Origin of the sequence: Marinobacter sp. LM1, from assembly GCF_042763285.1 — a bacterium.
Taxonomy (GTDB): domain Bacteria; phylum Pseudomonadota; class Gammaproteobacteria; order Pseudomonadales; family Oleiphilaceae; genus Marinobacter; species Marinobacter nauticus.
The window spans coordinates 1,784,913-1,842,583 of the sequence record NZ_CP114373.1 but is presented as its reverse complement, the minus strand read 5'-3'; the positions used below and the strand labels follow the sequence as shown (position 1 = coordinate 1,842,583).

Annotated in this window: 51 protein-coding genes and 4 tRNA genes (2 of these 55 cut by a window edge); 16 read left to right on the top strand and 39 right to left on the bottom strand. The window is 56.9% G+C overall.

All coding sequences use genetic code 11. From position 1 onward, the window contains the following. The 10 genes from OZ656_RS08615 to OZ656_RS08570 form a co-directional block, all read right to left on the bottom strand. A protein-coding gene (locus OZ656_RS08615) for a SurA N-terminal domain-containing protein (RefSeq protein ID WP_379945168.1) crosses the window boundary here: on the bottom strand, positions 1 to 576 show its 5' end (the start). Its footprint begins 1,278 nt before the window's first position; only the first 576 of its 1,854 coding nucleotides appear in the window; the start codon lies at positions 574 to 576; its stop codon lies beyond the left edge, outside the window. 158 nt (positions 577 to 734) lie between these two features. Continuing rightward, positions 735 to 1,007: an HU family DNA-binding protein gene (locus OZ656_RS08610; protein WP_008174603.1), complete on the bottom strand. Its 273-nt coding sequence runs from the start codon at positions 1,005 to 1,007 to the stop codon at positions 735 to 737. Between the two features lie 238 nt (positions 1,008 to 1,245). Further along, positions 1,246 to 3,663, bottom strand: a complete 2,418-nt coding sequence (lon, locus tag OZ656_RS08605) for an endopeptidase La (RefSeq protein ID WP_153741742.1) — start codon at positions 3,661 to 3,663, stop codon at positions 1,246 to 1,248. 175 nt (positions 3,664 to 3,838) lie between these two features. Continuing rightward, on the bottom strand, positions 3,839 to 5,122 hold the full coding sequence (gene clpX, locus OZ656_RS08600) for an ATP-dependent Clp protease ATP-binding subunit ClpX (protein ID WP_011785317.1): 1,284 nt from the start codon (positions 5,120 to 5,122) through the stop codon (positions 3,839 to 3,841). A gap of 76 nt (positions 5,123 to 5,198) precedes the next feature. Then, positions 5,199 to 5,834 (bottom strand): ATP-dependent Clp endopeptidase proteolytic subunit ClpP, encoded by a 636-nt coding sequence (clpP, locus tag OZ656_RS08595; protein WP_011785318.1) that lies wholly within the window; start codon positions 5,832 to 5,834, stop codon positions 5,199 to 5,201. Positions 5,835 to 5,997: 163 nt separating this feature from the next. Next, the gene (gene tig / locus OZ656_RS08590) at positions 5,998 to 7,302 is read right to left on the bottom strand and encodes a trigger factor (protein ID WP_113879023.1); all 1,305 of its coding nucleotides are present in this window, start codon (positions 7,300 to 7,302) and stop codon (positions 5,998 to 6,000) included. Between the two features lie 218 nt (positions 7,303 to 7,520). Further along, positions 7,521 to 7,605: transfer RNA gene (locus tag OZ656_RS08585), tRNA-Leu, on the bottom strand. 65 nt (positions 7,606 to 7,670) lie between these two features. After that, positions 7,671 to 7,746 (bottom strand) — tRNA-His (locus OZ656_RS08580). 88 nt (positions 7,747 to 7,834) lie between these two features. Next, a tRNA-Arg gene (locus OZ656_RS08575) sits at positions 7,835 to 7,911 on the bottom strand. A gap of 32 nt (positions 7,912 to 7,943) precedes the next feature. Further along, positions 7,944 to 8,020, bottom strand: a tRNA-Pro gene (locus tag OZ656_RS08570). A 219-nt stretch (positions 8,021 to 8,239) separates the two neighbouring features. On the opposite strand from OZ656_RS08570, the gene folD reads away from it, so the two are divergent. After that, positions 8,240 to 9,100, top strand: a complete 861-nt coding sequence (folD, locus tag OZ656_RS08565) for a bifunctional methylenetetrahydrofolate dehydrogenase/methenyltetrahydrofolate cyclohydrolase FolD (RefSeq protein WP_121206792.1) — start codon at positions 8,240 to 8,242, stop codon at positions 9,098 to 9,100. A gap of 84 nt (positions 9,101 to 9,184) precedes the next feature. On the opposite strand, the gene OZ656_RS08560 is transcribed toward folD, so the two are convergent. The 3 genes from OZ656_RS08560 to OZ656_RS08550 all read right to left on the bottom strand — a co-directional run bounded on the left by OZ656_RS08560 (position 9,185) and on the right by OZ656_RS08550 (position 14,583). Next, positions 9,185 to 11,365: a malate synthase G gene (locus OZ656_RS08560; protein ID WP_286714296.1), complete on the bottom strand. Its 2,181-nt coding sequence runs from the start codon at positions 11,363 to 11,365 to the stop codon at positions 9,185 to 9,187. A 147-nt stretch (positions 11,366 to 11,512) separates the two neighbouring features. Next, positions 11,513 to 12,904 (bottom strand): cysteine--tRNA ligase, encoded by a 1,392-nt coding sequence (cysS, locus tag OZ656_RS08555; protein ID WP_379945167.1) that lies wholly within the window; start codon positions 12,902 to 12,904, stop codon positions 11,513 to 11,515. Continuing rightward, positions 12,904 to 14,583 (bottom strand): glutamine--tRNA ligase/YqeY domain fusion protein, encoded by a 1,680-nt coding sequence (locus tag OZ656_RS08550; protein ID WP_379945166.1) that lies wholly within the window; start codon positions 14,581 to 14,583, stop codon positions 12,904 to 12,906. Before OZ656_RS08550 ends, cysS begins: the two co-directional genes overlap by 1 nt. A 161-nt stretch (positions 14,584 to 14,744) precedes the next feature. On the opposite strand from OZ656_RS08550, the gene OZ656_RS08545 reads away from it, so the two are divergent. Then, positions 14,745 to 15,245 (top strand): peptidylprolyl isomerase, encoded by a 501-nt coding sequence (locus tag OZ656_RS08545; protein ID WP_011785324.1) that lies wholly within the window; start codon positions 14,745 to 14,747, stop codon positions 15,243 to 15,245. Then, positions 15,242 to 15,976 carry a UDP-2,3-diacylglucosamine diphosphatase gene (lpxH, locus tag OZ656_RS08540; RefSeq protein ID WP_379945165.1) on the top strand — a complete coding sequence of 245 codons (735 nt, stop codon included), beginning with the start codon at positions 15,242 to 15,244 and terminating at the stop codon, positions 15,974 to 15,976. The genes OZ656_RS08545 and lpxH overlap by 4 nt, the downstream gene beginning before the upstream one ends. A 33-nt stretch (positions 15,977 to 16,009) precedes the next feature. Here the strand turns inward: lpxH and OZ656_RS08535 are convergent, their stop codons facing one another. Both OZ656_RS08535 and OZ656_RS08530 read right to left on the bottom strand, forming a co-directional pair. Continuing rightward, positions 16,010 to 16,240, bottom strand: a complete 231-nt coding sequence (locus tag OZ656_RS08535) for a ChaB family protein (RefSeq protein ID WP_379945164.1) — start codon at positions 16,238 to 16,240, stop codon at positions 16,010 to 16,012. Positions 16,241 to 16,270: 30 nt separating this feature from the next. Beyond that, positions 16,271 to 16,807, bottom strand: a complete 537-nt coding sequence (locus tag OZ656_RS08530) for a type 1 glutamine amidotransferase domain-containing protein (protein WP_379945163.1) — start codon at positions 16,805 to 16,807, stop codon at positions 16,271 to 16,273. A 184-nt stretch (positions 16,808 to 16,991) separates the two neighbouring features. On the opposite strand from OZ656_RS08530, the gene OZ656_RS08525 reads away from it, so the two are divergent. Continuing rightward, positions 16,992 to 19,082 carry a catalase gene (locus OZ656_RS08525; protein ID WP_379945162.1) on the top strand — a complete coding sequence of 697 codons (2,091 nt, stop codon included), beginning with the start codon at positions 16,992 to 16,994 and terminating at the stop codon, positions 19,080 to 19,082. A gap of 91 nt (positions 19,083 to 19,173) precedes the next feature. On the opposite strand, the gene thpD is transcribed toward OZ656_RS08525, so the two are convergent. The 3 genes from thpD to OZ656_RS08510 all read right to left on the bottom strand — a co-directional run bounded on the left by thpD (position 19,174) and on the right by OZ656_RS08510 (position 21,682). Further along, positions 19,174 to 20,031, bottom strand: a complete 858-nt coding sequence (gene thpD, locus OZ656_RS08520) for an ectoine hydroxylase (RefSeq protein ID WP_379945161.1) — start codon at positions 20,029 to 20,031, stop codon at positions 19,174 to 19,176. Between the two features lie 164 nt (positions 20,032 to 20,195). Then, a complete protein-coding gene (locus OZ656_RS08515) occupies positions 20,196 to 21,029 on the bottom strand; it encodes a hypothetical protein (protein ID WP_379945160.1) in 834 nt (277 codons plus the stop codon). A 188-nt stretch (positions 21,030 to 21,217) separates the two neighbouring features. Next, on the bottom strand, positions 21,218 to 21,682 hold the full coding sequence (locus OZ656_RS08510; RefSeq protein WP_379945159.1) for a response regulator: 465 nt from the start codon (positions 21,680 to 21,682) through the stop codon (positions 21,218 to 21,220). 450 nt (positions 21,683 to 22,132) lie between these two features. Here OZ656_RS08510 and OZ656_RS08505 point away from each other — a divergent pair, with 450 nt between their 5' ends. Next, on the top strand, positions 22,133 to 22,885 hold the full coding sequence (locus tag OZ656_RS08505) for a helix-turn-helix domain-containing protein (protein ID WP_183578979.1): 753 nt from the start codon (positions 22,133 to 22,135) through the stop codon (positions 22,883 to 22,885). 215 nt (positions 22,886 to 23,100) lie between these two features. On the opposite strand, the gene OZ656_RS08500 is transcribed toward OZ656_RS08505, so the two are convergent. Then, entirely contained in the window at positions 23,101 to 23,871 is a 771-nt protein-coding gene (locus OZ656_RS08500) for a ferredoxin--NADP reductase (protein ID WP_011785332.1), read from the bottom strand. A gap of 136 nt (positions 23,872 to 24,007) precedes the next feature. Between OZ656_RS08500 and OZ656_RS08495 the strand changes: the two genes are divergently transcribed. Then, positions 24,008 to 24,913, top strand: a complete 906-nt coding sequence (locus tag OZ656_RS08495) for a LysR family transcriptional regulator (protein ID WP_014421143.1) — start codon at positions 24,008 to 24,010, stop codon at positions 24,911 to 24,913. On the opposite strand, the gene OZ656_RS08490 is transcribed toward OZ656_RS08495, so the two are convergent. Beyond that, the gene (locus OZ656_RS08490) at positions 24,886 to 25,497 is read right to left on the bottom strand and encodes a tRNA-(ms[2]io[6]A)-hydroxylase (protein WP_153740487.1); all 612 of its coding nucleotides are present in this window, start codon (positions 25,495 to 25,497) and stop codon (positions 24,886 to 24,888) included. The two genes, OZ656_RS08495 and OZ656_RS08490, sit on opposite strands and share 28 nt — an antisense overlap. A gap of 257 nt (positions 25,498 to 25,754) precedes the next feature. Between OZ656_RS08490 and OZ656_RS08485 the strand changes: the two genes are divergently transcribed. Further along, positions 25,755 to 28,349, top strand: a complete 2,595-nt coding sequence (locus OZ656_RS08485) for a bifunctional aconitate hydratase 2/2-methylisocitrate dehydratase (protein WP_286896144.1) — start codon at positions 25,755 to 25,757, stop codon at positions 28,347 to 28,349. Positions 28,350 to 28,517: 168 nt separating this feature from the next. On the opposite strand, the gene putP is transcribed toward OZ656_RS08485, so the two are convergent. From putP to OZ656_RS08425, 12 genes are all read right to left on the bottom strand, one after another. Next, the gene (gene putP, locus OZ656_RS08480) at positions 28,518 to 30,008 is read right to left on the bottom strand and encodes a sodium/proline symporter PutP (protein WP_379945158.1); all 1,491 of its coding nucleotides are present in this window, start codon (positions 30,006 to 30,008) and stop codon (positions 28,518 to 28,520) included. Positions 30,009 to 30,319: 311 nt separating this feature from the next. Next, positions 30,320 to 31,099 carry an AraC family transcriptional regulator gene (locus tag OZ656_RS08475; RefSeq protein WP_278350925.1) on the bottom strand — a complete coding sequence of 260 codons (780 nt, stop codon included), beginning with the start codon at positions 31,097 to 31,099 and terminating at the stop codon, positions 30,320 to 30,322. A gap of 98 nt (positions 31,100 to 31,197) precedes the next feature. Continuing rightward, positions 31,198 to 31,842, bottom strand: a complete 645-nt coding sequence (gene tmk / locus OZ656_RS08470; protein ID WP_014421140.1) for a dTMP kinase — start codon at positions 31,840 to 31,842, stop codon at positions 31,198 to 31,200. Then, positions 31,839 to 32,909: an endolytic transglycosylase MltG gene (gene mltG / locus OZ656_RS08465; RefSeq protein WP_278350926.1), complete on the bottom strand. Its 1,071-nt coding sequence runs from the start codon at positions 32,907 to 32,909 to the stop codon at positions 31,839 to 31,841. Before mltG ends, tmk begins: the two co-directional genes overlap by 4 nt. Then, positions 32,909 to 33,727: an aminodeoxychorismate lyase gene (gene pabC, locus OZ656_RS08460; RefSeq protein WP_278350927.1), complete on the bottom strand. Its 819-nt coding sequence runs from the start codon at positions 33,725 to 33,727 to the stop codon at positions 32,909 to 32,911. Before pabC ends, mltG begins: the two co-directional genes overlap by 1 nt. A 6-nt stretch (positions 33,728 to 33,733) precedes the next feature. Then, positions 33,734 to 34,981 (bottom strand): beta-ketoacyl-ACP synthase II, encoded by a 1,248-nt coding sequence (gene fabF / locus OZ656_RS08455; RefSeq protein WP_011785341.1) that lies wholly within the window; start codon positions 34,979 to 34,981, stop codon positions 33,734 to 33,736. 125 nt (positions 34,982 to 35,106) lie between these two features. After that, the gene (acpP, locus tag OZ656_RS08450; RefSeq protein ID WP_008938713.1) at positions 35,107 to 35,340 is read right to left on the bottom strand and encodes an acyl carrier protein; all 234 of its coding nucleotides are present in this window, start codon (positions 35,338 to 35,340) and stop codon (positions 35,107 to 35,109) included. Between the two features lie 132 nt (positions 35,341 to 35,472). Beyond that, on the bottom strand, positions 35,473 to 36,216 hold the full coding sequence (gene fabG, locus OZ656_RS08445; protein WP_278350928.1) for a 3-oxoacyl-ACP reductase FabG: 744 nt from the start codon (positions 36,214 to 36,216) through the stop codon (positions 35,473 to 35,475). A gap of 16 nt (positions 36,217 to 36,232) precedes the next feature. Beyond that, on the bottom strand, positions 36,233 to 37,171 hold the full coding sequence (gene fabD, locus OZ656_RS08440; RefSeq protein WP_278350929.1) for an ACP S-malonyltransferase: 939 nt from the start codon (positions 37,169 to 37,171) through the stop codon (positions 36,233 to 36,235). Between the two features lie 127 nt (positions 37,172 to 37,298). Next, positions 37,299 to 38,270: a phosphate acyltransferase PlsX gene (gene plsX / locus OZ656_RS08435; protein WP_031210472.1), complete on the bottom strand. Its 972-nt coding sequence runs from the start codon at positions 38,268 to 38,270 to the stop codon at positions 37,299 to 37,301. 75 nt (positions 38,271 to 38,345) lie between these two features. Next, positions 38,346 to 38,525, bottom strand: coding sequence for a 50S ribosomal protein L32 (gene rpmF, locus OZ656_RS08430; RefSeq protein WP_011785345.1), 180 nt, complete (start codon positions 38,523 to 38,525; stop codon positions 38,346 to 38,348). A 30-nt stretch (positions 38,526 to 38,555) separates the two neighbouring features. Then, positions 38,556 to 39,113 carry a YceD family protein gene (locus tag OZ656_RS08425; RefSeq protein ID WP_014421133.1) on the bottom strand — a complete coding sequence of 186 codons (558 nt, stop codon included), beginning with the start codon at positions 39,111 to 39,113 and terminating at the stop codon, positions 38,556 to 38,558. Between the two features lie 141 nt (positions 39,114 to 39,254). Here OZ656_RS08425 and OZ656_RS08420 point away from each other — a divergent pair, with 141 nt between their 5' ends. Further along, on the top strand, positions 39,255 to 39,848 hold the full coding sequence (locus OZ656_RS08420; protein WP_014421132.1) for a nucleoside triphosphate pyrophosphatase: 594 nt from the start codon (positions 39,255 to 39,257) through the stop codon (positions 39,846 to 39,848). Between the two features lie 13 nt (positions 39,849 to 39,861). On the opposite strand, the gene OZ656_RS08415 is transcribed toward OZ656_RS08420, so the two are convergent. Genes OZ656_RS08415 through rluC form a run of 3 tightly spaced genes read right to left on the bottom strand, consistent with a single transcriptional unit; the run spans position 39,862 to position 42,505 of the window. Beyond that, on the bottom strand, positions 39,862 to 40,911 hold the full coding sequence (locus OZ656_RS08415; RefSeq protein ID WP_114434988.1) for a S49 family peptidase: 1,050 nt from the start codon (positions 40,909 to 40,911) through the stop codon (positions 39,862 to 39,864). A gap of 29 nt (positions 40,912 to 40,940) precedes the next feature. Continuing rightward, positions 40,941 to 41,591, bottom strand: a complete 651-nt coding sequence (locus tag OZ656_RS08410; RefSeq protein WP_114434987.1) for an HAD family hydrolase — start codon at positions 41,589 to 41,591, stop codon at positions 40,941 to 40,943. Beyond that, the gene (gene rluC / locus OZ656_RS08405) at positions 41,591 to 42,505 is read right to left on the bottom strand and encodes a 23S rRNA pseudouridine(955/2504/2580) synthase RluC (RefSeq protein ID WP_235853429.1); all 915 of its coding nucleotides are present in this window, start codon (positions 42,503 to 42,505) and stop codon (positions 41,591 to 41,593) included. The genes OZ656_RS08410 and rluC overlap by 1 nt, the downstream gene beginning before the upstream one ends. Before the next feature lie 783 nt (positions 42,506 to 43,288). On the opposite strand from rluC, the gene rne reads away from it, so the two are divergent. Further along, positions 43,289 to 46,459, top strand: a complete 3,171-nt coding sequence (gene rne / locus OZ656_RS08400; protein WP_278350930.1) for a ribonuclease E — start codon at positions 43,289 to 43,291, stop codon at positions 46,457 to 46,459. Positions 46,460 to 46,461: 2 nt separating this feature from the next. Further along, positions 46,462 to 47,004: a YecA family protein gene (locus tag OZ656_RS08395; protein WP_014421126.1), complete on the top strand. Its 543-nt coding sequence runs from the start codon at positions 46,462 to 46,464 to the stop codon at positions 47,002 to 47,004. A 4-nt stretch (positions 47,005 to 47,008) separates the two neighbouring features. Here OZ656_RS08395 and OZ656_RS08390 read toward each other — a convergent pair whose 3' ends face one another. Beyond that, positions 47,009 to 47,875, bottom strand: coding sequence for a PHP domain-containing protein (locus OZ656_RS08390; protein ID WP_031210468.1), 867 nt, complete (start codon positions 47,873 to 47,875; stop codon positions 47,009 to 47,011). A gap of 87 nt (positions 47,876 to 47,962) precedes the next feature. On the opposite strand from OZ656_RS08390, the gene OZ656_RS08385 reads away from it, so the two are divergent. The 3 genes from OZ656_RS08385 (at position 47,963) to OZ656_RS08375 (ending at position 49,344) form a co-directional block, all read left to right on the top strand. Then, on the top strand, positions 47,963 to 48,262 hold the full coding sequence (locus OZ656_RS08385) for a YciI family protein (protein ID WP_011785354.1): 300 nt from the start codon (positions 47,963 to 47,965) through the stop codon (positions 48,260 to 48,262). A gap of 117 nt (positions 48,263 to 48,379) precedes the next feature. After that, entirely contained in the window at positions 48,380 to 49,048 is a 669-nt protein-coding gene (locus OZ656_RS08380) for a TIGR04211 family SH3 domain-containing protein (RefSeq protein WP_153740328.1), read from the top strand. 5 nt (positions 49,049 to 49,053) lie between these two features. Continuing rightward, positions 49,054 to 49,344, top strand: coding sequence for a PilZ domain-containing protein (locus tag OZ656_RS08375; RefSeq protein WP_153740329.1), 291 nt, complete (start codon positions 49,054 to 49,056; stop codon positions 49,342 to 49,344). 49 nt (positions 49,345 to 49,393) lie between these two features. Here OZ656_RS08375 and rraA read toward each other — a convergent pair whose 3' ends face one another. Further along, positions 49,394 to 49,873 carry a ribonuclease E activity regulator RraA gene (gene rraA, locus OZ656_RS08370; protein ID WP_023009926.1) on the bottom strand — a complete coding sequence of 160 codons (480 nt, stop codon included), beginning with the start codon at positions 49,871 to 49,873 and terminating at the stop codon, positions 49,394 to 49,396. 32 nt (positions 49,874 to 49,905) lie between these two features. Then, positions 49,906 to 52,242, bottom strand: coding sequence for a phosphoenolpyruvate synthase (gene ppsA, locus OZ656_RS08365; RefSeq protein WP_011785358.1), 2,337 nt, complete (start codon positions 52,240 to 52,242; stop codon positions 49,906 to 49,908). Positions 52,243 to 52,410: 168 nt separating this feature from the next. Between ppsA and OZ656_RS08360 the strand changes: the two genes are divergently transcribed. Then, positions 52,411 to 53,226: a pyruvate, water dikinase regulatory protein gene (locus tag OZ656_RS08360; RefSeq protein WP_011785359.1), complete on the top strand. Its 816-nt coding sequence runs from the start codon at positions 52,411 to 52,413 to the stop codon at positions 53,224 to 53,226. A 44-nt stretch (positions 53,227 to 53,270) separates the two neighbouring features. On the opposite strand, the gene OZ656_RS08355 is transcribed toward OZ656_RS08360, so the two are convergent. Continuing rightward, complete coding sequence (locus tag OZ656_RS08355) at positions 53,271 to 56,195, bottom strand: insulinase family protein (RefSeq protein WP_199452191.1); 2,925 nt, start codon at positions 56,193 to 56,195, stop codon at positions 53,271 to 53,273. 99 nt (positions 56,196 to 56,294) lie between these two features. Between OZ656_RS08355 and OZ656_RS08350 the strand changes: the two genes are divergently transcribed. Both OZ656_RS08350 and OZ656_RS08345 read left to right on the top strand, forming a co-directional pair. Further along, positions 56,295 to 56,756: a hypothetical protein gene (locus tag OZ656_RS08350; RefSeq protein ID WP_023010480.1), complete on the top strand. Its 462-nt coding sequence runs from the start codon at positions 56,295 to 56,297 to the stop codon at positions 56,754 to 56,756. Between the two features lie 114 nt (positions 56,757 to 56,870). Then, positions 56,871 to 57,671, top strand: partial view of an MORN repeat-containing protein gene (locus OZ656_RS08345; protein ID WP_199452192.1) — the 5' portion only. It continues 585 nt past the right edge of the window; only the first 801 of its 1,386 coding nucleotides appear in the window; it begins with the start codon at positions 56,871 to 56,873; the stop codon falls past the right edge of the window.

Here is a 57,671-nt window from a genome sequence, read left to right as displayed (position 1 = left end):
CACGCGGAAGTCACGGGTCTGATTCTGAATGGCCAGCAAATGGGCTGCATTCTCAGGTGCCACGACACCAGTCTGGACGATCGCCGCGCGAATCTGGTTTACCACATAGTTCTTGCGCATGCTTTCGCGGAACTCGGCAACGCCCATGCCCAGATTGCGCACTGTGGCTACAAACCGATCACGATTGAACTGGCCATCCACCTGGAACTGGGGCATCTGGGTAATCAGGGAATCGATGTCGGCGTCGGTCAGCTCCAGCCCCTGGCTCTGAGCGTCCTGAGTGAGCACGGCCTCCCGGATCAGCGCATCCAGCACGTCGCGGCGAATCTGATCTTCGTCCAACAGGGATTGATCCGGATTCTCCATCTGCATCAGGCGCTGCTGGCTTTCCATCTGTACGGTGCGCAGAAACTCCCGCTCGGTGATGTCCTGGCCGTTAACCGTTGCCACTTCTGGCTCGCCAGTGAAGCCGCCGATGATGGCATCCATTCCCCAGATCGAGAGGGAAATAATCAATAGGCCAACGATAACCTTGGCGATCGTACTCTGGGCGTTATCCCGAATATCTTGAAGCATGTTGTTCTCGAATCCCTGTTCAAGGTTCTGCTGTTGGTAGTGGTGAGGCGAAAGCTGAGAGAGCCACCGTTAACACGCAAAAAGGCGCACCCTTACCGGAATGCGCCTTGAATTCTGATGGCAGTTCCCGAAACCGGGAACTGCCAGAGAAAGAACCGTTACTTAACGGCGTCTTTCAGGGCCTTGCCTGCCTTGAATCCAGGCACTTTAGAGGCCGGAATCTTGATTTCTGCACCAGTCTGCGGGTTGCGACCAGTACGGGCAGCACGCTCTTTCACAGAGAAGGTGCCAAAGCCGATCAGGGTAACCTGGTCGCCTTTCTTCAGTGCACCGGTGATAGAGTTGGTCATGGCATCCAGCGCACGGCCAGCTGCGGCTTTGGAGATGTCTGCGGACTCTGCAATTGCATCGATCAGTTCGGACTTGTTCACACTAAACCCCTTCGATTTCAGGTTGAAGATGTTATAGGTCGGTTTGTTTTTTCGCGGACGTTCTCGACTATCGCATAAGCGATGGGAGAATTCCATTCTTCAGTTTTTTTATTCCTTGCGGCATTAAACCGGTGTTCGGAATAGGCACTTACTGCGCGGGAGCCCTTGGTATTGGCTGCTTCACGGCGAAACAGTTATACCAACGGGCTCTCAGGCGTGTCAACAACTCATCCGGTGTTTAATGTGTATTTATGCGCTCTGCAGCGTCGCCGGAATCATCAGAAGTGGCCGATTTGCCGGTTTCCTTGTCAGCATTTTCAGACCGGGGATCCGGCTGGTAGGCCAGCGCAATATCCAGAACCTCATCAATCCACTTGACCGGGCGGATCTCCAGCGATTCCTTGATGTTGTCCGGTATCTCCTTGAGATCCCTGACATTTTCATCCGGGATGATGACAGTTTTGATGCCGCCGCGATGGGCTGCCAGCAGCTTTTCCTTCAAGCCGCCGATCGCCAGAACGCGACCTCGCAAGGTGATTTCACCGGTCATCGCTACATCCGCCCGAACGGGAATTCGGGTCAGTGCAGAAACCAGTGCTGTACACATACCAATACCGGCACTCGGGCCATCTTTCGGGGTTGCTCCCTCAGGTACATGCACGTGAAGATCGTGTTTTTCGTGGAAATCATCCGCCACACCCAGGCCGGCCGCCCTGCTCCGGACCACCGTAAGTGCCGTCTGAATGGATTCCTGCATAACGTCACCCAGCGAGCCGGTTTTAACGACACGACCCTTACCTGGCGTCAAAGCACACTCTATGGTCAACAGTTCGCCGCCGACCTGGGTCCATGCCAGACCGGTCACCTGTCCGATCTGGTTGGTTTCCTCTGCCAGTCCGTATTTGAACTTTTTGACGCCTGAGTAATCCTCCAGAAGATCCGGCGTCAGGGTCACCGAGGCCTTGCTGCTGCTCTCTACGTGCTCGCGCACCACCTTACGGCAGATCTTGGCGATTTCGCGCTCAAGGCCCCGTACACCGGCTTCCCGGGTGTAGTAGCGGATCAGATCCCTGATGGTCTCTTCCGGCAGTTTCAGTTCGTCCTTGCGCAGACCATTGGCCTTGAGCTGCTTGGGCAGAAGGTAACGCAAGGCAATATTAACCTTTTCATCCTCGGTGTATCCGGGAATCCGGATGATCTCCATGCGGTCCAGCAGTGCCGGTGGAATATCCATGGAGTTGGAGGTACATACGAACATCACATCAGAGAGGTCGTAATCGACTTCCAGGTAGTGATCATTGAACGTATGGTTCTGCTCCGGGTCCAGCACCTCGAGCAGAGCCGAGGCCGGATCGCCACGATGGTCCATGCCCATCTTGTCGATTTCGTCGAACAGGAACAGCGGGTTCTTCACACCCACCTTGGAAAGCTTCTGCAACAACTTGCCCGGCAGCGCGCCGATGTAAGTCTTGCGGTGGCCTCGTATCTCGGCTTCGTCACGCACACCACCCAGCGCCATGCGGGTGTATTTGCGATTGGTAGCCTTGGCGATGGACTGGCCAAGGGAGGTCTTGCCAACCCCGGGAGGCCCTACCAGGCAAAGCACAGGGCCTTTTACCTTCTTGACCCGACTCTGAACCGCCAGATACTCCAGAATACGCTTCTTCACCTCGTCCAGGCCGTAGTGATCCCGGTCCAGGATTTCACGGGCCTTTTCAAGGTCGTGACGAACCCGACTGCGCTTCTTCCAGGGGACCGCCAGCATCCAGTCAATGTAGCCGCGCACCACGGTAGCTTCCGCGGACATCGGAGACATCATCTTGAGCTTGTTCAGCTCTGCTTCGGTTTTCTTCCGGGCCTCTTCCGGCAGACCGGCTTCCTCAAGCTTCTGCTCGAGTTCCTCGAAATCGTTATTACCCTCACCGAGCTGGCCCATTTCCTTCTGGATCGCTTTCATCTGCTCGTTCAGGTAATACTCGCGCTGGCTGCGCTCCATCTGCTTTTTCACACGGCCACGGATGCGCTTCTCCACTTCGATCAGATCAATCTCACCGTCCAGCTTGCCCAGCAGAAGATCAACCCGCTTACGAACGTCCAGAGCTTCCAGCAACTCCTGTTTCTCGGGAATCCGCATCTCCAGATGCGCGGCCATGGTATCGACCAGACGCTCAAGTTCGTGGATACCGGTCAAAGCATTGGAAACCTCAGATGGCACCTTTTTGGACAGCTTCACGTACTTCTCGAATTCGTCCATCAGGGTCTTGGTTAGGACGTCTTCCTCGCGCTCCGGCAAGGATTCCTCATCCATCAGAATGGCCTGGCCGGACAGGTAATCGCCTTCCTCGATGTCAGAAATGCTGGCTCGGGAATTACCCTCGACCAGAACCTTGACGGTGCCATCCGGCAGCCGAAGCATCTGCAGCACCGTCGCCAGGGTGCCCATGGCAAATACATCCTTCGGGCCCGGCTCGTCGGTGGAGGCATCTTTCTGGGCTACCAGCAGGATTTCCTTGCTGCCCTCCATTGCCGCTTCCAGCGCCTGAATGGATTTTTCGCGGCCCACAAACAGCGGAACCACCATGTGCGGGAACACCACCACATCACGCAAAGGAAGCAGCGGGTATTCGTGCACAGTTTCATCAGGTATACGGGTCATGGGGAATCCTCTGACAGTATTTCTTTCAGCATATCACCCAACATTGGGGCGCTGACAAAAATTGCAATCTTTTTACGATGGGAAATATCAGGGAGCAAACGATAAGGGCCTGAGATGAAAAAGGGGCGTTGAACGCCCCTTTTATATCACCCGGTATTCTACGCCCTGTGCCCGTTCAGTCTTCGGGCACCGCCTTGGCGTGATCGCTGCTGGCGTAGATCTTGAAGGGCTCTGAATCCCCCTTGATCACACTCTCGTCGATCACCACCTTGGAGACATCATGCTCAGAGGGAATCTGATACATGGTATCCAGCAGCGTCGCTTCCATTATCGACCGCAGACCACGGGCACCCGTCTTGCGCTCCATGGCTTTTCTGGCCACTGCGCGCAGGGCGTCTTCCCGGAAGTCCAGCTCCACCCCTTCCATATCAAACAGCTTCTGATACTGCTTGGTCAGGGCGTTTTTGGGCTCGGTCAGAATCTGCACCAGTGCTTCTTCATCCAGCTCGGTCAACGTGGCTACCACAGGCAGACGGCCGACGAATTCCGGAATCAGGCCAAACTTCACCAGATCCTCGGTCTCGACTTCGCGAATGATATCGCCAGTGCTCTTGCTGTCGTCCTGGCTCTTGACTGTAGCCGAGAAGCCAATGGAACTGCGCTCAGACCGTTCCTGGATGACCTTGTCGAGGCCGGCGAAGGCACCGCCACAGATAAACAGGATATTACCGGTATCCACCTGCAGGAATTCCTGCTGGGGATGTTTACGCCCACCCTGAGGAGGAACCGAAGCGACAGTACCCTCGATCAGCTTCAGCAAAGCCTGCTGTACACCCTCACCCGATACATCCCGGGTGATGGACGGGTTATCGGACTTGCGGGAAATCTTGTCGATCTCGTCGATGTAGACAATACCGCGCTGGGCCTTTTCGACATCGTAGTCGCACTTCTGCAGCAGTTTCTGGATGATGTTTTCAACATCTTCACCCACATAGCCTGCTTCGGTCAGCGTGGTCGCATCCGCGATGGTAAACGGTACATTCAGCATGCGCGCAAGGGTTTCCGCCAACAGGGTCTTACCGCTACCGGTGGGACCGATCAGCAGAATGTTGCTTTTGCCCAGCTCGACATCACTCTTGCCCTCGCCGTAGCGAAGACGCTTGTAGTGGTTATACACCGCTACAGACAGAACGACCTTGGCGCGATCCTGGCCAATAACATATTCATTAAGAGTCTCTCGAATCTCTGCCGGCGTGGGCAGGCGATCGCTGGCCTCCTCCGGGGCGTTCTCCTGAATCTCTTCCCGGATAATGTCATTGCACAGATCAACGCACTCGTCGCAGATGAACACCGAGGGCCCTGCAATGAGCTTACGGACTTCATGCTGGCTCTTTCCACAAAACGAGCAGTAGAGCAACTTGCCGTTATCGTCGCCTCTGCCGTTTCTTTCATCTGCCATTGAAATACCTCTGTTCTTCGTTGGCCGGCGTCGTCAGTGTGTACGCCGGCCGGTAGTGATGCGATGACTTTCAGTATTATTTATTCGATACGCGCTTATCAAGTATTGTATCGATCAACCCGTACTCTTTGGCCTGGGCAGGATCCATGAAATTATCACGGTCGGTATCCCGGGCGATGGTCTCGATGTCCTGACCAGTGTGCTCCGCAAGCAGCTCGTTGAGCGTGTTGCGGATTTTCAGGATCTCACGGGTATGGATCTCGATGTCCGTCGCCTGCCCCTGATAGCCGCCCAGCGGCTGATGAATCATTACACGGGAGTGCGGCAGGCAGGCACGCTTGCCCTTCGCGCCACCCGACAACAGGAAAGCACCCATGCTGGCTGCCTGACCGATGCAAAGTGTTGCTACGTCCGGCTTCACGAACTGCATGGTGTCGTAAATGGACATGCCGGCGGAAACGGAGCCACCCGGACTGTTGATATAAAGATGGATATCCTTGTCCGGATTTTCGGATTCCAGGAACAGCAACTGGGCAACCACGAGGTTTGCCATGTGATCTTCAACCGGGCCAACCAGAAAGATCACCCGCTCCTTGAGCAGACGGGAATAAATGTCGAACGAACGTTCGCCGCGTGCCGTCTGTTCAATAACAATCGGCACCAGGCCTGAGCTGGTTATCATTGTAGGGCCATCAAACGGTTTCTGCGTCATGTGCGCCTGAACTCCTTATGGACAATGGTTTGGACTCCTGCTTCAACGGGAGCCCGTTGTATTCCGGTACCCCATATACTCTGCCAGCAGATCGCCCAGATGAAAACAGCCGGACACGCCGGCTGCTTCCAGAACACGGCACCGGGCCAGAGCCCGGCGGCCATCAGCGCTGGGGCTGACCGGCCTGCACCGCTTCCTCGTACTTCATCTTCTTCTCTTTTACCTTGGCCGCGCCAAGCACAAAATCAACCACGGCATCTTCCAGTACAGAAGACTCAACCTGAGCCTTCTGATCCGGGTTGCTGTTGAAGTGTGCAACAACCTCGTCCGGCTGTTCATACGTAGAAGCGATCTCCTGGATCTTTTCTTCCACTTTCGCTTCGTCAGCCTTCAGGTCATTTTTCTTGACCACTTCCTGGAACAGCAGACCGGTCTTCACGCGACGCTTCGCCTGCTCTTCGAAGATTTCCTTCGGCAATTGCTGGAAATCCACCTGCCCGCCAAAGCGCTGAACGGCGTCCTGACGCAGGCGATCAATTTCCTGGTCAACGAGAGCCGCAGGTACTTCCAGCTCGGTGGTCTCCAGCAGACCATCTACAACGTCGTTCTTGACCTTGTTGGATACTGCCTGCTTGAGCTCGCGCTCCATGTTCTTCTTCACTTCCTCGCGGAAAGCGGCTTCGTCTTCAGCTTCGATGCCGAAACGCTTGAAGAATTCCTGATCCAGCTCCGGCAGCTGCGGCTCTTCTACCTTGTGGATAGTGATCGCGAACTTGGCATCTTTACCCGCCAGGTCTTCGTTATGGTAGTCCTCAGGGAAAGTGACATCGATTTCCAGCTCTTCGCCGGCTTTACCACCCACAATGCCCTTTTCAAAACCAGGGATCATCTGACCTGAACCCAGGGTCAGACGATGACCTTCAGCGGAGCCACCTTCGAATTCTTCACCATCGATGGAGCCCTTGAAGTCGATAGTCACGATGTCCTTGTTCTTGGACTTGCGCTTGACTTCTTTCATGGTGGCCTGCTGGCGACGCAGATTATCGATCATGTTGTCGATATCCTTGTCGGCAACTTCAGACACCGGCTTCTCAACGTTGATCTTGCTCAGATCGCCCAGCTCAATTTCCGGCAGAACCTCAAAAGTCGCAACGAACTCGAGGTCCTTGCCTTCTTCCATGGTCTTCGGCTCCAACTTGGGCCAGCCCGCCGGATTGATATCCTGCTCCTGCAGCGCCTTGATGTAGTTGTCGCGCATAGCCTCGCCAACCACTTCCTGGCGGATGCTGTCACCAAAACGACGCTTGACCACGCTCATGGGAACCTTGCCAGGGCGGAAACCGTTCAGGCGCACGGTGCGAGCAGTTTCCTGCAGGCGTTTCTGAACCGCCTGGTCGATTTCCTGGGCGGGCACACCAATCGTCATGCGACGCTCGATGTTGGAGGTCGTTTCAACAGACACTTGCATGGAAGTTCCTCAAATTACAGATTCTGTAGGTGAATGAAAATTAAACCAAAATCCCGGCAGGAGCAGCTCACCCCAAAGGGACGCAAAATTAAAAGCCGGTAGTTTATCACGGTTTGCCCCGCCGAGAGAATCACCCGGCCACCCTGAATATGGGTTTGAGACGCGCCTAACAACGCGGTACGAAAACACAATGGGGACAAATCAGAAAAAAGAAAGGGTGGTGCGAGAGGAGAGACTCGAACTCTCACGGTATTACCCGCTGGAACCTAAATCCAGTGCGTCTACCAATTCCGCCACTCTCGCATATCCGGCGCAACTCTGAACCATAACAGGGAATCAGGGTGCTCGGAAACAAACAAGGGGAAAAGTGGGGTGGACGAAGGGGTTCGAACCCTCGACCGCAGGAGTCACAATCCTGAGCTCTACCAACTGAGCTACGTCCACCACATCAGGGAGGTGCCTGCCGGCACACTACTGCTTACTTCAACTTTGCTGGTTCGGCGAGTCCGGTACCAATCTGCGATTAACGAGATGGCGCGCCCGGCAGGACTCGAACCTGCGACCATCCGCTTAGAAGGCGGATGCTCTATCCAGCTGAGCTACGGGCGCTTGACCGTTCGCCCACCTGAATATCCAGAAAGTGGTCGGGGTAGAGAGATTCGAACTCCCGACATCCTGCTCCCAAAGCAGGCGCGCTACCAGACTGCGCTATACCCCGTTAACTGAACAACAAGTGCCTCAGCAAAGTTGGCGCGCATATTACCGGCGCCGATCGCGTCCGTCAACACGGAATTGAAAATTCCTTGCCGAGACAGTCCTATAAGTGACCACCTGTAACCGCTGGAGTTCCCGACCACCCCTCTACATTGGCGTTAACCCTGAAGCATGAGACAATGCCCGGCCTTCACTTTTACGCCCAAACCGACAAGACGGAAACATGAGCGCCAAACTGATTAACGGAAAAGAAATTGCTGCACAGGTCCGGCAACAGGTGGCCGCCGGTGTCGAAGCCAGAAAACAGAAGGGCCTGAGAGCGCCCGGGCTGGCCGTGGTACTGGTCGGTCACGATCCGGCATCCCAGGTATACGTTGGCAACAAACGCAAGGCCTGCGAGCAGGCAGGCATCCTGTCGCTGTCCTATGATTTGCCGGAAGATACCTCCCAGGCGGCACTGGAAGCGCTGGTTGACGAGCTGAACGAGAACCCCGCCGTTGACGGCATACTGGTTCAACTTCCCCTGCCCTCGCACCTGGATGCTGATCCGATTCTGGTAAAGATACGGCCCGACAAGGACGTAGACGGCTTTCATCCCTACAACATCGGCCGCCTGATGCAGCGCAAGCCTACCCTGCGGCCCTGCACACCGGCAGGCGTCATCACCCTGCTGGACTCCATTGGCACCCCCTACAAAGGCCAGCACGCAGTTATTGTCGGGGCCTCCAACATTGTCGGTCGCCCCATGAGCATGGAACTGCTGCTAAAGGGAGCCACGACAACGGTATGCCATCGATTTACCGACAATCTCGAGAAATTTGTTGGGGAAGCAGACATCCTGGTGGCCGCAGTGGGCAAACCGGGCATCATCAAGGGCGAGTGGGTCAAACGCGGCGCCACCGTCATTGATGTGGGCATCAACCGGATGGATGATGGCAAACTCTGTGGCGATGTCGATTTTGACGCTGCAGCAGAGCGTGCGGCTTACATCACCCCGGTACCGGGCGGCGTCGGCCCCATGACCATTGCCACCCTGCTGGAAAACACCCTTTACGCCGCCGACGTGCTGCACGCCGACACCTGACGCGCCATCCCACGAACTCTTCGTCAGCGGGGGCAACCCCAATAAAAAACCCCGCCGAAGCGGGGTTTTTTATGGACGGGCGTTTTACTGCCCGTATTTGGCCTTGGCCTTCTGACGGTAAGCGTGCAGCAGCGGCTCAGTGTAACCGGCCGGCTGTTCGCGACCCTTCAGAACCAGATCCACAGCGGCCTGGAAGGCGATGCTGTCATCAAAGTTCGGAGCCATGTTGCGGTATGCCGCATCACCAGCGTTCTGCTTATCAACAACCGCAGCCATGCGCTTCATGGTTTCCATGATCTGCTCTTCAGAGCAGATGCCGTGGTACAACCAGTTGGTCAGCAGCTGCGAAGAAATACGCAGTGTCGCACGGTCTTCCATCAGGCCCACATCGTTGATGTCAGGCACCTTGGAGCAGCCCACACCCTGGTCGATCCAGCGTACAACGTAGCCAAGGATACCCTGGGCGTTGTTGTCCAGTTCCTGCTGAATGTCCTCGGCGCTCAAGGACGACGGATCCTCCATCACCGGCACAGTCAGGATGTCGTCCAGAGACGCGCGCTGACGGTTGGCCAGCTCTTTCTGCACATCAAACACGTTCACCTGGTGGTAGTGAGTGGCATGCAAGGTAGCGGCTGTCGGAGACGGAACCCAGGCGGTGTTGGCACCAGCCTTCGGATGACCGATCTTGGCCTCCAGCATGCCTGCCATCAGATCCGGCATGGCCCACATACCCTTACCAATCTGGGCAACGCCAGACAGACCGGCTTCCAGGCCGATGTCCACGTTCCACTGCTCGTAGGCGTTGATCCAGGCGGCCTGCTTCATCGGCCCCTTACGGATGAAGGGACCCAACTCCATGGATGTATGAATCTCATCACCGGTGCGATCCAGGAAGCCGGTATTGATAAACACGGTGCGCTCTTTGGCCGCGTGGATGCAGGCCTTCAGGTTCACCGTGGTGCGACGCTCTTCGTCCATGATGCCCACTTTCAGGGTGAAGCGCGGCAGACCAAGAGCGTCTTCAACACGACCGAAGAATTCATTGGTGAACGCCACTTCTTCCGGGCCGTGCTGCTTGGGCTTAACAATGTACACAGAACCCTTGGTGCTGTTCTGGAATTTGCCGTCGCCCTTCAGGTCGTGGATGGCGATCAGGGACGTTACCAGGCCGTCCATCAGACCCTCGGGGATTTCGCTACCATCCTTCAGCAGAATGGCCGGGTTAGTCATCAGGTGACCAACGTTACGAACGAACAGCAGGCTGCGGCCCTTGAGGGTCAGCTCGCTGCCATCGGCGCCAGTGTAGGTGCGATCGCCATTCATGCGACGAGTCATCATCTGGCCGCCCTTCTCGAAGGACTCTTCCAGATCGCCCTTCATCAGACCAAGCCAGTTCTTGTAGGCGACAACCTTGTCATCAGCATCTACCGCGGCAACGGAGTCTTCGCAGTCCATGATGGTGGTCAGGGCCGATTCCATCAGAACGTCTTTAACGTGGGCACCGTCATCCTTGCCGATCGGATGGCTGGCATCGATCTGGATTTCGAAATGCATGCCGTTTTTCACCAGCAGAACGCCGGTGGGAGCATCGGCAGCGCCGGTGTAACCCACAAAACCGGCCTCGTCTTTCAGGCCGGTCACGTCACCATTCTGAAGTTTAACCGCCAGCTTGCCGCCATCGATGTAGTATTTTGCGGCGTCTTTATGGCTGCCGGAAGCCAGAGGCGCAGAGCCATCCAGCAGGTTGCGGGCCCACTCAATCACCTTCGCGCCACGAACCGGATTGTAGCCACGACCTTTCTCAGCACCATCTTCCTCAGAAATAGCGTCAGTACCGTACAGGGCATCGTACAGGCTACCCCAGCGGGCGTTAGCCGCGTTCAGGGCGAAACGGGCATTCATGACCGGCACTACCAGCTGCGGGCCAGCCATGGTGGCGATTTCCGGATCCACATTGGAGGTGGAGATTTTGAAATCCGCCGGCTCATCTACCAGATAGCCGATGTCTTTCAGGAACGCCTTATACTCGGCCATGTCCAGTTTCTGGCCCTTGTGCTCGCGGTTCCAGGTATCCATTTTTTCCTGGATTTCGTCACGCTTGAGCAGCAGCTCGCGATTGCGCGGAGCGAGCTCGTTCACGATCTTGTCGAACTCGGCCCAGAACTTGTCAGCGTCAATACCGGTGCCCGGAATCGCTTCGTTATTTACAAAATCGTACAGATTCTTGGCGATCTGGATGCCGCCAACTTGAACGCGTTCTGTCATCGTTGCTTGCCTCAATGGGTTTGTAGTTCCCGACTCCCCTGATGGCGCCTGAAAGCGCGGGGACGTTCTGATTAGAGCGCCGCATTGTACGTGAAATTCCCTACAAGGTCATTCCCACCGGTACAATGCGACATTGCGCGAATCAACTCAGTCCTGGCTCCGGCGCCAGGTGGTTCCTTCTCGGCTGTCATCCAGGATAATGCCCTTCTCCAGCAGATCATCGCGAATGCGATCAGCCTCCGCAAAGTCTTTGGCTTTGCGGGCATCGGCACGGGCCTGAATCATGGCCTCAATGTCCTCGGCGGTCAGCTCACTGCCGGTATCCGCCTGGAAGAAGGCTTCCGGGTCTTGCTGCAGCAGGCCGAGCACAGCACCCAGCCGCACCAGAACGGCCGCGCTGCGCTTGGCGGCCTCTTCATCACCTTCCCGGCGGTAATGATTGATGTCGTTCGCCACTGCATGCAGCACGGCAATGGCGCCAGCAGTATTGAAATCATCATCCATGACCTCGGCAAAACGGCGGTCGTGATCGGTTTCCGCTACATCTGCTTCTTTCGCCGGCACGATACCCCGCAGGGCATGATAGAGCTTGGTCAAGGTGCGCCCGGCCTCCGCCAGGTTATCCTCGGAATAGTCCACCTGACTCCGGTAGTGGCTGGACACCAGGAAATAGCGCACCACTTCCGCCGGGTACTTTTCCAGAATCTCGCGAATGGTAAAAAAGTTCCCCAGCGACTTGGACATCTTTTCCTTATTCACTCGAATGGCGCCGGCGTGCATCCAGGTGTGCACAAAGGTGTGGCCGGTGGCACATTCCGACTGGGCGATTTCGTTTTCATGGTGCGGGAACAGCAGATCCGGCCCGCCACCGTGAATATCAAAGGTGTCACCCAGGCACTTGGTAGACATGGCGGAGCACTCAATATGCCACCCGGGGCGACCTTCGCCCCACGGCGACTGCCAGCTCACCTCGCCCGGCTTGGCGGCCTTCCAGAGCGCAAAGTCTGCGGGGCTGCGCTTGGCCTCCTGGACATCCACTCGAGCACCGGCAACCAGATCTTCCAGCTTTTTCTTGCTCAGCTTGCCGTAATCCGGGAAAGACTCCACCGCAAAGTACACGTCGCCATTATCGGCGGCATAGGCGTGGCCGCCAGCGATCAGCTTCTGGATCATGGCAATGATATCGTCGATAAAGGCAGTCGCCCGGGGCTCCTCATTGGGTGACAGCACGCCGAGCTTCGCCTCATCCTCGTGCATGGCCCGGATCATCCGGTCGGTCAGGTCGGTATACACCTCACCGTTTTCATCAGCCCGGCGCAGGATCTTGTCGTCGATATCGGTAATGTTGCGCACGTAGTGTACGTCGTATCCGCGATGCCGCAGATACCGAGTCACCACGTCAAACGCCACCAGCACCCGGGCATGCCCCAGATGGCAATAGTCGTAGACAGTCATGCCGCACACGTACATACGAACCTTGCCAGGCTCCAAGGTTTTGAACGCTTCCTTTTGCTGTGTCAGCGTATTGTAGATACGCATTACTTGCCTCCCTTACCCCAGGAATCCCGCAGCGTTACGGTACGATTGAACACCGGCTTGCCAGACTTTTCAGTCAGTTCCTGGTCGCAGAAAAAGTATCCCTCGCGCTCGAACTGGTACGGCAGATCGGTACGGGGCTGAGCCAGACTTTTCTCAACGCGGGCACCTTTGAGAACGACCAGAGATTCGGGGTTCAGATGATCCAGAAAATCGCCTTCCTTGTCGCTGTCCGGAGATTCGTGGTTGAACAGGCGGTCGTAAAGATTGATATCCGTTTCCACGCTGTCGCTGGCCGACACCCAGTGAATCACGCCGTTGGGTTTGTAGCCCTCCGGGTTCACGCCCAGGGTATTCGGGTCGTACTCGCACTTGAGCTCGACAATCTCGCCGCTGTCATCACGCACAACTTCTTTGCAGGTCATCACGTAACCACCGCGCAGCCGCACCGCCTGTTCCGGGGCCAGCCGCTTCCACTTACGCGGCGGCTCCACCTCGAAATCTTCCCGGTCAATAAACAGGGTCTGACTCCAGGTCACTTCCCGCTCGCCCATATCCGGATTCTGCGGATGCACTGGCAGAGTGAGGGTTTCCGTCTGGTCAGCCGGATAGTTGGTCAGGGTGACCTTGAGCGGACGCATCACGCACATGGCGCGGGGCGCACGGTTATTCAGATCTTCCCGGATAGCGTGCTCCAGCATACCGACATCCACGGTGCCACCGGCCTTGTTCACGCCGATCATGTCGCAGAAGTTGCGGATGGACTCCGGTGTGTAACCACGACGGCGCATGCCGGAAATCGTCGGCATCCGGGGATCGTTCCAGCCGTCCACCACGTTTTCATCCACCAGCCGCTTCAGTTTGCGCTTGCTGGTAATGGTGTAGTTCAGATTCAGCCGGGCAAATTCGATCTGACGCGGATGGCAGGGGATGGTGATATTGTCCAGCACCCAGTCGTACAGCGGCCGGTGATCCTCGAATTCCAGGGTACACAGGGAATGGGTAATCCCTTCCAGAGCATCGGAGATCGGATGGGTAAAGTCATACATCGGATAGATGCACCACTTGCTGCCGGTCTGGTGATGATCCGCGTAGCGAATCCGGTACAGAATCGGGTCCCGCAGGTTGATATTCGGGGATGCCATATCAATCTTGGCCCGCAACACCAGCTCACCGTTCTGGAACTTGCCGTCGCGCATGTCCCGGAACAGCTGCAGGCTTTCCTCTACCGGGCGATCCCGATATGGGCTGTTCTTGCCGGGCTCTTTCAGGGAACCGCGGTACTCGGCCATCTGCTCAGCATTCAGGGCACACACATAGGCCTTATCGTTCTGAACAAGCTCTTCGGCAAAGGCATAGAGCTGATCAAAGTAATCCGACGCGTAACACACCTCGCCGGCCCACTCATAGCCCAGCCACTCCACGTCCTGCTTGATAGCGTCGATATACTCCTGGTTTTCCTTTTCCGGGTTGGTGTCGTCAAAGCGCAGGTTGCACTCACCGTTAAAGGTTTCGGCAATGCCAAAGTTCAAACAGATCGATTTGGCATGACCAATGTGCAGATAGCCATTGGGCTCCGGGGGAAAACGGGTGACCACCTTGCCGGTGTGCTCCCCTTTGGCAATGGCGTCTTCAATAAGGCTCTGGATAAAGTTGTGGGCTTTCTTCGACTCGGCGCTCATACAATCTCTGTTAACAGGGAATGAATCATGGGAGCTGTCCGGATGCTCCGTTTAAACCGCCTATTATACTCACAAATCCATGCCGGACTCATGCACCGGACGAAACTCTTGAGTACAATAGCCACTTTCAACATTCCGATCCCAAAATACAGGAAACCCTGATGATTCTGCTGCAGACAAACTTCGGTGATATCAAACTGGAACTGGACTACGAAAAAGCCCCGGAAACCGCCAAAAACTTCGAACAGTACGTTCGCGACGGCTTCTACGATGGCCTGATTTTTCACCGCGTTATCAGCAACTTCATGATTCAGGGCGGCGGCTTTGAGCCTGGCATGACGCCGCGCAAAACCCGCGAACCTATCCAGAACGAGGCTGACAACGGCCTGAGCAACATGGTCGGCACCATTGCCATGGCCCGCACCATGGACCCCCACTCCGCCACCGCCCAGTTCTTCATCAACGTTGAGAACAACGGTTTTCTGGACCACACCGCCAAGAACGCCGAGGGCTGGGGCTACTGCGTATTCGGCAAGGTGGCCGAGGGCATGGATACCGTCAACAAGATCCGCGCCGTTCGCACCACCATGCGCGCCGGCCATCAGGACGTCCCGTTTGAGGACGTAGTGATTGAAAAAGCCGAGGTTCTGGAGGACGCGTGACCACGCTGTTTATCTCGGATCTGCACCTGGAAGAATCGCGCCCGGATATTACGGGTGCGTTTCTGACCTTCCTCAGAGACAAGGCTCTGGGCGTTGAGCGTCTATACATTCTTGGCGACTTTTTTGAAGCCTGGATTGGAGATGACGAGCGAACCCCGCTGCAGGAACAGGTAGCGGCGGCCTTGCGGGAGGTGCGGGACACAGGCACCGATATTTACCTGATGCACGGCAACCGGGACTTCCTCATTGGCGAAGATTTCTGCGCGCGCGCCGGCGCCACCCTGCTGGATGATCCGACGGTAGTAGATCTGTATGGCACACCCGCCCTACTGATGCACGGTGACAGCCTCTGCACGGCCGATGTGGAATATCAGAAGTTCCGGGCCAACATGCGTAACCCGCAAACGGTGAAGATGCTTCTCTCCCGCCCACTCAAAGATCGTCAGCTGATGGCACGGCAACTGCGGGAAATCTCCATGGCGAAGAATCAGGGCAAGGCTGAGACCATCATGGATGTGACCCCCGAGGAAGTGGTGAAAGAACTGGAAGCCCATAACGTTCAACTGATGATTCACGGCCACACCCATCGCCCCGCCATTCATGAGCTGGAAGCCAATGGCAAGCCCGCCCGCAGGGTTGTACTGGGAGACTGGCACGAAAATGTCTGGTGGCTTGAGGCCAGCGCGGGCCAGCCCGTTGCCCTGAGGCACCAACCACTCGCCGATTTCTAGAGACTGAATGGCAGGGTGCCCCCCAGCCGGTAGTCAGGAACGGTCTTTCACCCACTCGCCGTCGGCTTTGTGGTATTCCTGTTTTACCGCCGCCCACGCGACGCGATGGGCGGTTTCTTCACGATCGGCGTCGCCACGACGGTCCTCAGGGTTGCGGTACTCCTCCCAAGCCGAATTGAACGCTTTGCGATATATTTCCTGGGCGTGGGCCGGCAGATTGTTTCGAACTCCGTCTGGCAAATCGGATTTACGATCGTAAGGCATAGGTCACCTCCTCGCTTCTCACGCACCCGCTCATCCAAGGGCGGCGATCAGCGCGTCACAGAATTGCTCCAGGTCATCCGGCTTGCGGCTGGTAATGATGCCTGCCTCCTGATGGACCGCTTGGTCAACCCAGTGGCCACCTCCGTTTTGGATATCCGTCCTGAGGCTTGGAAACGACGTCATCGTTCGCCCCTTGACCACCCCGGCCTCAACCAGCAACCAGGGGGCATGACATATCGCCGCAACCGGCATATCGGCCTGTACACAGTGTTTCACCAAGTCAACGGCTTCGGTGTTTAAACGTAAAGCATCGGGATTGGCCAGGCCACCAGGTAACACCAGCGCATCGAATTGCTCAGCTGTCACCTCATTCACCGTCTTATCGACTGAGAACGAATCCCCCTTGTCCAGATGGTGATACCCTCGTATCGAGCCGGATTCGAGTGAAACCAGTTCCACCTTAGCCCCGGCCTGCCTGAGTTTATCCCAAGGCGTTGTCAGCTCTACCTGCTCCACGCCGTCCGTTGCAAGCAGGGCCACCGTTTTCCCGCTTAATGCACCAGTCATGCGGCTCTACCTCCTCTAATAATCTTGCGCAGAAAAAACGAAGGGAACGTAAATACCCTGCTCCAACCCTAGTCGCATATCGTGTCGTTTATCCAGCCCTCGGGCATTAACACATGTTAAATGCAGGCCGCTGAGACTCTGCTTAAATGAGAGGCTCACGCCTGCAAAGCATAGGAGCCAAGTTATGCCTGAGAACAGAACCGAGCGCCCCTACCCGATGACGGCCGGCGGTGAAACGCACCAAACAGCGCAGAGCCCCAGCGACACCCTGACCACGCCCCAGGGCGTTCCTATATCAGATAACCAGAACTCTCTGAAAGCCGGGGCCCGCGGCCCTACCCTGCTGGAAGACCAGGTGCTTCGGGAGAAACTGTTTCATTTTGACCACGAGCGGATTCCCGAACGTGTGGTGCATGCCAGAGGCTTTGGCGTGCACGGCTATTTCGAAAACTACAAATGCCAGGCCGAACTCACCTGCGCCGACCTGTTCCAACGACCCGGGGAACAAACTCCCGCGTTCGTGCGCTTTTCCACTGTACTGGGAAACAAAGGCTCCTTTGATCTGGCCAGAGATGTCCGGGGCTTTGCGGTAAAGCTCTACACCCGTGAAGGCAATTGGGACCTGGTCGGCAATAACATTCCCGTATTCTTTATTCAGGATGCAATGAAATTCCCGGACCTGGTCCATGCTGGAAAACAGGAACCAGACCGGGGGTTCCCTCAGGCACAATCCGCCCATGACAATTTCTGGGATTTTGTCAGCCTGATGCCCGAGAGCACCCATATGCTCATGTGGACCATGTCGGACCGGGGCATCCCGCGGTCCTTCCGCTTTATGGAGGGCTTTGGCGTGCACACCTTCCGGATGGTAACGAGCGGCGGCGAGACGCGATTCGTAAAGTTTCACTGGAAACCGCTGCAGGGACTCCAGTCGGTGGTCTGGAACGAGGCGGTCAAGATCAATGGCGCCGACCCGGACTTTCATCGCCGGGATCTGTGGGAGGCCATTCAACGCGGTGATTACCCGGAATGGGAGTTGGGTGTGCAGGTGTTTGACGAAGCCTTTGCCGATCAGTTTGAATTCGATGTACTGGATCCGACCAAACTTATCCCGGAAGAACAGGTTCCGGTGCAACCCGTCGGCAAACTGGTGCTCAACCGTGTAGTCGAGAACTTCTTTGCCGAGACGGAACAGGTCGCCTTCTGCACCCAGAATATTGTTCCTGGCATTGATTTTACCGACGACCCCTTGTTGCAGGGGCGTAATTTTTCCTATCTGGACACTCAGGTCAAGCGCCTGGGCGGGCCAAACTTCAACCGCCTGCCTATCAACGCCCCGAAATGCCCGATGCATCACTTCCAGCAGGATGGGCATATGGCGGAAAGCAACCCCACCACCCGCGCCAACTACGAGCCCAACAGTTGGGGCAATGACGGTGGTCCACGGGAAAACCCCGATACCGGCTTTCGCAGCCATCCCCGTGCACTGCAGAGTCCCGCCGGTCGGGTACGATCGGAAACCTTCGCTGACCATTACAGCCAGGCACGGCAGTTTTACATCAGCCAGACCCGTGCGGAGCAAACCCATATTGCCGATGCTTTTGTCTTTGAACTGAGCAAAGTCCAGCGTGAGGATATCCGGGCACGGGTGGTGGGCCACCTGCTGAATGTCGATAAAACGCTGGCCGAAAAAGTAGCGACCGGCCTCGGTCTTACGCCAATGCCGGAGCCGGCGGAAGCAGCCAGGCAACCGCGCACCGATCTGCCCGTCTCGGACAAACTCAGCATCATTCGAAATGGCCCCGACAGCTTTAAAGGCCGCCGACTCGGCGTCCTCGTCAGCGATGGCGTAGATACCAAGCTGATCGATGCGCTGAAACAGGCCCTCGACGACGAAGGCGCCGAACTCAAAGTCGTGGCCCCCACCATCCACGGAGTCACCACCAGCGATGGGTCTGTGCTGGCTGCAGACGAAAAGATCGACGGAGGCCCCTCTGTCCTGTTCGACGCAGTGGCCTTGCTGATGACGGACAATGAGGCAGACACCCTGGCCAGCCACGGTCCAGCTCGCGATTTCGTCAATGATGCCTTTGCGCACTGCAAGTTCATTGGCTATAACAAGGCGGCCAAGGCCTTGCTGAAATCAGCAGGACTGGAAGAAAAAGTGGATGCCGGGTGTCTGACACTCGACACAACGGAACAGGCAGCCACTCTGGTTAAGCAGTGCCAAACCGGCCGTTACTGGCAGCGCCAGGAGCATGTCGACATCGTGTAAAAACGCCTCCCGTAGAAACAGAGATGCCCCCATCGGATAGCCGATGGGGGCATTTTTTGTGTAGAGCCTGGTCAGGCACTCAGACCGCCAATCAGCTCCAGGGTTTGAGAGGCTGAGTATTGGCACGAGCCGCGAGATACTCAGGACGCCGTTTACTTCCGCAGAATGGCTCCACAAGGCGGTTGTCCACGCTGTTGTAAACAAAAAACAGATTGGCTCGAGGCCAGGGCGACATGTTCCGGTTAGAGGCATGCAGGGTATTGCACTCAAACAGTAGCAGAGACCCTGCCGGACCGGTGGGCGCCTCAATACCATGCCGATTTGCCAGCTGACCTACAGCATCACGGGACGGCACCCCTGCTGTCGGCTTCTGCAGTGACTGTGTCCAGTTGTTCTCAGGCGTGGCACCGGCACAGGGCACAAAATACTCGTGCGAACCGGGAATGAGCATCAACGGGCCGTTGAAAGCATTATTATCCGTCAACATGATCGACGCGCTCACGGCCCGCATGGCGGGCATCCCGTCTTCCGTGTGCCAGGTTTCAAAATCCGAGTGCCATTCAAAACCATTGCCGCAAAATCCCGCCTTGCTGTTAATCCGGGACTGGTGGATGTAGACGTCTCCGCCCAGCAGTTGCTGCGCGATACCCAGCAATTCAGGATCACGGGTCAAACGGTGAAACGCCTCGGAAGTCTCATGCATTGCAAACACCGACCGGATTTTCTCGCGGTTTGCATCCATGATCACTTCATCCCGCTCACAGAAGGCCTTGTCCTGAGCCATGTCTCGCAGCTCGTCGAAGAAGCCCTCCACCATCTCCGGGGTAAAGAAGTTCTCGAGCCACAAGAACCCATCCCGCTCAAATTGTGCCAGCTGTTGCTGGGCCAGTGGCCCTTGCTCGCGCTGCGACCCCGCGCTGTGAACGATCGGCTCGTGCCGGGGAAACATGTTTCCTGCGTTTTCCTCTCTGCTTCGGTAAAAGTCAGCTCGTTGTAACATGGTGATGAAACCTCATTACTCTGAAAATGAGGTTTCAACGTAACAATCGCAACATGCCCCAACTACAACATAGGTTATAAAGGGAAACCGCTAGAAGTTACTGAAAAGTAAGGCTATAACCCATCGCTTTCGGTAGGTTCCCGATAGCTTTCAAGGCGTTTCAGCCAGCCTGGAAGCCACCGCTCTCGCTCAATGGGCATCTCTGCGTTCTCGGCCCGCCGGGTAAGCACCCGGCCGGCCGCTTCGCGAAAGCGCTCCAAGGCCGTATCGGCCTTGCCGGGTTCCATTTCCAGCAGCACCTGACGCAGCCCCCACCCTTGCCCCCTGTAGACCTCTTGTGACGATAAACCCTCACCTTTGAAATTCACATAATCCATCAGGGCATAGACGCCGCCAGGTCTCTTTGAAAGTTCAGTAATGTGTGCTGTCACCGTGTCCCGCTGATCATCCGGCACGGCTTCTATAACCCGGTGCAGAGATTGCTCTGCTCGCTTGAAAATGAAGGCCACCTGAACGGCTTTGGTTCGGTCCAGAAAGGCACGCAGTTCCGCCAGTCGTTGACTGCCTGCGGCTTCAATAAACGCGTTCTGGTCCGGCCATGGGGCATCCGGTACCGGATCGTCCGCCAACCAGTCAGGCATCGCCACTGCGCGGGCTTTCATGAAGCGAATCAGATCAGGGAAACTCTCCACAAAACGCTCGTTCACGCCCTCGGGGTACCAGATAAAATGCCCGATGCCCAGCGATGGAAAGGCCTCTCCCTGATTCCAGTGCACCAGGCAGTCATAGCGCCCGGCACACTCATTACGAAATATCTGCTGACCAACCCATTTCAGTTGCTGCTCGGAGAGCGCAAGCGCTGGCACGGCCGGCTTCCGAGTCAACTGATCCACCAACACCACGGTGAGAATGGCCACTATAAGGCCGACCACAAGCCACTTGTGCACGCTACTCTCTCTCAGCAACAAAACCAGCACCTATCGGTGAATCAGAGTGAAAGAGCAGGCTGAACGATCGCCGCAAATACGCCACCGGATTGCTCAGACCTTTTCAGTCAGTCGTAACTTTAAACCCGCCCTCACCGGATATACACCACTCACTGGCATCCCCGCAAATCCCTTGCCACCCAAAAGCTTCACAAGAACTCATCCATAAGTGCTTCCAGATCCCGGGTATCGCGGGGCTTGGCCCGACAGGCCGTTGTTCCGGCATCGACACAGGCCTGACGATAGTCCTGGCCGCGGTTCGCAGAGATGGTCACTATTGGTGTGTATACCGGGAGGAGATTCTGATGGCGAATGGCTCTGATGGCTTCGATTCCATCCATAAAAGGCATTTCGCCGTCCATCAAGACCAGGTCCCAGCGATCATCCGCAACGGCCAGGAGTGCCTCCACACCATCACAGACTCCGGTCACCTGAACGCCCAGGTTGGAGAGCTTCTTGCACATCACCATCCGTACTCCCGCATCGTCATCCACCACAAGTACTCGGACAGGCAGTGAAAACCCCAGTCGACGCGCCAGGGGCTCCGGTCTGGACGGCGAACGCGGTGCCGGGTTCTCTTCCAGAATGGTCGAAATGCGTTCCCCACCAAGCATCAACCTGACCCAACTCCTCAGAGCCAGAAACATCAATGCCAGCGCCAGAAGACTCGTCAGGGGAGCATGATATGGGAGCCAATAATTAATAAATCGTATTTCGAAGTTCGAAAACAGCGTCCACTCCAGGGCAATCAACGCTGCTACTCCGGCAATCGTGATTAGTGAGGCAGAGCATGACCGCTGCACCAGCGCACCCGATGCGCTCTGATCTTTGAATGGGAATCTGATTATCTTTTCCTTAAATTCACTCGAAGTGTGCCGCCAACGTAACAACGTGTTCTGTAACCGTCGTTAACATAGGTTAAACCAGGACCATTCTTCGAACACATTGAAAGGCCTGGTCCGCGACTCGCGCATTCGGCCCTTCCACTGACCTACCTTGCCCGTCCCCCCTTCCTTTGCTATCAATAGGTTGTTCACTGGCTGGCGGTAAGGAAAGATAATCACATGGAAAGCGGCTGCATCATCAAACACTTCGAGAGCTACGCCCCTATCTCCCGTTCGGAGGCAGACCTGCTGGCATCCCTCGAGAAGAACCCAAAAGAGTACGGCAAGAACAGCAATGTCTGGTGCCAGGGAGATACCCCTGGAGATTTCTACTCGCTGAAGCAGGGCTGGGCCTACTCTTTCAGAGACCTGGAAGACGGCACCCGTCAGGTGCTGGACGTCTACGTGCCCGGTAATGTGATCGGCCTGAGGGACTATGCGTTCCGGAGCCGTGTATCCGGATTGAGGATGCTCACAGACGGAGTACTGTGTGCCTTTCCGCGGTCTCGCCTGACAGAAGTCTTCGCGGAATCCTTGTTGCTTTGCAATATTTTTTTCACGATCGGATCACGGGATCAGGCCATTCTGATCGAACGCCTGGTTAACATGGGCCGACGTTCCGCCCGGGAGAAAGTGGCCCATTTTCTGGTTGAAACCGTTTACCGCGTGGACAGAACCGTTACCCAGCCAAATCAGCCACTACACCTTCCCCTCACACAGTCACTGATTGCCGACGCGCTCGGCCTCAGTGCTGTCCACGTAAACCGGGTATTCCAGGAACTGAAGGACGAAGGCCTGGTCAGCTCCCCGAACTCCGGGGTTCAGCTACTGGAACTGAATCGCCTCAAGGAAATTGCAAGGTTCGACCCGACGTATCTCGAGGAAGACATCCAGGCTGCCATGGGCGAGGCGGGGCAATTCAGGCAGTTATAGACCCGAACCGCGTCAGCACCATAATCAGACAAGAGCCCCTTGAGGTCGCTGCCCCATCCACGGCGAACTTACGCCGTCTCCTTTACCCTGTGCTCGGCTAATTCTGCCTTGGCATCGTCCTGCTGTGAAAGAGCGAAAACTATACACACAAACTTTGTCGCAAAAAAAATCCCGGAGCGTTAACCCCGGGATTTTTCGCTCGTACTTTCGTCGAATTACTGCTCCACGAAGGCCCGCTCAATCACATAGTGGCCCATGTCGCCACCACGGGCTTCACGAAAGCCCATGTTATCGAGAATGGCACAGGTGTCCTTGAGCATACTCGGGCTGCCACAGATCATGAAGCGGTCCTGCTCCACGTCGAAGTCCGGAAGCCCCAGATCCCGGGTGATCTTGCCGGTTTCCATGGCATCGGTCAGCCGACCCTGATTTCGGAAGGGCTCGCGGGTAACGGTGGGGTAATACACCAGTTTGCCACTGACCATTTCACCAAAGAACTCGTTTTCTGGCAGTTCCTCAATCTCTTGCTGGTACGCCAGCTCGGAGATGTAACGCACGCCGTGGGTCAGAATCACCTTGTCATAGGCTTCGTAAACTTCCGGGTCCTTGATGATGCTCATGAACGGTGCCAGCCCGGTGCCGGTGCTGATCAGCCAGAGGTTTCGGCCCGGCAGCAGATTGTCCAGTACCAGCGTACCCGTCGGCTTGCGGCTGACCAGAATCTCGTCACCCACTTTGATCTGTTGCAGGCGCGAGGTCAGCGGGCCATCAGGAACTTTGATCGAGAAAAACTCCAGCTCTTCTTCATAGTTCGCACTGGCAATACTGTAGGCGCGCATCAACGGTTTACCATCCGTCTCCAGACCGATCATTACAAAATGACCGTTCTTGAAGCGGAAGCCGGGATCCCGACTGGTCTTGAAGCTGAACAGCGTATCGTTCCAGTGGTGCACACTGGTTACGGTTTCTTTCATCAGGTTGCTCATGGGAGCCCTCGCCTATTAAGGTCAGTCCATCAGGAATTGGGAATAGTTTAACCTTTTGCTTGAAATCGACAAAACGGGCTGTTTTCATAAGGCTATTCGATTTTTCCGATAAATAGCTTCCACCGGAAGAGACCCTATGAAATACAGCTTTCGTCAGCTCGAAGTTTTCCTGGCCGCCGCCCATTTCCAGAACATCACCCGGGCTGCCGAATCGCTGGCCATGTCCCAGTCCGCCGCCAGCAGCGCCCTGAAAGAACTGGAGAGTCAGTTCGATATCCAACTCTTCGACCGCGTGGGCAAACGGCTGCAATTGAACGAACTCGGCCGACTCTACAGGCCCAAGGCAGAGTCCCTGCTGGCGCAGGCTACGGAACTGGAGCAGGCCTTCAGTAAACATTCAGAAGTCGGCGCCCTGAAAGTCGGCGCTACCCTGACTATAGGGAACTATCTGGCCGTGGGCGTGATGGCCAAATACATGAATACCCCTACCCGCCCGAAAGTTTCACTGGAGGTGGCCAACACCAGCTCCATAGCCCGCCGAGTCCGGGACTTCGAACTGGATATCGGTCTGATTGAAGGCGAGCTACAGTCCCCGGAGCTGGAGGTAATTCCCTGGCGGGAAGACGAACTGACGGTATTCTGCTCTCCGTCACACCCCCTGGCCCGAAAACAGGCTCTGACCGACGAGGACCTTCGTCAGGCGGTCTGGATTATGAGGGAACCGGGATCTGGCACGCGGCAGAGCTTCGAACGGGGGATGCACGGCCTGTTGCCAGACCTCAACATCCTGCTGGAACTGGAACATACCGAGGCCATCAAACGGGCCGTCGAGGCGGATCTGGGCATCGGATGTCTGTCTAAAGTAGTCCTGGCCGACGCTTTCAAACGCGGTAGCCTGGTCCCCCTGAGCGTCCCCGACTATCGGAAATTCGACCGTCAGTTCTACTTCATTCTGCACAAACAGAAATACCGCAGCGCCGGAATCGCCCGCTGGATGTCACTTTGCCAGGAGCTTCAACCTGCCAGAACCGGGCCGCTGTGAAAGCGGAACTCGGAATCCGGAGATTCGATCAGCTTCTGCTCGATAGCCAGAAACTCCGCGACGCGGTCATCCACCGGGCCACCATTGGCCTGCTCGGCCAGCTTCAGGTAATCCTGGTAATGACGTGCCTCGGATTTAAGCAGGCTGTTGTAGAACTCAGCCAGCTTTTCATCCAGCGAGGGAGCCAGTGCCGCAAAACGCTCACAGGATCTGGCCTCAATAATGGCGCCGACGATCAAGACATCGACCAGCCGCCCGGGATCCTCTGTTCGTACCGCTTCCCGCAGGCCGGCGGCATACCGTGCCGGTGACAGATGGGCATAGGTAACCCCCCGCTTTTTCATGATCGCCAGTACCTGCTCGAAGTGCCTCAGTTCCTCACGGGCCAGACGCGACATCTTGTTGAGCAACTCGGTGTTGTCCACGTAGCGATACATCAGACTCAGCGCGGTGGACGCCGCCTTCTTTTCACAATGCGCATGATCGATCAGCAGCAGGCCCTGGTTCGCCAGGGCGCTGTCAATCCAGGTTTGCGGGGTACGGCACGGAAGGAAATCGTGAATTTCTTGCAGAGCATCGTTCATATCGGGGTTCAGGCTGAAAATTCGGGAGGCCGGAGTATAGCGCACTTAGCAGATTCCTCCGACCTCTGTCCAACTTAACTTTATAAGGGGTTTCCTATAGAATGCAGCGCCAGATCAAGGAGTCTCTGAATAAATCCTGAAACCCCATCAGTGATTTGAGGCGTTATTCAGAGGCTCCTGCGGCCTTTTCGCCAAAAAACTCCCGCCGGGCACCACGCCCACAGCGCGGAACATTCCAACTGATGAGGGTCCATATCGTGTTAGAAGCCTATCGTGAACACGTTGCCGAACGTGAAGCCCTGGGTATTCCCCCCAAGCCCCTGAACGCCGAGCAGACCGCCGCCCTGGTTGACCTGCTGAAGAACCCGCCGGCCGGTGAAGAAGAAACCCTGGTTTACCTGCTGGAAAACCGCATTCCGCCGGGCGTAGACGAAGCTGCCTACGTTAAGGCTGCATTCCTGTCTGCCATCGCCAAGGGCGAAGCCTCTTCCCCGCTGGTCAGCAAAGAATACGCTGTGAAACTGCTGGGCATGATGCAGGGCGGTTACAACATCGAGACCCTGGTTGAGCTGCTGGACAACAGCGAGTTGGCCGAACTGGCCGGTGAGCAGCTGAAGAAAACCCTGCTGATGTTCGACGCCTTCAACGATGTGAAGGAAAAGATGGACGCCGGCAACGCCGTTGCCAAGTCTGTGGTTGAGTCCTGGGCCAACGCCGAGTGGTTCACCAACAAGAAGAAGGTTCCCGAGAGCACCAAAATGGTGGTGTTCAAGGTGACCGGCGAAACCAACACCGACGACCTGTCTCCGGCCCCGGATGCCTGGTCCCGCCCGGACATCCCGCTGCACGCCCGCGCTGCCTATAAAATGGAACGTGACGGCCTGAAGCCGGAAGAGCCCGGCGTAACTGGCCCGATGAGCCAGATCGACGAAATCAAATCCAAGGGCCTGCCCGTTGCCTTCGTTGGTGACGTAGTGGGTACCGGTTCTTCCCGTAAGTCTGCCACCAACTCTGTTCTGTGGTTCTTCGGTGAAGACATCCCGGGCGTGCCGAACAAGCGCGCTGGCGGTGTCTGTATCGGTAACAAGGTTGCCCCGATCTTCTTCAACACCATGGAAGATGCCGGTGCTCTGGTATTCGAGGCCCCGGTTGACGACATGAACATGGGCGACGTCATCGAAATCCGCCCGTACGAAGGCAAGATCCTGAACGAAGCCGGTGAAACCATCTCCGAGTTCAAGTTCAAATCTGATGTGATCCTGGACGAAGTTCAGGCCGGCGGCCGTATTCCGCTGATCATCGGCCGTGGTCTGACCAACAAGGCCCGCCAGGCTCTGGGCATGGGCGCTACTGACATCTTCCGTCTGCCGAAAGATCCTGAAGCTGGCGACAAGGGTTTCACCCTGGCCCAGAAGATGGTTGGCAAGGCATGCGGTCTGCCGGAAGGCAAAGGCGTTCGCCCGAACACCTACTGTGAGCCGCACATGACGACCGTAGGCTCCCAGGACACCACTGGCCCGATGACCCGTGACGAGCTGAAAGACCTGGCGTGTCTGGGCTTCCAGGCAGACCTGGTGATGCAGTCCTTCTGTCACACCGCCGCTTATCCGAAGCCGGTTGACGTTGAAATGCAGCACACCCTGCCGGACTTCATCCGCACCCGTGGCGGTGTTTCCCTGCGTCCGGGCGACGGCATCATCCACTCCTGGCTGAACCGCATGCTGCTGCCGGACACTGTGGGCACTGGTGGTGACTCCCACACCCGTTTCCCGATGGGCATCTCCTTCCCGGCCGGTTCTGGCCTGGTGGCCTTTGCCGCTGCTACCGGCGTTATGCCGCTGGATATGCCGGAATCCGTTCTGGTTCGCTTCAAAGGCGAAATGCAGCCTGGCATCACCCTGCGTGACCTGGTACACGCCATCCCGCTGTACGGCATCAAGCAGGGCATGCTGACTGTTGAGAAGAAAGGCAAGATCAACGAATTCTCCGGCCGTATTCTGGAGATCGAAGGTCTGGAGCACCTGACTGTCGAGCAGGCGTTCGAACTGTCTGACGCCTCTGCCGAGCGTTCCGCTGCCGGTTGTACCATCAACCTGTCGGAAGACTCCGTGGCTGAGTACCTGCGCTCGAACATCGTAATGCTGCGCTGGATGATTGCTGAAGGTTACGGCGATCCGCGTACCCTGGAGCGTCGCGCCCAGCAGATGGAAGAGTGGCTGAAAGATCCGAAGCTGATGCGTGCTGATAAAGACGCGGAATACGCCCACGTGATCGAAATCGATCTGGCTGACATCAAAGAGCCGATCGTGTGCTGCCCGAACGATCCGGACGATGCCAAGTTCCTGTCCGAAGTGGCTGGTGACAAGGTCGACGAAGTGTTCATCGGTTCCTGCATGACCAACATCGGTCACTTCCGCGCCGCGGGCAAGCTGCTTGAGCAGCACAAAGGCCCCCTGAGCACCCGTCTGTGGATGTCTCCGCCCACCAAGATGGACCAGCAGCAGCTGATGGAAGAAGGCTACTTCAACACCTACGGCACTGCCGGTGTTCGCACCGAGATGCCGGGCTGCTCCCTGTGCATGGGTAACCAGGCACGTGTAGCACCGAAGTCAACGGTCCTGTCTACCTCTACCCGTAACTTCCCGAACCGCCTGGGTGATGGTGCCAACGTGTACCTGACCTCCGCGGAACTGGCTGCTGTGGGCGCGGTACTGGGCAAACTCCCGACTCCGGCGGAGTACATGGAGTACGCCAAGGACCTGAACAGCATGTCCAAAGAGATCTACAAGTATCTCAACTTCGACCAGATGGAAGAGTACACCCAGAAAGCATCTGAGGCTTCCGTAGCCTGAGATCTTCTGAGGTAACCTACCTCTGATCTGAAAACGCCAGCCTTCGGGCTGGCGTTTTTTTTGGTCCTGACACACAGGCCCGGCCACCCCCATGACCGGCGACACTCCATTGTTCAAGGACAAAAAAAGGGCTCCCGAAGGAGCCCCTTATTCAGTGCAGGTGAATTATCACCGTTCGATGTGCTGGTACTCACCGGCATCAGAAGTGGCCAGAGTCACCACAACGATAGCGACAAACGCTGCAATGAAGCCCGGGATAATTTCGTACACACCGGGGCCACCCATGAACTCACCGTTCCAGCCCAGAGAGATCCAGATCATCACGGTGGCTGCACCCACAATCAGGCCAGCCAGTGCGCCTGCACCGTTGGTACGCGGCCAGGTCAGGGCCAGAATGATCAGAGGACCGAAGGCAGCACCGAAGCCCGCCCAGGCGTTACTGACCAGCCCCAGAACCTGGGAATCCGGATCAGACGCGATAAAGGCTGCCACCAGGCCAACCGCCACAACACAGGCCCGGCCAACATTGACACACTCTTTATCCGTGGCTTCCTTGCGCAGGAACAGACGGTAGAAATCTTCGGTCAGCGAGGCGGAGGAAACCAGCAACTGACTGGAGATGGTACTCATGACTGCCGCCAGCAGAGCGGCGTACAGGAAACCGGTAATCAGCGGGTGGAACAGCAGATCTGACAGAACAATGAAAATGGTTTCCGGATCAGCAACGTCCAGACCATTCCGCACAGCGTAGGCACGGCCAAATACGCCCAGCGCGATCGCGCCAATCAGGGAGATGCCCATCCAGGACATACCGATGTTACGGGCAGTCCCTACCTCACCCACAGTACGGATAGCCATAAAACGCACGATGATGTGCGGCTGGCCGAAATAGCCGAGCCCCCAGGTAACCGCCGACAGCCAGCCAATCACCGTGAGCCCTTCCGTCCACGACAGGAGCGTTGGATCCACACTGTTCAGGGTATCGGAAGCCTGGGCGAAACCACCACCGCCTTCGCCGAACAGCACTACTGCAGGCATGATGACCAGAGCGAGCATCATGATGCAGCCCTGCACGAAGTCCGTCATGCTCACCGCGAGGAAGCCGCCAACAACGGTGTACACCAGCACCACACCCAGGGTGATCACAATACCGGCGGCGTAGTCGCTCATGCCACCGAAGTTGAAGATACCGGCGAAGGCGCTTTCAAACAGCTTGCCGCCGGCAACCAGGCCAGAGGCGGTATAAACCGCGAAGAACAGCACGATAACGATGGCGGATACTGTGCGCAGCGGCAGAGCCTTGGTTGGGAAACGGTTGGCCAGAAACGCCGGGATGGTGAGTGCATTGCCATAATGCACGGTCTGCTCCCGCAGCCGGGGGGCAACCACGACCCAGTTGATGAAAGCACCAACAAACAGGCCGATACCAATCCAGGCCGAGGCCAGACCGGTAACATAGATGGCGCCGGGCAAACCCAGCAGCAACCAGCCACTCATGTCTGATGCGCCGGCTGACAAAGCCGCAACTTTAGGACTGAGGGCACGGCCCCCCAGCATGTAATCCTCAGCAGTGGCTGATGATGTGCGCATGGCCCAGAGGCCAATTACGATCATCAGGGCGAAATACGCAAATAGACTGATCCAAACTCCAATAGCCATATGGCTCCTCCGGTTTTATGAGTCGGATAAGATCCGCTCGATTGGCACAACACCAGATCAAAGATCGGCACTGTGTGCCGTTTTTTGTATGTCTCGGATTCGTCAGACCTGTAGCAAGAATCAACTTGCCGGGATTCCTCATTGAATATAGCTGATCGCCAGATCTTTGCGACCAGCCAGCTCAGCTCCGGAGCCTCGGTCCTCGGGCGATATAAATTAGTATTACTACGGATTCGAGGCTTACAAAATCCTACGATTATTTTGCAGAATCCTACGGGACTGACGTCAAAACCTACGAATCCATGCCTGAATCAGGCCACATGTTCATTCAGTTGTAGCCTGGAAGGTGTAATGCCCCGGTGTTTTCTGAGCGCGTTGGTCAGCGCACTTTGCGATGAAAAGCCCGTGCGATAACTGATTTCAGAAACCGAAAGCGAGGTCGAGGAAAGCAGCCCAACGGCCTGATCGAGGCGGGTCTGCAGCAGAAACTGATGCGGCGTGGTCCCGGTAACCTGACGAAAAATTTCGTGAAACCGGCTCACACTCAGGCATGCGACACCAGCCAGATCCTGAACGGTTATCTTGCGGTGAAGATTGCCGACGATATAGCGGCGGATGTCCTCGGGGTTGAAACTGTTTCTGTTACTGGAAACGGGGGGCCGGTCGACGATGCGCTCAGCCATGCAATGAAGAATACTGGCGGCGAGGTGCTGATGCAGCGCCCGGTTATCCGGTGAACGGTCGAATTCACCGGCGGCAAACTGGACCAACCCCTGAATACGGTTATCCATCTTTACCGTACGCGGCTTCTCAAACAGCCGCATCAACTTGTCGTAGTCCGAGTGCAGTGGTGTCGACAGTGCTGCGCAGAAGGGATCAACATTGATGACCAGCACGTGGTTTTGCTGATCCCCACAATAATCGTGGCGCGCCTCTGTCGGCACCAGACAGGCTTTCCAGGTGTCGAGGCAGGCACCGGATCCATCAATGCTCAGCTCCGCCTGCCCGCGCACACCGACCACGATCTGGTGGTGTTCATGGTGATGCTGTTGGGCAGCCGTGGGTAGCTTCAAAAGTTTCGCGTTGAGCATTACTACTGAAAGCCGTTATCGAGAATGTTCCTCAATTAAAGCAGAACATTACAAAAAGTGCACGAAAACACCTGGAGTCGCCAGCGATCTGTCTGCTGTCAGTCAGAAACCGGCAGTTTTGCCAATGCGGTCAGGAGGGCTGATACACTCTCGGATACCTGCTCGAGGGGTAAGGCGGCGTTTACCACATGGTAGCGCCCGGGCATTTCCGTCGCGCGCTCCAGATAGGTTTCCCGTATCCGCTGAAAAAATGCCTGCGCCTCCTGCTCAAACCGGTCAAGCTCACCGCGCTTTCGAGCACGAGCCATACCGGTTTCCACAGGCGCATCCAGCAGAATAACGTGGTCCGGACGCACCTCACCCTGAACCAGAGCCTCAAGCAACGCAATCCGTTCTCGGGCAACGCCACGACCACCCCCCTGATAGGCGAAGGTGGCATCGGTAAACCGGTCACAGAGAACCCACTTACCGGCGGAAAGTGCCGGGAGGATTCTGTTATGGAGGTGCTGAGCCCTGGCGGCAAACATCAGCAGCAGCTCGGTGGTTTCGTGTACTGACTCCTCTCTGGGGGCCAGCAACAGCTCACGGATGCTTTCTGCCATTGGGGTGCCACCTGGCTCACGGGTCACAATGTAATCAATACCAAGCCGTTCCAGGGTTTTCGCAGCGTTATCCAGCTGTGTTGACTTACCAACCCCTTCGGTACCCTCGAATGTAATGAATCGCCCTCTGGCCAAAATCATTGCTCTCCGTTACTGCTGGTTTCTGAATCCGGGGCCGGGAATGAACGGTAATCTTCCCGGCGGTTCAGTTGGAACTCACGCACGGCTTTCTGGTGCTCGGCAAGCGTACGGGAAAACTTGTGGCTGCCATCCCCCCGGGCGACAAAGTACAGGGCATCGCCGTCATCCGGATGCAACGCGGCATGAATGGACTCTCGCCCCGGTAATGCAATAGGCGTTGGCGGCAGGCCATCAATTCGATACGTGTTATAGGGCGTCCATGTACGAAGATCGCTGCGACCAATCCGGCCCCGATATTTGTCACCCATACCGTAAATAACCGTTGGGTCCGTCTGCAGGCGCATACCCTTCTGCAGGCGCCGGACGAAAACACCCGCCACCTGTTGTCGCTCGCCGGCCACTCCGGTTTCACGCTCCACAATCGACGCCATGATCAGTGCCTCATAGGCGTTGTCGTACGGAAGCCCTTCCTCACGGTTCTGCCATTCCTCCTCAAGAACCTCGGTCATGATGTTGTAGGCCCTTCTGAGAATATCGAGATCGGTTTCACCACCGTGAAACAGGTAGGTATCCGGGAAAAACCAGCCCTCGGGATGCTGCCCTTCGGCTCCCAGAGCCGTCATGATCTCCTCATCCGTCCAATCGGTGGTCTGCCTGGTGAGCCTGTCGGTGCGCGCCAGCGCTGCCCGCATCTCGGCAAAGGTCCAGCCCTCGATAAACTGCACGGACCAGAGCTTGACCTTGCCTTCTACCATCATGTTGATCATGTGGACCGGGGTCATACCGGAGGTGAACTCGTAGTCCCCAGCCTTGATCAGGGTCTGCTCCGGGTTCAGGCGCCCGTGAATCCGCAGCCAGAGCGGATCATCCACAAATCCTTGCGCAGCCAGCTCCCGCGCAACGCGACCAAACGCCGTGCCGGGCTCGACAGAAAACAGAGTCGGCTCGTCAAGGAAAACCGGGGTCTCAAGTGTTTTCAAACCCTGCCAGAGCCAGAGACCACTGCCAGTAACCGCCAGAACAGCAAGAGCAACAATACCTACGAGTAGCTTTTTGAACACGCGCATCAATCCGGTCGCTTATGAGGATCACAAATTGTCGCAAGCCGGTTGCCCACAGGCAAATCAAGGCCCGCCAGATTGCGAACCGGAACAACTCCAAGCACGCTGTTGGTCAGGTACAGACCCTGGCATTCGCGGCCCAGCAGGTCCTCCACCTGCAGCTCACATTCCCGGAAAGGCTCACCCGCGGCATGCAGGCATTCGATCACTTTTCGGCGCATCACACCGGAAACCGCCAACGAGGCCGCCGGAGGCGTTCTCCAACCATCTGGGCCATGCAGAAATAAATTGGTCCGGGTACCTTCAACCACATGCCCTGCCGCGTTGGTCATCAGCAACTCAAATGTTGGATCCTTCATTTCCCGGGCCGCCATAACCTGCTCCAGCCGATTGAGGCTCTTGATGCCAGACAGGAGTGGATTGACCGTCAACGGTACCCGGGAGAAGTCCACCATGACCCCGGTTTCGGGCGGCAGCGGAGGAAGAACGGAATGGAACAGATACAGATGAGGGCTGACATCAGCTGCCGGCCGATACCCGCGGCCACCGCTGCCACGGGTTACCACCAGCTTGAGCACCCAGTGGCTGCCGCCATGAATGGCCCCATAGCGCTGCATTGCGCCGGCAACCGCAGACTCAAGTTTGGGCCGACTCAGAGAAATACCCAGGCGCCCGGCATCCCGCACCAACCGGTCAAGGTGATAGACCAGCAAAGGCGCGGAATCCACGTTCACCCTGATGGTTTCGAACAGGCCATCTCCATATGCCAGTCCCCGGTCAGCAGGGGGCTGGCAGTCGTCGTCTGCCCAGTAGAGCTTCAACACCCGGGCTCAACCCTCGTAGCGGCTGACGATCAGGGTCCCGTTGGTGCCGCCAAAGCCGAACGAATTCGACAGCGCGACCTTCACATCGGCATCTCTGGATTTGTGCGCCACAAAGTCCAGATCACAACCTTCATCCGGATGATCAAGGTTGATGGTGGGCGGCAACACCCCGTCCCGGACTGCCAACACCGAGAATATAGCCTCAACGGCACCCGCGGCGCCCAGCAGGTGTCCGGTCATGGATTTGGTGCTGCTCATGGCCAGTTTTTCCGCATGGCTGCCAAACACCGATTTGACTGCAGCCACCTCAGCCACATCGCCAACCTGAGTAGAGGTTCCATGGGCATTGATATATCCGACCAGATCCGGGCTGATGCCGGCATCGCGGATGGCATTTCGCATGGAGCGCGCCGCGCCCTCGCCATCGGCCGGGGGGGCCGTGATGTGATGGGCGTCATCGCTCATGCCAAAGCCGATGACTTCGCCGTAAATGGTTGCTCCTCGCGCCCTGGCGTGTTCCAGCTCTTCCAGAACCACAACGCCGGCGCCATCACTGAGTACAAAGCCGTCACGGTCACGATCCCAGGGGCGACTGGCCTTTTCCGGCTCATCATTGCGGGTCGACAGGGCACGGGCGGAGGAAAACGCCGCCACGCCGCTGCGTGTGGTCGCCATTTCAGAGCCGCCGGCCAGCATGACATCGGCATCGCCGTAGGCGATGGTTCTGGCTGCATAGCCGATATTGTGTGTTCCGGTGGTACAGGCGGTCACGATCGCAATATTCGGCCCCTTGTAGCCGAAACGGATCGCCGCATTTCCGGAAATCATATTGATGACGGATGCCGGCACAAAAAACGGCGAAACCTTGCGCGGGCCGGCCTTATCCATCTGAAGAACGTTCTTTTCGATGTATTCCAGGCCACCGATACCTGAACCTATGGCGATCCCTACCCGCTCCTTGTCGAGCTTGCTGTATTGCTCAAGGCCGCTGTCATCTACCGCCTGCTGCGCTGCAATCAGACCATAGTGAATAAAGGCATCCAGCTTTCGTGCTTCCTTGCTGGACAACCAGGGCTCGATATCAAGATCCTTGACGGCACCACCAATGCGAGTGGTGTACTCGGATGCGTCAAAGCGATCAATCAGTCCGATGCCACTGCGCCCGGCACGAATGGCCTCCCAGGAAGACGTCACATCATTCCCCACCGGAGAAAGCATCCCCATTCCCGTGATGACAACCCGTCGCTTGCTCATATCCCCAATCACCCGATTGTTCCGTGTCTGATGGTTCACTGCTGGCCAATGTCCGGCCAATAAAAAAGCCGTCCTTCAATAAGCCCAAAGGACGGCTTTTGCCTGGCTATCTGATTCGCAGGGTATCAGGTGTGCGCGACAATGTAGTCGATCGCGTCCTGAACGGTGCCCAGCTTTTCGGCCTCTTCGTCAGGAATCTCGGTCTCGAATTCCTCTTCCAGGGCCATAACCAGCTCAACAGTGTCCAGTGAGTCAGCGCCAAGATCCTCTACAAAAGAAGATGTGTTCTGAACTTCGGACTCTTTCACGCCCAACTGCTCACAAACAATCTTCTTAACGCGCTCTTCAACTGTACTCATAATGTCCTCACTTTATGTGTCAACCAAGCAACTCTATGGCTGCCAGTTTAGTTTAAACCCTACCTGCAAACAAGCAGGGATTCTGTCAAACATGTTGTGCGACAAGGGGTTGCACACCAGCCCGGAACGGACTTAACCCATGTACATGCCGCCATTCACATGAATGGTTTCTCCGGTTACGTAAGCGGCGCCGTCCGATGCCAGGAAAGCCACCACAGCGGCAACCTCCTCCGGCGACCCCAGGCGACCAGCCGGTATGATTTCCAGCATAGCCTCACGCTGCTTATCGTCCAGTTTTTTGGTCATGTCTGTGTCAATAAAACCCGGTGCCACGCAGTTCGCCGTGATACCGCGGTTAGACATTTCCTTGGCCAGGCTACGGGTAAAACCCTCAACACCGGCCTTCGCCGCACAGTAATTGCCCTGCCCGGGATTTCCCATACCAGCAACCACCGAGCTGATATTGATGATTCTGCCCCAACGGGCTTTCGCCATACCACGCAATACCGCCTTGCTGGTGCGATAGACGCTGGACAGGTTGGTTTCCAGAACCTCAGCCCAGTCCTCGTCTTTCAAGCGCATCAGAAGGTTATCACGGGTGATGCCGGCATTATTGACCAGAATCAGCGGCGCACTCGATTGCTCGGCAAGCTGCTTGAGGCCAGTCTCGATGCTCTCGGGCTCTGCCACATTCATAACAATGCCATAGCCACTGAAACCCGCTTCTTTCAGGCCATCGGTAATGGCCTGAGCCCCCTCGGCACTGGTCGCGGTACCCACCACTTCGGCTCCCTGCCGGGCAAGTTCATGAGCAATGGCTTTTCCAATGCCTCGACTGGCGCCGGTTACCAATGCAACTTTGCCTTCCAAAGACATAATTCACTCCGTGTAATCAGGACTGACCAAAGGCCTTAAGGGCTTCAGCCAGAGAATCAGGACTCTCGATGCCGTGAACCGGCAGAGAACGATTGATACGTTTGATCAAACCGGCCAGTACCTTGCCGGCGCCACACTCAACAGCCACACCCACCCCTTCGGTGGACAGCCGCTGTACCGAGTTTGTCCACAGCACTGGTGAGTATAGCTGCTTGAGCAGATTGGCTTTCAGCACCTCTGCATCCCTAGCCGGCTCAGCATTGACATTCTGGACAACGGGAATGACAGCATCGTTAAACCGAATATCCTCCAGGGCTTCAGCCAACTGTTCCGCCGCTCCCTTCATGAGTGCACAGTGGGAGGGAACTGAAACCGGCAACGGCATGGCCTTACGAGCGCCTTTTGCTTTGCAGGCTTCAATGGCCCTTTCAACGGCCGCTGCGCTACCGGCAATAACCACCTGGCCCGGCGCGTTAAAGTTCACTGCGGCAACCACATCACCCTCAGCAGACTCCTCACAGGCCGATACCACATCCGAGTCCTCGAGACCCAGAATGGCCGCCATACGACCCTGCCCTTCAGGCACAGCATCCTGCATCAGTTCACCGCGCAGCTGAACCAGCTTCACAGCTTCGATAAAATCCAGGCTTTCCGCCGCCACCAGGGCGCTGTATTCACCCAGGCTGTGGCCAGCAACATAATCCGGCCGGGGACCATCAGATACACACCACTGCCGCCACAGCGCAACACTTGCGGTCAGCAGGACAGGCTGAGTAACCATGGTTTTATTGAGCTCTTCGGCGGGGCCATGCTGGCAAAGATGCCACAGGTCATAGCCGAGAACGTTGGACGCCTCGTCAAACGTTTCGGTGATCATCGGCCACGCTTCAGCGGCAGCAGATAACATGCCGAGTGACTGGGAGCCTTGTCCGGGAAAAACAAACGCTGATTTCATAAGCGGAATCTTATCGTCATTGAAGGGTTACTGAAGATTAGCCAATAGTACAATCAGGGCCAATTATCCGCGAATAAGAGCCGGGATGCGGGACGACTTTAGTCGCGCTCCCGATAACGAGGAGGGATCATAACATCAGATCATCGAGTCTTTCGTTGATCCTTCGTGGCACTTCCAGCTGAACTTCACGAACTGCCTGCCGGATCGCCGCCAGCATCGCCCGCTCATTGGCATTGCCGTGGCTCTTGATGACCACACCCTGCAATCCGAGCAGACTGGCGCCATTGTGCCTGGAAGGGTCCATCAATTGCAGAAGTCGCCCGATAATCGGCCGGGCCAGCAAGCCCACAAAACGACCGTACATGGAGCGTGTGAATGCCTGTTCCAGTAATTCGATCAGCAGGCCGGCAACCCCCTCTCCGGTCTTGAGGGCTATATTGCCCACGAAACCATCGCACACTACAACATCGGCGACATCGCGAAAAAGGTCACTTCCCTCGACATAACCGATGTAGTTGATAGTGTCGCACTGGGCCAACATGTGTGATGCGAGCCGGACCTGTTCATTACCCTTGATCTCTTCCTCACCGACATTCAGCAGCGCCACCCGTGGCTCGGACTGGCGGCAGATAGCGGATGCCATCAGGGACCCCATCAGGGCGTACTGGTAAAGATTCTCCGCTGTGGAATCCACGTTGGCCCCAAGATCCAGGACATGACAACGGCCACGCAGAGAGGGGATCAGCTTTGCGATGGCAGGACGTTCAATCCCGGGATACATTCGAATGATCGAGCGACCGAACGCCATCAGGGCGCCGGTGTTTCCGGCACTGACGCAGCCCTGCGCTTCTCCGTCCCGCACGAGACTGAGCGCAATGGCCATAGAGGAGTTTTTCTTGTGGCGAAGGGCATGGGAGGGCCGCTCGTTCATACGAACGACATCGGCAGCCTCGACAATGCGGATACGGGCATGCCCCTCATGCAACAAAGCCTCGAGCTCACTCCGGATTCCCACCAGAACAAGACTCAAGGCTTCGTTTTCACGCACTGCTTCCAGCGCAGCATGGACGACAACCGCGGCACCGCGATCACCGCTCATGGCATCAATGGCAATGGTGACCGGCTTGTTCACCACTCGTCCATGCGGCACAGGTCAGAAGAAATTCCCGACGAATTACTCGTCGCGAGCCTCAACTACCTGCTTGCCACGGTAGAAACCGTCCGGAGACACGTGGTGGCGACGATGAACTTCACCAGTTGTTGCGTCGGTAGACAGAGCAGCAGCACTCAGTGCGTCGTGTGAACGGCGCATGCCACGCTTTGAACGAGTTTTACGATTTTGCTGTACAGCCATGGTTATGCTCCTGACCTATTTTCGAATACGTTAATGCTTTGTCGTCTTAAGTCCCGCCAGTACACTGAACGGGTTCTCTTTTCTTTGCTCTGTCTCGGGCTCTTCGGTAGCCTCGGGCACTTCGAGCGCTTCAAGATCTTCTTTTGCCGGACACTCTTCCCGCTCGTGGAGCGGAAATGGCGGCAGCACCAGAAGCAACTCGTCTTCCACCATTGCCCAGAGATCGGCGTTGAAATCTTCTACCAGAAATGGTTCCAACGCTTTCGGCAACCGCTGCGCCTGCTCATCACTGATGACCAGACCGAGATCAAAACGGGATTCCAGAGTCACCTGCATGTCACCCATGCAGCGCTGGCATTCCAGAATGACCGGCGCAGACAACTCGCCCGACACTATCCGGCGACGCTCCCCATCCCGATAGAAAGACAGCTTTACGCTGCACTCACCATCTTCCGGCAGTCCCGGCACAGCTTCACGAAAACGAGAAAGCCCCTTGAAAGGAATTACCCCTTCAAGCGTTGTGTTCTGCTCTGCCAACTTGTTTGGGTCGACAGATCTGGGCAGTTCGACGATCGGCGCTTTGGACATAGGCGCGCAATTTTAGGGGCGAGACCAGCCTCTGTCAAAGACTTAATCGACTTTCTGCCGGGCCTTTCGCCCGGAATAGGGGTATTTTACGATATGAGCCCCAAAGAACTCCCATATCCAACCGACCGGACCTGAAACCCCATGCTTCCTCCCAAGCTGCTACTGGCCTCTTCCTCACCCTACCGCAAGCAATTGCTGGCCCGGCTCGACCTCGCGTTCGACACTGCCAGCCCCGACATTGACGAAACCCCCATTCCAGGAGAAGCAGCCGAAGCCCTGGCCGTCCGGCTTGCAGAAAGCAAAGCAAAAGCTCTCGCCCCGCGCTTTCCGGACCATATCATCATCGGCTCCGACCAGGTGGCGGCATTACCGGATGGCAGCCTGCTGAGCAAACCCGGCCACTACGACACAGCAAAACAGCAATTGATGCGAAGCAGTGGCAACCGGGTTCGCTTTCTCACCGGCCTGGCCGTTCTGGATACCCGAAGCGGCAACCTTCAAACGCACTGCGAACCGTTTGAGGTGCATTTCAGGGACTTACAGGAAGAGGAAATTGAAGGTTACCTGCAGAAAGAGCAGCCTTACGACTGCGCGGGCAGCTTCAAGATGGAAGGTCTTGGCATCGCCCTGTTCAGCCGCCTTCAGGGCGACGACCCCAACAGCCTGATCGGCCTGCCGCTGATTGCGCTCACCCGTATACTGAGAGAACTGGGCATCAATCCATTGCTGGACTGATGCCCGAGGCAACTTATCGGAGCTCCAGTCGTGACTCCATCAACCGGGTTGCGACACCTTCACCAACGGCCACCCCCAGCTGATCCACAAACTCCTGAAAAGGAGAGCGGCTGCGACTGTAATCGACAAGCTCCTCTTCGCCCACCAACTGGCGCGCGACCCAGGATGAACTGCCCAGACCATCTACAAGTCCCAGCTCTACCGCCTGCTCACCACTCCAGACCAGACCACTGAACAGCCGGGGATCATCCGCAAGGCGATCGCCCCGCCCCTGTCTGACCGCTTCAATGAACTGCTTATGGGTGTTTTCAAGCACACCTTGCCAGAACGCAACCTCTTCCTCCTGCTCCGGCGAGAACGGGTCCAGGAAAGCCTTGTTGTCGCCTGCGGTATAAAGACGACGATCCACGCCAATCTTTTCCATCGCCTCAGTGAAGCCAAAACCACCGGCCACTACACCAATCGATCCGACCAGACTGGCCCGGTTGGCGTATATCTCATCGGCTGCTGCGGCAATATAATAAGCGCCCGATGCGCCAATATCAGAAATCACCGCGTAGATCTTCTTGTCGGGATACTCCTCCCTCAACCGCTTGATCTCATCATAGACATAGCCGGACTGCACCGGACTGCCACCCGGGCTATTAATCCGCAGCACAACCGCCTTCGAGCTCTCGGCCTCAAACGCGGCACGCAATGCCCCGACCAGGTTATCTGCGCTGGCCAGCTCATCAGCAGCAATTGGGCCATTCACCTCTACCAGCGCGGTATGGCTCCCCACTGTGGCCCCGACGCCTTCTCCGAAGGGAGCACGAATCATGAACAGCAGCGCAAACAGATATCCGAACGTGAGCAGCTTGAAGAAAATACCCCAACGACGGCTGCGCCGCTGCTCCGCCTGCAAGGACATCACCAGCTTTTCGATCAGACGCCAATCACGCCCCGTCTCCGGCGGCATCGACGGATTCCTGCCGCCAAACAAGCCACCTCGGGCGCCCCGGGCTTCTGGCTCAACGGGCTTGTCACCCCACTCCGACTGCTTATCCGAATCCCACTCGCTCATCCGTATTCCTTACTTGCAACGTCCTACTGTTAGCGCAGACCCAACACCTTCCGGAGGTCCGCCACTGAATTCACCACTGCATGGGGATCATAGGTCTCAAGCACATCCCGTTTGTGCACCCCCCATTCCACACCGATGGAGGGCATACCAATACGCTGAGCCATCTCCAGATCGTAACGGGTATCGCCAATCATCACAGCCTCTTCCGGTTCATAGCCGTAGAACGCCAGAATTTCCTCCAGCATCAACGGATGCGGCTTGGACCGGGTTTCATCCGCACAGCGGGTGGTATCAAAATGGGCTCCCAGACCACTGGAGGTCAACGCCAATTCAAGGCCCCGCCGACTCTTGCCCGTCGCCACCGAACACCCGCGCCCGGACCCCCGGAGATCGGCAACCACATCTGCCATGCCGTCGAACACATTCTGGGGCGTGGTCACCTTCTTGAAGAAGTAACCGGCATAACCTTCACGAATACGAACCATCTCTTCACGGCTCAGACCAGGATACAACTTCTCCAGCGCCTCAATCATGCCCAGACCAATAATATCGCGATAGGCCTCCCGCTCCAGCTCCGGATACCCCAGCTCCGTTGCTGCCTGGTGCAGGCTGTCAGCGATATGGTCCACTGAATCAATCAGCGTTCCGTCCCAGTCAAAAATAACGACTTTTACCTTCATTAAGACCGCTTCCCGCTTCGCTTGGTCAATTCTTCGAGCACCCCGGAAAAGGGCCCGTCGTATACTGCTTCCAGCCGCATGGGCTCACCCGAACCCGGAAGCGAAAACTCAAGAGCCCTGGCGTGCAACATCAAGCGCTGCCCACCAATGGCCCGGAAAGCTTTCAGGCTCGCATCATCCATATACTTGTCATCCCCGGCAATCGGATGACCCGCCCAGGCACTGTGTACCCGAATCTGGTGAGTTCTTCCGGTCACCGGCGATGCCTCAACAAGACTATACCCCTGAAATCGCTGCAAACAGGTAAACAAAGTCAGGGAACTCTTGCCCTCCTCACTGACCCGAACCCGACGCTCGCCATTAGGCATCTCAAAACGCAACAGTGGCTCAGCAACACGATCAACATTTTCCGGCCAACTGCCGACCACCAGAGCGTGGTAATACTTGCGAATCCGCTTCTGCCGCAGCTCATCCTGCAAAAACCGTAACGCGGATCGCTTTTTGGCCACCATTACCAGACCAGACGTATCGCGATCCAGACGATGAACCAGTTCAAGGAACCTGGCTTCCGGCCGGGCCGAGCGCAACACTTCAATCAAACCGAAACTCAGTCCGCTTCCACCATGAACCGCTATACCGGAGGGCTTGTTCACCACCAGCATTTCATCGTTCTCGAAAACGACCGCAGCCTCCATAACCCCCTGCACCCGACTGCCGGGCCTGGGCTGCTCCGCCCTGGCCTGCTGCACCAGCGGCGGAATTCTGACCACATCCCCCGGATTAAGACGGGTATCAGGCTTTACACGCCCTTTGTTTACCCGCACCTCACCCTTTCTGACAATGCGGTAGACAATGCTTTTAGGCACCCCCCGCAATCGTGCAAGCAGGAAATTATCCACCCGCTGCCCTGCCATATCCTCATCAACGGTAATCCACTGAACCTCTGTCGCCACCTTTCCCGGAACACGATCAGTCCACGTTTTTACAACGGCCTTTCCGACTTCACGGACCTTCCCACTGGAGGGGCGACGACCCTTTGTCTTACGGGAATCGGGGGAGCGCGACATGTAAACCCTTGCGTTGATGAATTGCGGCATCGTATGGCCGCCCCAGCATACCGGGACGGACGCAACTGAGGAGTTGCCTGGCCACGCCGTACCTGTTATATTCCGGCGTGCTCTGCCGTTTGTCTACGGCCTGACGAACTCTGGTCAGAAGCCGGAGCGGCAGCAGTATACCGATACTGATTAAGAGTTTGAACGCTGCAAAACCAATCATTAACGGATGCAGCGGGAAACAGACTCCCGGAATCACAGGCCAGACCGAGAAAGGCTGTTACCTGCTCCGGGAGAGGAAAACCGACTGGAAAACCGTCGGGCGACATCGCGAAGAATCATTGCCACGCAAACCCGGGCCGTCCAGCAAACCAATACGACGTGAGACCCAGGGGCTTGTGTGAACCTGAAACGGATATTATGCGTCAACAGACTCTCACCCTATTCGACCTCGACCTGCCCACCGGCAGGCGGGATGTCGGCGGTGGTCTCAGACACCCAGGATTGCACCCCATAAGGGTATGATCCGTCTGGCCGCCGGCCTGCCTGCTGTAAAGGGCCCGCGGCACGCACATCCTGCTTCGCTGATGCGAATCCCCCCGGTTTTCTGTCACCAACAAACGACAGGAACCCTTTCTTTCCATGAAAAGAATGTTGATCAATGCAACTCATCCCGAAGAGTTGCGCGTCGCGCTGGTTGACGGCCAACGGCTGTTCGACCTTGATATCGAATCCAGTACCCGCGAACAGAAAAAGGCCAACATCTACAAGGGCCGCATTACCCGGGTAGAACCCAGCCTTGAAGCGGCTTTCGTTGACTTTGGCGCAGAGCGCCATGGCTTCCTGCCCCTGAAAGAAATCTCCAAAGAGTATTTCAAGAAGTCGCCCGGGCAGATTGAGGGCAAAATCAACATCAAGGATGTTGTCTCCGAAGGCCAGGAAGTGATCGTTCAGGTCGACAAGGAAGAGCGTGGCAACAAGGGCGCTGCCCTGACCACCTTTATCTCCCTGGCTGGCCGCTACCTGGTGCTGATGCCCAACAACCCCCGCGCCGGTGGTATTTCGCGCCGCATTGAAGGCGAAGAACGGACCCAGCTGAAAGAAGCGATGAACGGCGTTCAGGTGCCGAAGTCCATGGGCATTATTGTGCGTACGGCCGGCATTGGCCGCACCACCGAAGAGCTCCAGTGGGACCTCGACTACCTGGTACAGTTCTGGGAAGCCATCACCCAGGCGGCCGGCGAGCGCAAGGCTCCTTTCCTGATCCATCAGGAAAGTAATGTGATCATCCGCGCCGTGCGCGATTACCTCCGCCAGGACATCGGCGAAGTCCTGATCGACGCCGAAAGCGTGTACGAAGACGTTCTGAGCTTCGTTCGGGCGGTCATGCCCACCTTCGAGAACAAGATCAAGCTGTACAAGGACGAAATCCCTCTGTTCAGTCGTTACCAGATCGAAGGCCAGATCGAAACGGCGTTCCAGCGCGAAGTGAAACTGCCCTCCGGCGGCTCGATTGTCATCGACCCGACCGAAGCCCTGGTGTCCATTGACATCAACTCATCACGGGCCACCAAAGGCCAGGACATTGAAGAAACGGCCCTGCAGACCAACCTTGAAGCGGCCGAAGAAATCGCGCGGCAACTGCGCCTGCGGGATATGGGCGGTCTGATCGTTATCGACTTCATCGACATGACGCCAGCCAAACACCAGCGGGAAGTCGAGCAGAAGATGCGTGAAGCGCTGGAACTCGACAGGGCCCGCGTTCAGGTTGGCAAGATCTCTCGTTTCGGCCTGCTGGAAATGTCACGTCAGCGTCTGCGCCCCTCACTGGGCGAGACCCGCAGCGAGGTTTGCCCGCGCTGTGAAGGCCAGGGCACCATCCGGGGTATCGAATCTCTGGCGCTGAGCATCATGCGCCTGATCTACGAGGAATCCTCCAAGGAGAAGACCGCAGAAGTACGAGCCATGGTGCCGGTTTCTGTGGCCACCTTCCTGCTGAACGAAAAACGCAAGCAGCTGGCCGACATTGAAGCCCGTCAAGGCGTAGCGGTTGTGGTCGCACCTGTGCCCAACATGGAAACGCCGCACTTCGAGATTCTGCGCCTGCGTCAGGACGAAACCTCTCCAGAGCATGTCTCCAGCCATCAGGTAGCTCAACAGTACAGCGAGCGCGAGGAAGAGGCAGCCGTAGAAGTTGCAAGTGCCGAGAAACCGGTGCGCGAACAGGCCGCCGTGAAAGCTATCCGCCCCTCTGCGCCAGCCCCAGCACCGACAGCCGCTGCGCCAACGGCTGCTACTGAGCAGGAAGAAGGCCTGTTCCGCAAACTGGGCAAGAAGATCGCGTGCTTCTTCCGGGGCGAAGAACCGGAGCAGGAAGCCAGCCGCGACACCAACCGCAACCGGAGTGAAGAGCGTCGGAACCAGGCCCGCCAGGATCGCCGCAAATCCCGCGTTGCCCGCGATGACCAACGCACCGGCGGCAACCGCAGCGGCAATGATCGCCGTCAGGGTAGCCAGCAGAACCGTGGCGATGACAACCGGGGCCGCAATCGTGGTGGCCGTGGTGACGATCAGAATCGCGGTGAACGTGGTGGCCAGAACCGTTCCAACCGGGACGACCGCTCTGGCGACAGCAAGGGCAATGACAACCGCCGGGACAACCGCAAGGACTCCCAGGGCCGCGGCCAGAACCGGAACCGTCCCCAGCGCGACCAGAAAGGCCCGCAGGACAACCGGGAACAGCAGGAATCCCAGAAGGGACCTTCCAACGACAAGCAGGGCGGTGACGACAAGCAACGCAAACCACGCCGACAACGTAACCGGGACGGCTCGCCCGCCGAGACTCCGGCATCAACGCCAGCAGAACGCAAAGCGGAACGCAGCGAGAAGCACCAGAAAGATACCCAGCCGGAAAAAGCGGCTGACAAGACAGCTCCTGTGGACGCTAAAGCCAGTGAGTCGCGCGTAGATAAAGCCGAGCAACCGGCCGCAACAACGCCGGAAACCAAAACTGCGCCAGAGAGCCGCAAGCCTGAACAACAGGAAATGGCCGAGAAGCCGGAGACCAAAACCGAACAGGCCGAGCAGAAAGAGGCTCCCTCAGCAGAAGACAAGCCTGAAGCAAAGGATGAGAGCAGCCGCAAAGAGAAGTCTGACGGCCGCAGAGGCCGCAGCTCAGGCCGCCAGCGCAAGCCTCGCTCTGCGGATAGCGCTGAAAAATCCGGTGCTGCCGAAGACAAGGGTGACAAGGAGAGCTTGCCGGCAGAAGCCGAGCAGAAACAGGCCGCCAAGCCTCAGCGTACCGAGCAGGTCACCGCAACAGAAGCCGAGCAGCCTGCAGAAAAGGCCAGCGCCGAGCCTGCCAAAGCCGAAGACAAAGAACCGGTCAAGGCAGAGACCAAGGCACCCCGGCAAGCCAAGGCTGACTCACCGAAGGCGTCTGAGCCGGAAACCGGCGCGGCTTCTGATCAGAAGGCTGCCGAGGATAAAGCCGACAAGGCGCCGGAACAGAAAGCCGAGGCCGCTAAAACCGAGCCGGAAGTAGATACGGCGCCCGAGAAGCAGGCCGGATTCAGCAGCGAAAAACCCGCGGACAAACCGGAGCAGCCTGCAGAGCCCGTAAAAGCCGAGCCAGCTCCGGCCAGCGAAAAGCCAGCGGAGCAGAAAGAAGAGACTCAGGAAGCCAGTGCATCGGAAGCTATCCCGGTGACTCCGGGCCGGGCCTATAATGACCCAAGGGAGGTCCGCAAGCGCCAACGCGCGGCCGAAGAAGCCAAAAAGGCAGAAGAGGCCAAGCAGGCCGGGAGCAACTGATCATGCTGAGCAACTCGGACATCGAAGCGCTGGAAGACATTCTGTTCGCAGAACCCTGGGGAGATCATGCCCTGGACTTTTTCGGGTTCCATGGCGTGGTGTGTGCCAGCGTGATCGGGCCGGTCAGCCTGAAGGCGGAAGACCTCTTCCGCCTTGCCACAGGCACAGATCAGTTGCCGGATACCGGCATTCCCGACACGTTTACCCATTGTGTAAATGAGCTTGCACGGGATATGGCCCACGCCCTGGATATGGGCCAGCCACTGGAGCTGCCGGAGCCAGAAGACGGCGACCCGATGAATGCTCTGGAAAACTGGTGTGCGGGCTTCGTCGATACCTTCCTCGAGCATGAGGAGGCCTGGCTGCAGGCTGCGGATGAGGATGAAGTCGCTGACCTTATGGTGCCGATGCTGACACTGTCTGGCCTGTTTGAGGACGAGGACTTCCAGAAAGTCCGGAATGACGAGAAGCTGTCAGCCAAGATGGCAGAGGCCATCCCGGACTCGCTGACCGACCTCTACCTGTTGTTCCACGCGCCGGATTGAAGCCTCAGGCCTCAATCGGTTGCCGAAAATGATGCCAGACGGGCTCCAGCCCCTCTGGCATTTTCATTATGCGCCCCAGCTCACACCAGGGAGCTCCCGGGAAGTGAAAATCACTGCCCTGAGAGGCCCAGAGTTTTTCCCGCCGCGCCAGCTCGGCCACAAAACCCAGATCGCCACTGGATTGGCCCGACACTGACACCTCAATGCCCTGCCCTCCGGCACGGCCGAAATCCGCAGTTAATGCCCGTAAACGGGTTGCTGTGAGACGATATTTCCTGGGATGCGCCAGCACAGCAATCCCGCCGGCCGCCACGATCCATTGCACCACCTCCGGCAACTCCGGCCAACACGCCTTTACATCTCCTGGCTTGCCAGTTCCCAGATACCGTTTAAATGCGTGCGCCACCTTGGGTACAACACCGTCTTCCACCAGAACTTCGGCAAAATGCGGGCGCCCGGGCACGTCCCCTCCGGCCACTTTCGTCGCCCGCTCAAGAAGCTGGTCTACGTTCAGGCGGCTTAGCCTGTCGGCGATCATCCGAGCCCGCTGCCAGCGGTTTTCGTTCTGGCGCTCAAGTGCGGCGAGAAACGCAGGATCACGTTCGTCAAAATCGAGCCCGACCACATGAATGGTATGACTGCGCCAGACACAGGAAAGCTCCACGCCGTTAATCAGGGACAAACCGGAACCTGACGCCGCACCTCTCGCCACCTCGAGACCTGCGATGGTGTCATGATCGGTCAATGCCAGATGGCTAACCCCCTGCTCAACGGCTCTGGCTATCAGGGCCTCTGGAGACAGCGCGCCATCGGATGCTGTGCTATGGCAATGCAGATCAATGCACGTTCTGGAGTCTTGGGGTATAGTCACGAACAATCCTGAATAACGAAACGGGCACCAGTGTATCAGCCTTCAGGCAGTGCCCCTAACCTCAGCTGATCACCGATCGGAGAACCCATGTATTACGCCATCATCAGCGAAGACATTGCCAACAGCCTGCCCCTGCGCAAAGAAGCCCGGCCTGCCCACCTGGCCCGACTGGAACAGCTCAAGGCCGAAGGCCGGTTACTGGTAGCTGGCCCCCATCCGGCCATTGATTCGCCCGATCCGGGCGAAGCAGGCTTCAGTGGCAGCCTGGTCATCGCTGAGTTCGAATCGCTGGAGAAAGCTCAGGCCTGGGCCGATGCCGATCCCTATGTCGATGCCGGCGTGTATGAAAAAGTAATCGTCAAACCCTACAAGGTAGTGCTGCCCTGAACAAAGCGGCCGCCAGCATGAGCGGATTGTAACGCTGTGGTGCTTGAATAGCGGCCACCTTGTGACAGAATTGCGGGTTTAAATCATCAGTAATATCACTATCAGGGAACGTACTCCGTGACACCGCTCCGTCTCCTTTTCAGCCTTGTGCTTATTGTCAGCTCCGTTTCCGTTGCGCAGGCGCGCACCGTCTGGGTCGATGATCAACTCTACCTGCCTGTGCGCTCGGGCGCCGGCACGCAGTACCGTATCATCGAAAATGCCCTCCCCAGTGGCACGCCGCTGGAGGTGCTGGAGACCGGTGACAATTACACCCGCGTACGCACGCCGAAAGGGACGGAAGGCTGGGTTGCGAGCCAATACCTGAGTAACGAACCGATCGCAGCTGATCAGCTTCATCGGGTCAGTCGTCAACTGGACGAAACCCAATCTGAGCTGGCTGAAGCTCGTCAGCAACTGGCCGCCGTTACCGAAGAACGAAATTCTCTGCAGAATGCCGAGAATAATCTTTCCAATCGGGCGGAAGACCTGCAAACTGAACTACAACGCATCAAGAATATTGCCGCTGACTCCATCAATCTTGAGCGTCGTAACCGTGAATTGCGCGAAGAAAACCAGAAACTGCGGAATGATCTGGAAGTACTGACAGCGGAAAATGAGCGTCTTGAGGCCAGCAAAGAATCTGATTTCATGCTTCTGGGCGCGGGCCTCGTGTTTGGCGGCGTACTGCTGGCCCTGATCATTCCCATGCTCAAACCGACAAGAAAAACCGACAACTGGGCGTAAAGGTGATGAAAGATTACTCTGAGAAGCGCGACTTCCATCGTATGCAGGTGAACAGCACCATCACGATTATCGGCAACGATGGTGAAATCCACACCGGTATCTGCCGGGATCTCAGTGCCGCCGGTATGCAAGCAGCAGTGGAACGACCGTTCAGGATTGGCGAGGAGCTGAGAACCCGAATGGAGTCCGCTGGAGATCAGTTCCCGCCCCTGGAGACGCTCGGCGAGGTGGTGCGTTGTGAGCCTGATGGTGATGGTTATCTGCTCGGGATCAACATCATAGAAGTAACCCAATAAAAAACGGCGGCCCAAAGGCCGCCGTTTTTGTCTGTGCCGAGGCCGCGGCTTAAACCAGCGGCTTCTCGGAGACGATGATGCCATTGTTATCGGCATACACGTACTGCCCGGGCTTGAACGTCACACCGTGGAAGGTCACCGGGATATTCAGATCACCGATACCACGCTTTTCAGTCTTGCGCGGTACGGTACCCAGGGCCTGAACGCCCAGATTAGTCTGTCCAATCTCATCTACATCACGGATGCAGCCATAGATGATCAGGCCAGCCCAGCCGTTTTCCGCGGCTTTCTCGGCCAGCATATCCCCCAGCAGGGCATTGCGCTTGGACGCGCCACCATCAACCACCATCACGCGGCCGTTCCCGGGCAGCCCAACCTGCTCTTTCACCACTGAGTTGTCTTCAAAACACTTCACGGTCACGATCTCACCGCCGAACTGGCGCACGCCACCGTAATTATTGAAGCCAGGTTCGACCACCTGCACTTCCGGAAATTCGTCACACAGATCCGGAGTAATAATCTTGCTCACGTTGTCGCTCTCCTTTTCCCAAGTGTTGGTGATCAGTCGATCTTCTCGTCGGCCAGGAAGAACCAGGTATCGAGTACCGAATCCGGGTTCAGAGACACAGTATCAATGCCCTCATCCATCAGCCACTTGGCCAGATCCGGATGATCTGACGGGCCCTGACCACAGATGCCAATATACTTACCGGTTTTCTTGCAGGCCTGGATAGCGTTGGACAAGAGCGCCTTTACCGCATCGTTACGCTCATCGAACAGGTGGGCAATGATGCCAGAATCCCTGTCCAGACCGAGCGTCAGCTGAGTCAGATCGTTGGAACCAATGGAGAAGCCATCAAAGTGCTCCAGGAACTGCTCCGCCAGAATGGCATTGGCCGGCAGTTCACACATCATGATGACCCGCAGGCCGTTCTCACCACGCTTCAGGCCGTTTTCCGCCAGCAGATTCACCACCTGCTCAGCTTCGCCGACAGTCCGTACGAACGGCACCATCACTTCAACGTTGGTCAGGCCCATTTCATTGCGGACTTTCTTCAGAGCCCGACACTCAAGCTCGAAACAGTCGCGGAAGGTATCGGAGATATAGCGCGACGCTCCGCGGAAGCCCAGCATCGGGTTCTCTTCGTCCGGCTCGTACAGAGTGCCGCCAATCAGATTGGCGTACTCATTGGATTTGAAGTCGGACAAACGCACAATCACTTTCTTCGGAGCGAACGCCGCTGCCAGGGTGGAAATGCCTTCCACCAGCTTGTCCACGTAGAAATCCACCGGTGAGGCATAGCCGGAAATGCGCTTTTCCACGGTCTGTTTGATGTCACGGGGCAGACCGTCAAAGTTCAACAGCGCTTTCGGGTGCACGCCGATCATCCGGTTAATGATGAACTCAAGGCGGGCCAGGCCCACACCTTCATTGGGCAGCGCCTGGAAGTCAAAGGCTCGGTCGGGGTTACCCACGTTCATCATGATCTTGAACGGAATGTTGGGCATGGAGTCCACGGTATTCTCACGCAGCTCGAAGTCCAGAGCACCCTCGTAGATCATACCGGTGTCACCTTCGGCGCAGGAGACGGTCACGTCCTGACCATCCTTGAGCACCTCGGTGGCATCGCCACAGCCCACAACCGCCGGAATACCCAACTCCCGGGCAATAATGGCCGCATGGCAGGTACGGCCGCCACGGTCGGTAACAATGGCGGAAGCCCGCTTCATCACCGGCTCCCAGTCCGGGTCGGTCATATCGGTAACCAGCACGTCGCCAGCCTGTACCCGGTCCATTTCGTTAATGCTGGTGATGATCTTCACCGGGCCACTGCCGATCTTGTGGCCGATACTGCGACCTTCCACCAGCACTTTGCCGGTTTCCTTCAGCAGATAACGTTCCATCACATTGGCAGCTGCGCGGCTCTTGACCGTTTCCGGCCGGGCCTGAACGATGTAGATCTTGCCGTCATCACCATCTTTAGCCCACTCAATATCCATCGGGCGCTGGTAATGCTTTTCAATGATCATGGCCTGCTTGGCCAGTTCTTCCACTTCCGCATCGGTGATGGAAAAACGATTACGGTCTTCCTGCTCCACCTTCACGGTTTCAACAAACTTACCCTCACCCGGTTCGGAATGGTAAACCATCTTGATGGCCTTGCTGCCGAGGTTACGGCGCAATACCGACGGACGTCCGGCTTCCAGGGTCGGTTTGTGTACGTAGAATTCGTCAGGGTTTACGGCACCCTGCACCACAGTTTCACCGAGGCCGTATGAGGAGGTAATAAACACCACATCGCGGAAACCGGACTCGGTATCCAGGGTGAACATAACACCGCTGGAAGCGGTTTCACTGCGAACCATCTTCTGGATACCGGCAGACAACGCTACCAGCTTGTGATCGAAACCATGGTGCACGCGATAGGAGATCGCCCGGTCATTAAACAGGGAGGCAAACACCTCCTTCACCGAGGTACGAACCTGCTCCAGACCCACCACGTTCAGGAAAGTTTCCTGCTGGCCGGCGAAAGAGGCATCAGGAAGATCCTCGGCGGTGGCGGAGGAACGCACCGCGACAGCCATCTGATCGTTACCGGCCTGAAGCTTGGCATAGGCTTCTTTCAAGGCGTTATCCAGAACTTCCGGAAACGCGGTGTCGATTACCCACTGGCGAATCTGGGAGCCAACCCGCGCCAGTTCGTTAACGTCGTTGACATCCAGGGCATCCAGGGCTTCGTCAATGCGGTCTTTCAGGCCGTCGGTGGCCAGGAATTCACGGTAAGCATGAGCAGTGGTAGCGAAACCGCCAGGGACGGTAACACCAGCATTGGCGAGATTACTGATCATTTCACCGAGGGAGGCATTCTTGCCTCCAACCCGGTCTACGTCGGACATTCCCAGGTGGTCAAACCAGATAATGTAATCTTCCAAAGCGTGTCTCCCTTGAGTCTGTGTAGCGCGGAGTCTCGAATCTGGCGTGTATGATACTGTAAGCTGCGGAAATTACCTAGGGAGGCAACCAAAGACTCCCGGGAACAAGTTCAAACCAGACCGGATACGACCATGAAAAGAACGGCGTTTTTTATCTCTGATGGCACTGGCCTTACGGCAGAAGCGCTCGGCCATGCCCTTTTGGCGCAGTTTGAAAAAATCGAGTTTGAGCGGGTTACCGTGCCCTATATCGACGATGAGGAGAAGGCCCGGGATCTTGTCAGCCGCATCAACAAAGCGTCGGAAATCGATGGGGAACGGCCGCTGGTATTCGACACCATCGTTAATGGCGGCATCAGGGAAATCATCAGCCGGGCCGACGGCTTTATGGTAGATATCTTCGGAACCTTCCTGAACCCTCTGGAGCAGGAACTCAACTCGTCGTCCTCCTACTCCGTAGGCAAATCCCACTCCATCAATAACGCGGGCAGCTACGAGCGTCGGATCCACGCAGTCAACTTTGCGCTGGACAATGACGACGGTGCCCGCACCCGGCATTACGACGAGGCCGACCTGATTCTGATCGGAGCATCCCGCAGCGGTAAAACGCCCACTTGCCTGTACCTGGCCCTGCAGTATGGCATCAAGGCCGCCAACTATCCGATTACCGAAGAAGATCTGGACGACCAGAAGATGCCCGCCGCGCTCCGGCCCCATAAGGAAAAACTGTTTGGCCTGACCATCGAACCGGAACGCCTTGCCACCATTCGTAACGAGCGCCGGCCAAACTCCCGCTACTCGTCGCTGCAACAATGCATGCATGAGATTGAAGAAATCGAATTAATGTACAAGCGGGAGCGGATTCCCTATCTGAATACTACGGCGTATTCCGTTGAGGAAATCTCGACCAGAATCATGGTGACAACGGGCCTGAAGCGGCACCGCTGAGGCAGGAAACCCGGCAGAGAGCCAATGGCCCTCTGCCAGTCAGATCAAAGTTCCTGAATGTCCATGCCAAGCCCTTCCACAACCGCACGGTTGTCGGGGCTTGTCACCACGGCCACATTGGCCTTTTCAGGCGCAAGCCAGGTCTTGGCCACGCGCTTAAGCTCGTCCAGAGTGACACCAAGAACCCTCTCACGGAAACGTGCGCGCTGCTCCGGCGTACGCCCGAACAGCCTGTTGTGGTAAGCATGGCGAGCCGCTCCGGCTGGCGAGCGGGGGCGGTCGAGTTGGCCGATCACACCCAGGATAGCCTCTTCCAGAGCCTGGTGCTCATGCGCTTCGCTGTACAACCAGTTCAGCGCTGCATCGAAGTCATCCAGGGTTTCCGCAAGGCGTGGATCGCGATAGGAGAAGAACCGGAAAACACCATTCACGCTGTCCTGGCCGGCGCCACCACCGTAGGCCCCGCCTTTTTCACGGATGGCCCGGTGCAGATAACCGTTCCGGAGAAAGCCTCCCAGTACCGTCAGCGCAGCCGCATCGGGATGATCCACCGCAACCGTCGGGTAGGCTTTGGCACAGAAATTGACCTGGGTAGATGTCAGCCAGGCCTCCCGGGTGTTGTAGCTGACCGGCTCCATGGACCAGTTACCCTCACCCTCTGCAGACACTCCGCTCCAGCAAGTGCCCAACTCATCCAGCATGGGCGACAACTGGTCGTCCTCACCAATCAGCAGGAACTGGCGGTTCTGGCTGCGAATACGGTTGTGCAGCGCGGCCAGCTTGCCACAGAAATCGGCCAGGCCGGCTTCATCTTTGAGCTGCTGATCAAGCTCCTTGGTACCACGAATTCCAGCCAGACCACCCAGACGGTACGACAACCAGGCACCGGAACTGACGCCCTGAGCCGCTGCGCCCATGGCCAGGGCATGCCCGCTGCCCGTCACCGCCTGCTCACGGCGAGCCCGGATCTGGGCAATGATCTCACGAACACGCTCTTTTTCGTCAAAACGGGCCCCGGTGTAGACATCCTTCAGCAGACGGGTCAGCGCTTTGCTGTTGCGGCTCAGCGCCTTGCCACTGAAAATCAGATAGCCGGTCATGGCCTGAACATCATCAATCTGCCCCTTGGCAGTAAAAGAAGCGCCGATGCCGCCAGATTCCGCAGAAATACGATCCTGCATTTGCAAGTAATCCAGCTCTCCACACCCCACTTCGGAAATCAGAGTGGTGTAATAAGGCAACAGCAACAGTTCGTCTTTGCTCAGAGCCGGCAGCGGTAGCACCACCTGCTGATACACCAGGCCATTAGTGCCTCGGGAATAAACGGTCGCACCGGTTTCGGCATCGTACCGTCCCTCCGGCTCCGGCATCTGCAGCGGCACATCATCCAGCCCAACCTTGGGCAGTATGGAATCATCATCCTTGCGCATCTGGCGCTCTTCCAGTGCCTGAGCACGCTGCACAATATGGCTGATATCATCGTCGGACAGCTCCGCCTTGCGCCGGGCAAGGGCATCCTTGATGGCCTGCTGACGACGGCCTTCGAGTTTTTCATCCGGGCGCAAAGTCAGGGTTACCCGGTGCGGGTTCTCCAGCAACTTGCGCCGGATCAGCCCGGGCACATACTCGGGATCCTTGATCTTTTCCCTCAATGTCGCCAATACCGGCTCGAGATCCAGCAGTTCCACCGGATCACCACCATGAACCATGGGGGCAATCGCGCTCATGATCAGTTGCAAGCCGTAGGGGAACTGGTCTCCGGCAATCTCCCGCTGGTGCAGTTCCAACTGATGCAGGATGGCCTCGAGGCGCTCCTGGCTGACACCGTCATCCACCACCTTCTGCAGCGTAGACTCAATCAGCTGTTCCAGATCCGCCCTGCGCTCCGGCTCGCTGCCCTCAATACCGCAAACGAAGGTCATTTCCCGGTTGGAATCCTCCAGCCCGCACATGGGAGACGGCGCATGGCCCAGGTCTGTGGTTTCCAGCGCCCGCATCAACGGCGATGCGCTGTTTTCCAGCAAGACGGCAGACAATAACTGGCCTTCAAGATTTTCCTGCAGGTCGAAGCTGTGGCCCAGCAACCACCCCATCACAATGTGGGTCTTGTTGTCGGTGCTCTCACCTTCATTTACCGCATAGCCCTGCTCTACCCGGACCGGCGCGAACATGCGCTTCTCGTCTTTCACCGGCAGTTCAATATCCAGCCGATCGAACCGTTTCAGCGCCAGCTCTTCAAACTTCTCGTGGTGTTCCCGGGCCGGGATATTGCCGTAGGTCGCAAAAATCGCATTGCTCGGGTGGTAGTGGTGGCGATAGAACTTCACCAGGTCGTCATAACTCAGATCGACAATATGGTCCGGCTCGCCGCCGCTGTTGTAGTGATAAGTCGTGGTCGGGAACAGATGGCTGGTCAGGTTCTGCCAGAGCTGGGAGGTAGGTGCACTCATCGCCCCTTTCATCTCGTTGTAGACCACACCCCGGTAGACCAGGTCGCTGGATGGGTCATCCGGCTTGTCAAATTCCAGGCGATGACCTTCCTGTGCAAAATCCAGCGGGTCCAGCTTGGAGAAGAACACGGAATCCAGGTACACCGACAGCAGATTATCGAAGTCCTTGCGGTTCATGCTGGCAAAGGGATAAGCAGTCCAGTCGCTGCTGGTGAACGCGTTCATGAAAGTGTTCAGGGAGCGGCGAATCATCATGAAGAACGGATCACGCACCGGGTAACGCTCACTGCCGCACAGGGCGGTATGCTCCAGGATGTGGGCGACACCGGTCGAATCCATCGGGAACGTTCGCAAAGCAACGAAGAATACGTTCTCGTCGTTATCCGCCGCCAGGTGAAGATGGCGTGCACCGGTCTTTTTATGGCGATACTCCTCAACCTCAAGGTTCAGGGTGCCGATCCGGTGACTGCGAAGTTTCTCAAAAGCCGGATGGATTGCGTTGTCAGTCACTGCAGCCATTAAAAAATCCTGTGTATAGAACAATTGGAGAATTACAGGGTAACACGTAGTATCGGATATCATGCACGGAACGGACTCAACAAGGTAGCCTGCCAATCCATGACAGACCGCAGCCCAGACAAATCCCACATCGACGCCCCTGAAGTTGCCGCCTGGTGGGCCGAACGACGCCAGTATCTCGAGCGAATCCGCAAAGTTCCCGAGATTCGACAGCGATTCTGGCGGGAAGTTGCTATCTACCTGTTACGGCGTGTGCTGTGGTCTTACGGCTTCTTCCCCATCTTCATTGCCTTCTGGCTGCCCTTTGTCCTGGCCAGCTTCAACCCGGTAGTCATGGCCGGTGACCTGATCCCGATGCTGCAGGAGTTCGTCAACTCGAATCCGGAGGAACAGGCCACGACCATCAGCACCCTGACGATCGCCTGGCTGTCGATCGGCTCCTTTTTCCTGATATTCGATTTTGTTCTGACCCCGTTCCGGTCTCCCTATCAATATGAAGCCGATGTTTACATGAAGTCCTGGGAGCAACTTAACCATGATCGGCTTCCGGACAAAATGTGATACGACCGGCATTCTGATCAAGTTCAGACACTTTCTGTTACATAACGTTGCAGACAGTGGTTAAGATGAACCCATAACAAAGCATCCGGAACACTTGGATCAAGAGGTTTTGTCATGGTCGATTTCAGGCCGCTGCTGTTCATCAATGCACTTGCGCTCATGCTTCTGGTTACTGCCGGATTCGCATCGGTTCGCAAGGATCTGGATACCACCGACACCACAGCTCCGGCTCTGGCGCAAACCGTGGAGCATGCCACCGCGCCGGAAACCTCAGCCGCGAAAACACCCACAACCCGGATTGAAGCCGAAACACCCGCACCTGTGGCTGAAGAGCCGCTGTTTGCTGATACCCGCGAGACACCATTGGCAGACACTCCGGAGACGCCGCAGCCCGTCGACAACGCGCTTCCGGCCACCGGCGAACAGACCGAAACAGCAGCAAACAGCGAACCGTTCACCGTTGAACCAATGCCCGAAAACCCGGAAATGCTGGCCATGGCCGAACCAGTTTCGGCTATGCGTTCCCAACGCGACGTGCCGGAGACGAAACCCGCGCCCGAGCCTCCGAAAACCGGCACCCTGGTGTTACGCTCCAACGTGGTGGGCGATCAGGTTACGATCAACGGTAAATCCTATGGCGCCACCCGCCTGGACCTGGAGCTGGACCCCGGCCTCTATGACATCACCATCGAAAAGCCCGGATACCAGTCCTGGAGCAATTCAGTGGCACTGGAAGCCGGCGACGAACTCACGCTGGTCGGCAAACTGGAAGCCTTCACCACCGTAAACTACAGGAATGGTGAATGGCGCGGCGGCATCACCACTGGTGATGGCACCTGGGAAGATAGCTCCGGCCTGCGTTATGAAGGCCACTTCGTGGACGCCGAGTTTGATGGTTCCGGTACCGCCTGGTAC

Excerpts from the sequence above, each read along its gene's own strand:
- lon (WP_153741742.1), bottom strand. The coding sequence starts at position 3,663 with ATGACCCGTATACCTGATGAAACTGTGCACGAATACCCGCTGCTTCCT.
- clpX (WP_011785317.1), bottom strand. The coding sequence starts at position 5,122 with ATGGCAGATGAAAGAAACGGCAGAGGCGACGATAACGGCAAGTTGCTC.
- clpP (WP_011785318.1), bottom strand. The coding sequence starts at position 5,834 with ATGACGCAGAAACCGTTTGATGGCCCTACAATGATAACCAGCTCAGGC.
- tig (WP_113879023.1), bottom strand. The coding sequence starts at position 7,302 with ATGCAAGTGTCTGTTGAAACGACCTCCAACATCGAGCGTCGCATGACG.
- folD (WP_121206792.1), top strand. The coding sequence starts at position 8,240 with ATGAGCGCCAAACTGATTAACGGAAAAGAAATTGCTGCACAGGTCCGG.
- OZ656_RS08560 (WP_286714296.1), bottom strand. The coding sequence starts at position 11,365 with ATGACAGAACGCGTTCAAGTTGGCGGCATCCAGATCGCCAAGAATCTG.
- cysS (WP_379945167.1), bottom strand. The coding sequence starts at position 12,904 with ATGCGTATCTACAATACGCTGACACAGCAAAAGGAAGCGTTCAAAACC.
- OZ656_RS08550 (WP_379945166.1), bottom strand. The coding sequence starts at position 14,583 with ATGAGCGCCGAGTCGAAGAAAGCCCACAACTTTATCCAGAGCCTTATT.
- OZ656_RS08545 (WP_011785324.1), top strand. The coding sequence starts at position 14,745 with ATGATTCTGCTGCAGACAAACTTCGGTGATATCAAACTGGAACTGGAC.
- OZ656_RS08535 (WP_379945164.1), bottom strand. The coding sequence starts at position 16,240 with ATGCCTTACGATCGTAAATCCGATTTGCCAGACGGAGTTCGAAACAAT.
- OZ656_RS08530 (WP_379945163.1), bottom strand. The coding sequence starts at position 16,807 with ATGACTGGTGCATTAAGCGGGAAAACGGTGGCCCTGCTTGCAACGGAC.
- OZ656_RS08525 (WP_379945162.1), top strand. The coding sequence starts at position 16,992 with ATGCCTGAGAACAGAACCGAGCGCCCCTACCCGATGACGGCCGGCGGT.
- thpD (WP_379945161.1), bottom strand. The coding sequence starts at position 20,031 with ATGTTTCCCCGGCACGAGCCGATCGTTCACAGCGCGGGGTCGCAGCGC.
- OZ656_RS08510 (WP_379945159.1), bottom strand. The coding sequence starts at position 21,682 with ATGCTTGGTGGGGAACGCATTTCGACCATTCTGGAAGAGAACCCGGCA.
- OZ656_RS08505 (WP_183578979.1), top strand. The coding sequence starts at position 22,133 with ATGGAAAGCGGCTGCATCATCAAACACTTCGAGAGCTACGCCCCTATC.
- OZ656_RS08500 (WP_011785332.1), bottom strand. The coding sequence starts at position 23,871 with ATGAGCAACCTGATGAAAGAAACCGTAACCAGTGTGCACCACTGGAAC.
- OZ656_RS08495 (WP_014421143.1), top strand. The coding sequence starts at position 24,008 with ATGAAATACAGCTTTCGTCAGCTCGAAGTTTTCCTGGCCGCCGCCCAT.
- OZ656_RS08490 (WP_153740487.1), bottom strand. The coding sequence starts at position 25,497 with ATGAACGATGCTCTGCAAGAAATTCACGATTTCCTTCCGTGCCGTACC.
- putP (WP_379945158.1), bottom strand. The coding sequence starts at position 30,008 with ATGGCTATTGGAGTTTGGATCAGTCTATTTGCGTATTTCGCCCTGATG.
- OZ656_RS08475 (WP_278350925.1), bottom strand. The coding sequence starts at position 31,099 with ATGCTCAACGCGAAACTTTTGAAGCTACCCACGGCTGCCCAACAGCAT.
- tmk (WP_014421140.1), bottom strand. The coding sequence starts at position 31,842 with ATGATTTTGGCCAGAGGGCGATTCATTACATTCGAGGGTACCGAAGGG.
- mltG (WP_278350926.1), bottom strand. The coding sequence starts at position 32,909 with ATGCGCGTGTTCAAAAAGCTACTCGTAGGTATTGTTGCTCTTGCTGTT.
- fabF (WP_011785341.1), bottom strand. The coding sequence starts at position 34,981 with ATGAGCAAGCGACGGGTTGTCATCACGGGAATGGGGATGCTTTCTCCG.
- acpP (WP_008938713.1), bottom strand. The coding sequence starts at position 35,340 with ATGAGTACAGTTGAAGAGCGCGTTAAGAAGATTGTTTGTGAGCAGTTG.
- fabG (WP_278350928.1), bottom strand. The coding sequence starts at position 36,216 with ATGTCTTTGGAAGGCAAAGTTGCATTGGTAACCGGCGCCAGTCGAGGC.
- fabD (WP_278350929.1), bottom strand. The coding sequence starts at position 37,171 with ATGAAATCAGCGTTTGTTTTTCCCGGACAAGGCTCCCAGTCACTCGGC.
- plsX (WP_031210472.1), bottom strand. The coding sequence starts at position 38,270 with ATGAGCGGTGATCGCGGTGCCGCGGTTGTCGTCCATGCTGCGCTGGAA.
- rpmF (WP_011785345.1), bottom strand. The coding sequence starts at position 38,525 with ATGGCTGTACAGCAAAATCGTAAAACTCGTTCAAAGCGTGGCATGCGC.
- OZ656_RS08425 (WP_014421133.1), bottom strand. The coding sequence starts at position 39,113 with ATGTCCAAAGCGCCGATCGTCGAACTGCCCAGATCTGTCGACCCAAAC.
- OZ656_RS08420 (WP_014421132.1), top strand. The coding sequence starts at position 39,255 with ATGCTTCCTCCCAAGCTGCTACTGGCCTCTTCCTCACCCTACCGCAAG.
- OZ656_RS08415 (WP_114434988.1), bottom strand. The coding sequence starts at position 40,911 with ATGAGCGAGTGGGATTCGGATAAGCAGTCGGAGTGGGGTGACAAGCCC.
- OZ656_RS08410 (WP_114434987.1), bottom strand. The coding sequence starts at position 41,591 with ATGAAGGTAAAAGTCGTTATTTTTGACTGGGACGGAACGCTGATTGAT.
- rluC (WP_235853429.1), bottom strand. The coding sequence starts at position 42,505 with ATGGCAGGGCAGCGGGTGGATAATTTCCTGCTTGCACGATTGCGGGGG.
- rne (WP_278350930.1), top strand. The coding sequence starts at position 43,289 with ATGAAAAGAATGTTGATCAATGCAACTCATCCCGAAGAGTTGCGCGTC.
- OZ656_RS08395 (WP_014421126.1), top strand. The coding sequence starts at position 46,462 with ATGCTGAGCAACTCGGACATCGAAGCGCTGGAAGACATTCTGTTCGCA.
- OZ656_RS08385 (WP_011785354.1), top strand. The coding sequence starts at position 47,963 with ATGTATTACGCCATCATCAGCGAAGACATTGCCAACAGCCTGCCCCTG.
- OZ656_RS08375 (WP_153740329.1), top strand. The coding sequence starts at position 49,054 with ATGAAAGATTACTCTGAGAAGCGCGACTTCCATCGTATGCAGGTGAAC.
- ppsA (WP_011785358.1), bottom strand. The coding sequence starts at position 52,242 with ATGTCCGACGTAGACCGGGTTGGAGGCAAGAATGCCTCCCTCGGTGAA.
- OZ656_RS08360 (WP_011785359.1), top strand. The coding sequence starts at position 52,411 with ATGAAAAGAACGGCGTTTTTTATCTCTGATGGCACTGGCCTTACGGCA.
- OZ656_RS08355 (WP_199452191.1), bottom strand. The coding sequence starts at position 56,195 with ATGGCTGCAGTGACTGACAACGCAATCCATCCGGCTTTTGAGAAACTT.
- OZ656_RS08350 (WP_023010480.1), top strand. The coding sequence starts at position 56,295 with ATGACAGACCGCAGCCCAGACAAATCCCACATCGACGCCCCTGAAGTT.